This is a genomic window from uncultured Oribacterium sp., from assembly GCF_902481605.1.
Classification (GTDB): Bacteria; Bacillota; Clostridia; order Lachnospirales; family Lachnospiraceae; genus Oribacterium; species Oribacterium sinus.
Genome location: NZ_CABSXI010000005.1, coordinates 1 through 57671 on the forward strand (window position 1 = coordinate 1; position 57671 = coordinate 57671).

The 57671-nt window shown below is 44.0% G+C and carries 51 protein-coding genes and 1 riboswitch (1 of these 52 running past the window's edge); all 51 genes read left to right on the plus strand.

Annotated elements, in window-relative coordinates:
• A partial coding sequence (gene rpsL / locus RDQ32_RS01750) for a 30S ribosomal protein S12 (RefSeq protein WP_308578898.1) occupies positions 1 to 391 on the plus strand: 391 nt, incomplete at its 5' end.
• 184 nt (positions 392 to 575) lie between these two features.
• Positions 576 to 1046, plus strand: coding sequence for a 30S ribosomal protein S7 (rpsG, locus tag RDQ32_RS01755; protein ID WP_298476782.1), 471 nt, complete (start codon positions 576 to 578; stop codon positions 1044 to 1046).
• A 14-nt stretch (positions 1047 to 1060) separates the two neighbouring features.
• Complete coding sequence (gene fusA, locus RDQ32_RS01760; protein ID WP_308578899.1) at positions 1061 to 3178, plus strand: elongation factor G; 2118 nt, start codon at positions 1061 to 1063, stop codon at positions 3176 to 3178.
• Between the two features lie 260 nt (positions 3179 to 3438).
• On the plus strand, positions 3439 to 4632 hold the full coding sequence (gene tuf, locus RDQ32_RS01765) for an elongation factor Tu (protein ID WP_007157961.1): 1194 nt from the start codon (positions 3439 to 3441) through the stop codon (positions 4630 to 4632).
• Between the two features lie 129 nt (positions 4633 to 4761).
• Positions 4762 to 5820 (plus strand): hypothetical protein, encoded by a 1059-nt coding sequence (locus tag RDQ32_RS01770; protein ID WP_040649503.1) that lies wholly within the window; start codon positions 4762 to 4764, stop codon positions 5818 to 5820.
• Positions 5821 to 5917: 97 nt separating this feature from the next.
• Complete coding sequence (gene queA, locus RDQ32_RS01775) at positions 5918 to 6943, plus strand: tRNA preQ1(34) S-adenosylmethionine ribosyltransferase-isomerase QueA (protein WP_308578900.1); 1026 nt, start codon at positions 5918 to 5920, stop codon at positions 6941 to 6943.
• 15 nt (positions 6944 to 6958) lie between these two features.
• Complete coding sequence (locus RDQ32_RS01780; RefSeq protein ID WP_308578901.1) at positions 6959 to 7705, plus strand: pseudouridine synthase; 747 nt, start codon at positions 6959 to 6961, stop codon at positions 7703 to 7705.
• 143 nt (positions 7706 to 7848) lie between these two features.
• On the plus strand, positions 7849 to 9795 hold the full coding sequence (gene ligA / locus RDQ32_RS01785) for an NAD-dependent DNA ligase LigA (RefSeq protein WP_308578935.1): 1947 nt from the start codon (positions 7849 to 7851) through the stop codon (positions 9793 to 9795).
• 150 nt (positions 9796 to 9945) lie between these two features.
• Positions 9946 to 10809: a prolipoprotein diacylglyceryl transferase gene (lgt, locus tag RDQ32_RS01790; protein ID WP_308578903.1), complete on the plus strand. Its 864-nt coding sequence runs from the start codon at positions 9946 to 9948 to the stop codon at positions 10807 to 10809.
• A gap of 21 nt (positions 10810 to 10830) precedes the next feature.
• On the plus strand, positions 10831 to 12747 hold the full coding sequence (gene selB, locus RDQ32_RS01795; RefSeq protein WP_308578904.1) for a selenocysteine-specific translation elongation factor: 1917 nt from the start codon (positions 10831 to 10833) through the stop codon (positions 12745 to 12747).
• Positions 12748 to 12761: 14 nt separating this feature from the next.
• Complete coding sequence (locus RDQ32_RS01800) at positions 12762 to 13370, plus strand: GDSL-type esterase/lipase family protein (RefSeq protein ID WP_308578905.1); 609 nt, start codon at positions 12762 to 12764, stop codon at positions 13368 to 13370.
• A gap of 320 nt (positions 13371 to 13690) precedes the next feature.
• Entirely contained in the window at positions 13691 to 15064 is a 1374-nt protein-coding gene (locus RDQ32_RS01805) for a sodium:alanine symporter family protein (protein WP_308578906.1), read from the plus strand.
• 408 nt (positions 15065 to 15472) lie between these two features.
• A riboswitch (glycine riboswitch) is annotated at positions 15473 to 15562 on the plus strand.
• A gap of 78 nt (positions 15563 to 15640) precedes the next feature.
• On the plus strand, positions 15641 to 16039 hold the full coding sequence (locus RDQ32_RS01810) for a GrdX family protein (protein WP_183683269.1): 399 nt from the start codon (positions 15641 to 15643) through the stop codon (positions 16037 to 16039).
• Between the two features lie 71 nt (positions 16040 to 16110).
• Positions 16111 to 17391, plus strand: a complete 1281-nt coding sequence (locus RDQ32_RS01815; RefSeq protein WP_308578907.1) for a glycine/sarcosine/betaine reductase component B subunit — start codon at positions 16111 to 16113, stop codon at positions 17389 to 17391.
• Positions 17392 to 17401: 10 nt separating this feature from the next.
• Complete coding sequence (grdB, locus tag RDQ32_RS01820) at positions 17402 to 18709, plus strand: glycine reductase complex selenoprotein B (RefSeq protein ID WP_308578908.1); 1308 nt, start codon at positions 17402 to 17404, stop codon at positions 18707 to 18709.
• Positions 18710 to 18980: 271 nt separating this feature from the next.
• The gene (trxB, locus tag RDQ32_RS01825) at positions 18981 to 19928 is read left to right on the plus strand and encodes a thioredoxin-disulfide reductase (RefSeq protein WP_308578909.1); all 948 of its coding nucleotides are present in this window, start codon (positions 18981 to 18983) and stop codon (positions 19926 to 19928) included.
• Between the two features lie 11 nt (positions 19929 to 19939).
• Positions 19940 to 20269 carry a co-chaperone YbbN gene (locus RDQ32_RS01830; protein ID WP_007157945.1) on the plus strand — a complete coding sequence of 110 codons (330 nt, stop codon included), beginning with the start codon at positions 19940 to 19942 and terminating at the stop codon, positions 20267 to 20269.
• A 69-nt stretch (positions 20270 to 20338) separates the two neighbouring features.
• Positions 20339 to 20812, plus strand: a complete 474-nt coding sequence (gene grdA, locus RDQ32_RS01835; RefSeq protein WP_304071687.1) for a glycine/sarcosine/betaine reductase complex selenoprotein A — start codon at positions 20339 to 20341, stop codon at positions 20810 to 20812.
• Between the two features lie 132 nt (positions 20813 to 20944).
• Positions 20945 to 22477, plus strand: coding sequence for a glycine/sarcosine/betaine reductase complex component C subunit beta (grdC, locus tag RDQ32_RS01840; protein WP_308578910.1), 1533 nt, complete (start codon positions 20945 to 20947; stop codon positions 22475 to 22477).
• A 17-nt stretch (positions 22478 to 22494) separates the two neighbouring features.
• Entirely contained in the window at positions 22495 to 23649 is a 1155-nt protein-coding gene (grdD, locus tag RDQ32_RS01845; RefSeq protein WP_007157941.1) for a glycine/sarcosine/betaine reductase complex component C subunit alpha, read from the plus strand.
• 517 nt (positions 23650 to 24166) lie between these two features.
• Complete coding sequence (locus RDQ32_RS01850) at positions 24167 to 25294, plus strand: hypothetical protein (RefSeq protein ID WP_007157940.1); 1128 nt, start codon at positions 24167 to 24169, stop codon at positions 25292 to 25294.
• A 216-nt stretch (positions 25295 to 25510) separates the two neighbouring features.
• Complete coding sequence (locus RDQ32_RS01855) at positions 25511 to 26860, plus strand: DUF5722 domain-containing protein (protein WP_308578912.1); 1350 nt, start codon at positions 25511 to 25513, stop codon at positions 26858 to 26860.
• Between the two features lie 296 nt (positions 26861 to 27156).
• Positions 27157 to 28320 (plus strand): iron-containing alcohol dehydrogenase, encoded by a 1164-nt coding sequence (locus tag RDQ32_RS01860; protein WP_308578914.1) that lies wholly within the window; start codon positions 27157 to 27159, stop codon positions 28318 to 28320.
• A gap of 316 nt (positions 28321 to 28636) precedes the next feature.
• On the plus strand, positions 28637 to 29890 hold the full coding sequence (locus tag RDQ32_RS01865; protein ID WP_007157935.1) for an ATP-binding protein: 1254 nt from the start codon (positions 28637 to 28639) through the stop codon (positions 29888 to 29890).
• Between the two features lie 15 nt (positions 29891 to 29905).
• A complete protein-coding gene (locus RDQ32_RS01870) occupies positions 29906 to 30160 on the plus strand; it encodes a hypothetical protein (protein WP_243155842.1) in 255 nt (84 codons plus the stop codon).
• 98 nt (positions 30161 to 30258) lie between these two features.
• Entirely contained in the window at positions 30259 to 30876 is a 618-nt protein-coding gene (locus RDQ32_RS01875; protein ID WP_304072218.1) for a flavodoxin family protein, read from the plus strand.
• A gap of 16 nt (positions 30877 to 30892) precedes the next feature.
• A complete protein-coding gene (locus RDQ32_RS01880) occupies positions 30893 to 32032 on the plus strand; it encodes a macro domain-containing protein (RefSeq protein WP_308578916.1) in 1140 nt (379 codons plus the stop codon).
• Positions 32033 to 32122: 90 nt separating this feature from the next.
• Positions 32123 to 32803 (plus strand): VWA domain-containing protein, encoded by a 681-nt coding sequence (locus tag RDQ32_RS01885; protein WP_308578917.1) that lies wholly within the window; start codon positions 32123 to 32125, stop codon positions 32801 to 32803.
• Positions 32793 to 33140 (plus strand): hypothetical protein, encoded by a 348-nt coding sequence (locus RDQ32_RS01890; RefSeq protein WP_007157930.1) that lies wholly within the window; start codon positions 32793 to 32795, stop codon positions 33138 to 33140. Before RDQ32_RS01885 ends, RDQ32_RS01890 begins: the two co-directional genes overlap by 11 nt.
• A 22-nt stretch (positions 33141 to 33162) precedes the next feature.
• Positions 33163 to 34014 carry a DUF2262 domain-containing protein gene (locus RDQ32_RS01895; protein WP_308578918.1) on the plus strand — a complete coding sequence of 284 codons (852 nt, stop codon included), beginning with the start codon at positions 33163 to 33165 and terminating at the stop codon, positions 34012 to 34014.
• Between the two features lie 231 nt (positions 34015 to 34245).
• A complete protein-coding gene (locus RDQ32_RS01900; protein WP_007157927.1) occupies positions 34246 to 34503 on the plus strand; it encodes a type II toxin-antitoxin system RelB/DinJ family antitoxin in 258 nt (85 codons plus the stop codon).
• A 563-nt stretch (positions 34504 to 35066) separates the two neighbouring features.
• Entirely contained in the window at positions 35067 to 36161 is a 1095-nt protein-coding gene (gene ychF / locus RDQ32_RS01905; RefSeq protein WP_308578920.1) for a redox-regulated ATPase YchF, read from the plus strand.
• A gap of 414 nt (positions 36162 to 36575) precedes the next feature.
• The gene (gene mraZ, locus RDQ32_RS01910; RefSeq protein WP_007157923.1) at positions 36576 to 37001 is read left to right on the plus strand and encodes a division/cell wall cluster transcriptional repressor MraZ; all 426 of its coding nucleotides are present in this window, start codon (positions 36576 to 36578) and stop codon (positions 36999 to 37001) included.
• Positions 37001 to 37936 (plus strand): 16S rRNA (cytosine(1402)-N(4))-methyltransferase RsmH, encoded by a 936-nt coding sequence (rsmH, locus tag RDQ32_RS01915; protein WP_304069614.1) that lies wholly within the window; start codon positions 37001 to 37003, stop codon positions 37934 to 37936. Before mraZ ends, rsmH begins: the two co-directional genes overlap by 1 nt.
• Before the next feature lie 88 nt (positions 37937 to 38024).
• Positions 38025 to 38582, plus strand: a complete 558-nt coding sequence (locus RDQ32_RS01920; RefSeq protein WP_304069611.1) for a septum formation initiator family protein — start codon at positions 38025 to 38027, stop codon at positions 38580 to 38582.
• Positions 38560 to 40854, plus strand: a complete 2295-nt coding sequence (locus RDQ32_RS01925) for a penicillin-binding protein 2 (RefSeq protein WP_304069609.1) — start codon at positions 38560 to 38562, stop codon at positions 40852 to 40854. The genes RDQ32_RS01920 and RDQ32_RS01925 overlap by 23 nt, the downstream gene beginning before the upstream one ends.
• Before the next feature lie 20 nt (positions 40855 to 40874).
• Positions 40875 to 41831, plus strand: coding sequence for a phospho-N-acetylmuramoyl-pentapeptide-transferase (gene mraY / locus RDQ32_RS01930; RefSeq protein WP_304069607.1), 957 nt, complete (start codon positions 40875 to 40877; stop codon positions 41829 to 41831).
• Between the two features lie 147 nt (positions 41832 to 41978).
• A complete protein-coding gene (gene murD, locus RDQ32_RS01935; RefSeq protein ID WP_308578921.1) occupies positions 41979 to 43349 on the plus strand; it encodes a UDP-N-acetylmuramoyl-L-alanine--D-glutamate ligase in 1371 nt (456 codons plus the stop codon).
• A gap of 123 nt (positions 43350 to 43472) precedes the next feature.
• Positions 43473 to 44621: an FtsW/RodA/SpoVE family cell cycle protein gene (locus tag RDQ32_RS01940; protein WP_304069603.1), complete on the plus strand. Its 1149-nt coding sequence runs from the start codon at positions 43473 to 43475 to the stop codon at positions 44619 to 44621.
• 110 nt (positions 44622 to 44731) lie between these two features.
• On the plus strand, positions 44732 to 45454 hold the full coding sequence (locus RDQ32_RS01945) for a cell division protein FtsQ/DivIB (protein ID WP_304069601.1): 723 nt from the start codon (positions 44732 to 44734) through the stop codon (positions 45452 to 45454).
• Positions 45455 to 45618: 164 nt separating this feature from the next.
• Positions 45619 to 46890 (plus strand): cell division protein FtsZ, encoded by a 1272-nt coding sequence (gene ftsZ, locus RDQ32_RS01950; RefSeq protein WP_308578922.1) that lies wholly within the window; start codon positions 45619 to 45621, stop codon positions 46888 to 46890.
• A gap of 228 nt (positions 46891 to 47118) precedes the next feature.
• Positions 47119 to 48711, plus strand: coding sequence for a peptide chain release factor 3 (locus tag RDQ32_RS01955; RefSeq protein WP_308578923.1), 1593 nt, complete (start codon positions 47119 to 47121; stop codon positions 48709 to 48711).
• A gap of 167 nt (positions 48712 to 48878) precedes the next feature.
• Positions 48879 to 50264, plus strand: a complete 1386-nt coding sequence (locus tag RDQ32_RS01960; protein WP_308578924.1) for a Sapep family Mn(2+)-dependent dipeptidase — start codon at positions 48879 to 48881, stop codon at positions 50262 to 50264.
• 35 nt (positions 50265 to 50299) lie between these two features.
• Positions 50300 to 51403 (plus strand): ATP-binding cassette domain-containing protein, encoded by a 1104-nt coding sequence (locus tag RDQ32_RS01965; protein ID WP_308578925.1) that lies wholly within the window; start codon positions 50300 to 50302, stop codon positions 51401 to 51403.
• A gap of 2 nt (positions 51404 to 51405) precedes the next feature.
• The gene (locus tag RDQ32_RS01970; protein WP_308578938.1) at positions 51406 to 52074 is read left to right on the plus strand and encodes a methionine ABC transporter permease; all 669 of its coding nucleotides are present in this window, start codon (positions 51406 to 51408) and stop codon (positions 52072 to 52074) included.
• 228 nt (positions 52075 to 52302) lie between these two features.
• Positions 52303 to 53214, plus strand: coding sequence for a MetQ/NlpA family ABC transporter substrate-binding protein (locus RDQ32_RS01975; protein ID WP_308578927.1), 912 nt, complete (start codon positions 52303 to 52305; stop codon positions 53212 to 53214).
• 97 nt (positions 53215 to 53311) lie between these two features.
• On the plus strand, positions 53312 to 54706 hold the full coding sequence (locus RDQ32_RS01980; RefSeq protein ID WP_308578928.1) for a hypothetical protein: 1395 nt from the start codon (positions 53312 to 53314) through the stop codon (positions 54704 to 54706).
• Positions 54707 to 54715: 9 nt separating this feature from the next.
• Positions 54716 to 55201: a transcriptional regulator NrdR gene (gene nrdR, locus RDQ32_RS01985; RefSeq protein ID WP_007157908.1), complete on the plus strand. Its 486-nt coding sequence runs from the start codon at positions 54716 to 54718 to the stop codon at positions 55199 to 55201.
• Positions 55191 to 55730, plus strand: coding sequence for a YqeG family HAD IIIA-type phosphatase (locus RDQ32_RS01990; protein ID WP_308578929.1), 540 nt, complete (start codon positions 55191 to 55193; stop codon positions 55728 to 55730). The genes nrdR and RDQ32_RS01990 overlap by 11 nt, the downstream gene beginning before the upstream one ends.
• A 106-nt stretch (positions 55731 to 55836) precedes the next feature.
• Entirely contained in the window at positions 55837 to 57201 is a 1365-nt protein-coding gene (gene aroD, locus RDQ32_RS01995) for a type I 3-dehydroquinate dehydratase (protein WP_308578931.1), read from the plus strand.
• Between the two features lie 111 nt (positions 57202 to 57312).
• Positions 57313 to 57671, plus strand: the 5' portion of a protein-coding gene (locus RDQ32_RS02000) for a TlpA disulfide reductase family protein (protein WP_308578932.1). It continues 289 nt past the right edge of the window; the window shows 359 of its 648 coding nt (coding positions 1-359); its start codon is at positions 57313 to 57315; the stop codon falls past the right edge of the window.

Sequence of the window (57671 nt, forward strand, 5' to 3'; positions counted from 1 at the left end):
CAGAGAAACTTCCAAGAAGAAGTCCACAGCCCCTGCTCTTCAGAAAGGATTCAATTCCTTAAAGAAGAGAGCAACTACGAACAGCGCTCCTCAGAAGAGAGGTGTATGTACAGCGGTTAAAACTGCTACACCGAAGAAGCCGAACTCCGCACTTCGTAAGATTGCCAGAGTTCGTCTCTCCAACGGAATCGAAGTGACATCCTACATTCCGGGAGAGGGTCATAATCTTCAGGAACACTCTGTTGTTATGATTCGTGGCGGTCGTGTTAAGGATTTACCCGGTACAAGATACCATATCATCCGTGGAACACTGGATACCGCAGGCGTAGCAAACCGTATGCAGGCTCGTTCGAAGTACGGCGCAAAGAAGCCTAAGGCTAAGAAGGCGTAAGTAGTTGCAGGAGCGTGTCGCAAAAGCGACAGCGTAAAACATGGTTTAGACATGGTTATGACGGAAGCATTTGGTCACAATTTCTTTTTAATAAAGTGGATGTGTCCAATTCCGCATGAACTCAGAGGGATAACCGAAAGAGAGTACCGTAGATCTAAATGACATATTTAAGGAGGGAAGTAACGTGCCACGTAAAGGACATACTCTACACAGAGACGTGCTTGCAGACCCGATTTACAATTCCAAGCTTGTAACAAAGCTTGTAAACTCCATCATGCTGGATGGAAAGAAGGGTGTAGCACAAAAAATCGTTTATAGTGCATTTGAAAGAGTAACTGCGAAAGCAGAGAAGGATGCGCTGGAAGTATTTGATGAGGCGATGAATAACATCATGCCCGTTCTCGAAGTAAAAGCGAAGAGAGTCGGCGGTGCAACTTATCAGGTACCGATGGAAGTTAAGCCGGAAAGACGTCAGACTTTGGCGCTTCGTTGGCTTACAGAGTTCTCCAGAAAGCGTTCTGAGAAGACACAGGCGGAGAGACTCGCAAATGAAATCATGGATGCGGCAAACAATACGGGTGCTGCAGTAAAGCGTAAAGAGGAGATGCATAGAATGGCTGAGGCCAATAAGGCATTTGCTCATTACAGATTCTAATAGGAGGAAAGACATTGGCTGAAAGACAGTATTCCCTTGAGCACACAAGAAATATTGGTATCATGGCGCATATTGACGCCGGTAAAACAACACTTTCCGAGCGTATCCTCTATTACACCGGTGTAAACCACAAGATTGGAGAAACCCACGAAGGTAGTGCTACCATGGACTGGATGGAGCAGGAGCAGGAGAGAGGTATCACCATTACTTCCGCTGCAACCACTTGCCACTGGATTCCTGAAAAGGAGCACAAGAAGATTAAAGGGGCACCGGAATATAGAATCAACCTTATTGACACCCCAGGACACGTAGACTTTACCGTAGAGGTTGAGCGTTCTCTTCGTGTTTTGGACGGCGCAGTAGGTGTATTTGACGCAAAGAGCGGTGTAGAGCCTCAGTCTGAGAACGTATGGCGTCAGGCAGATACCTACAATGTACCTCGTATGGCGTTCATCAACAAGATGGACGTTGTGGGAGCGGATTTCTTCCACTCTGTTCAGACTATCGTAGATCGTTTGGGTAAGAACTGTATCATTACCCAGGTTCCGATGGGAAGAGAAGACACCTTTAAAGGAGTAATCGATCTCTTCGAGATGAGAGCTTACTTCTACAAGGATGACAAGGGTGAAGATATCGAGATCACAGATGTTCCTGAAGAGTTCAAGGACTTGGCTGAGGAATATCGTGAGAAGTTAGTAGAGCAGATTTCCGAGTTGGATGATGACCTTATGGAGAAATACCTTGAGGGAGAAATTCCAAGCGAGCAGGAATTAAAGGCAGCCCTTCGTAAGGGTACCATTGCAGGACAGGCTATTCCTTGTCTTTGTGGTACTGCTTACCGTAACAAGGGTGTACAGAAGCTTTTGGATGCGGTTATTGATTTCTTACCTGCACCGACAGACGTTCCCGATATTCAGGGAACCGATATGGATGGAGAGCCTGACAGCAGACCTTCTTCCGACAGTGCACCTTTCGCTGCTCTGGCATTCAAGATTATGACTGACCCCTTCGTTGGTAAGTTGGCATATTTCCGTGTGTATTCCGGAACATTAAAGACCGGTTCTTATGTTCTGAACTCCACAAAGGAAAAGAAGGAAAGAGTTGGACGTTTGCTGCAGATGCACGCAAACAAGAGAAACGAGTTGGATGAGGTATTCTCCGGAGATATCGCTGCGGCAGTAGGATTTAAGCTTACTTCCACAGGAGATACCATCTGTGATGAGCAGCACCCCATCATCCTCGAGTCCATGGAATTCCCGGAGCCTGTTATCTCTGTGGCTATCGAGCCTAAGACTAAGGCTTCTCAGGGTAAGATGGGTGAGGCTTTGGCAAAGCTTGCCGAAGAAGATCCTACCTTCCGTGTTAGAACCAACGAGGAAACAGGACAGACCATCATCTCCGGAATGGGAGAGTTGCACCTTGAGATTATCGTAGACCGTCTCCTTCGTGAGTTTAAGGTAGAGGCAAACGTTGGTGCTCCCGAGGTTGCTTACAAAGAGACTTTCACAAAGCCTGTTGATGTGGAAGGAAAGTACATTCACCAGTCCGGTGGTTCCGGTATGTACGGACACTGTAAGGTTAAGTTCGAGCCTATGGATCCAAACGGAGAAGAGCTCTTCAAGTTCCAGTCTACCGTTGTGGGTGGATCTATTCCTAAGGAATACATCCCTGCAATCGAGAAGGGTATTCGTGAAGCTGCCAATTCCGGTATTCTTGCAGGATTCCCTGTACTGGGTGTTAATGCAAACGTTTATGACGGATCTTACCACGAGGTCGACTCTAATGAGCGTGCCTTCGAGTTTGCAGGATCCATTGCCTTCAAGAACGCTATGCAGAAGGCAGATCCAATCCTTTTAGAGCCTATCATGAAGGTGGAGATTACTACACCGGAAGAGTATATGGGTAACGTAATCGGAGACGTAAACTCTCGTCGTGGTAGAATCGAGAGCATGGAAGACATCCCTTCCGGAAAGCAGGTTAATGCCTACGTTCCACTGGCAGAGATGTTCGGATATGCAACAGACCTTCGTTCCAAGACACAGGGTAGAGCAAACTACTCCATGTTCTTCGAAAGATATGAGAAGTGTCCTAAGAACATTCAGGAGAAGGTACTTGCGGACACAAAGAAGTAATAGAATCACGTAGGAAAAAGAATGCATTTATTCCATAGAAAAACTTAACTATGGGATAGAAAAAAGAAGATTTAACAGGCCTTTTCTGTAGCCCTTTAGACTACAGAAAAAGGCTTGCTTTCAAGGAAAACTAATGATAAAATCATGGTCACTGGGTTCTTTTTCGGACGAACTTGGGATGTACTGCAATTCGCATGCTATGCATGCGTTGGTGCTTGGCATGATTTTCGTTGTATTACATTTATTAGGAGGGTATTGAAATGGCAAAGGCGCATTTTGAGCGAACCAAACCACACTGTAACATCGGAACTATCGGACACGTAGACCACGGTAAGACAACTCTTACAGCTGCTATTACCAAGGTTTTAGCAGACCGTGTAGCTGGTAACACAGCAACAGACTTCGCTAACATCGATAAGGCTCCGGAAGAGAGAGAAAGAGGAATCACCATCAACACCTCTCACGTTGAGTACGAGACAGAGAAGAGACACTATGCTCACGTTGACTGCCCGGGACACGCCGACTATGTTAAGAACATGATCACCGGTGCTGCTCAGATGGATGGAGCTATCCTCGTAGTAGCTGCTACTGACGGTGTTATGGCACAGACAAGAGAGCACATCCTTCTTGCACGTCAGGTAGGTGTTCCTGCTATCGTTGTATTCCTGAACAAGTGTGACATGGTTGACGATCCAGAGCTTCTTGAGCTTGTAGAGATGGAAGTTAGAGAGCTTCTTTCCGAGTATGAGTTCCCTGGAGATGACATCCCTGTAATCAAGGGTTCCGCATTAAAGGCTCTTGAAGATCCTAAGTCCGAGTGGGGCGATAAGATCATGGAACTTATGGATGCTGTAGATAGCTATATCCCGGAGCCGGCTCGTGAGACTGATAAGCCTTTCCTTATGCCTGTTGAGGATATCTTCACCATCACAGGACGTGGAACTGTTGCTACCGGTAGAGTAGAGCGTGGAGTTCTTCACGTATCTGATGAAGTTGAAATCGTTGGAATCAACGAGGAGACTCAGAAGTCCGTTATCACCGGTATCGAGATGTTCCGTAAGCAGCTTGATGAGGCTATGGCAGGAGATAACGTTGGTCTTCTTCTTCGTGGTATCAACCGTGACCAGATCGAAAGAGGACAGGTTATTTGTAAGCCGGGTTCTGTAAAGTGCCACAAGAAGTTTACCGCTCAGGTTTACGTATTAACAAAGGATGAAGGTGGACGTCATACTCCTTTCTTCACCAACTACCGTCCACAGTTCTATTTCAGAACAACTGACGTAACCGGTATCTGCATGCTGCCAGACGGCGTAGAGATGGTTATGCCCGGTGATAACACTGAGATGGAAGTAGATCTTATTCACCCAATCGCTATGGAAGAGGGACTTCGTTTCGCTATCCGTGAGGGTGGAAGAACTGTAGGATCCGGAAGAGTTGTTAAGATTCTTGAGTAATTAGAAAGAATCTCTAAACGAATCTTTAAGAAAAGCGTGTTTCGTAAGGAACACGCTTTTTTGCTGTATTTTTTACCTAAAGTGCGTTATGATAGAAAAGTTAAACTGAACAAAGATAGGACAAAAAATATGGGAAAAAATCTTGATACTTTAGATGATGTAAAGAAAATGTTGTCGAAAAAAAGTCGAGAAAAGATTATTTTAAAGAAAAGAAATCAACGACAGAGAAAACTGCATAAGATTCAGAAAAAGAGAAGGGATTTCCATGAGCAATCCTTTTTTCTGATACCGATTATTGTCTTGGTTTTGATTGTTCTGATTAAAATATTGGAAGCTTTTGGCTTCGGCGCATCACCCTATCAGGAGAAAGCAAAGCCGAAGGCCAGCACTTCTACCATTGTCAGTTCTTCAGATGTGGAAGAGGATACAGATCAGACTTTAGCGGAATACAATGATGATGTGTTGGTAAAATTTTTCCAGGAGTATTTTCAAGCAAAGCTTGCTGCGGATGTGGATACGCTTTATCGCCTTAGCGGTGTGGAAAATCAAAGCAAGGAGCAAAGAGAAAGGTTACAAAAGCAGCTGAAAACCCAAGCTGGATACATTGAAGCCTATGACAATATAAAAACCTACGCGGTTCCGGGTATAGGAGAGAATGAAAAGCTTATTTTCTTGCAGTATCAGGTACATTTCCGAAGGGCGAAAACTCCGGCACCGGCTTTGATGTACTGCTATATGCGGGTAAATGACCAGAATTCCTTTGAGTTGGTGGAAAATAAAACTCCGGAGCAAACAAAATTTATTCATGCCTATATTGCCACCCATGCCAATGTGCAGGATTTAATCAACGCGGTGGATTCTCAGCTTTTAGAGGCTCTGTCTTCAGATTCTCGACTGGCTGTTCTTTATGATGCCTTCCAGACCGGAAGAATCTATACCCAGGATCAGGCCTCCATTGATTCCGAGGTATCTCTTTTAGAGGTAAATGATGATGGGCCGGCTGCGGTTACAGAATCCGATGGCAGTGTTTCCCTGTCTCCCGGTGGGGAAGCAAGTTCTTCAGCTTCCGAAAACCCTGTATCGGCGGAAAATGCCGGTGGAGACACTTTAGCAGATGCCGGTACAGAAACAACAGCTACGACAAGCTCAGAAGGAGCTACAGAAAGTACGACTGCCGGTAACGGATAGATGACCTGGCAGATATAGTCTTTATCCAAAGAAATAGTATAGCTAAAGTATTACCATCCGGTAACGGATAGGAGATAGAGTTACAGAAGGGAATTCCATGAATACCAAGGACTTTTATTATGATTTACCGGAGGAATTGATTGCGCAGGACCCCCTGCTAAATCGTTCCTCCTCCCGACTTATGCTTTTAAATAAGGAAACGGGAGAAATCGAGCATAAGCATTTTTATGATATCCTGGACTATTTGCATCCGGGAGACTGTCTGGTTTTAAATGAAACCAAGGTAATTCCGGCAAGGTTATACGGTGTGAAGGAAGATACCGGAGCACAGGTTGAGGTGCTTTTGTTGCATCGGAAAGATAAGGAGCACTGGGAGTGTCTGGTAAAGCCCGGAAAGAAGCTAAAGCCCGGCGCAAGGATTTCCTTTGGGGATGGAAGACTGAAAGCGGAGATAGTAGATATTTTAGAGGAGGGAAACCGGCTGATTCGCTTTGAATTCAGCGGAATTTTTGAAGAGGTATTGGACCAACTGGGAGAGATGCCTCTTCCCCCTTATATTACCCATAAATTAGAGGATAGAACCCGTTATAATACCGTCTATGCTAAAGAAGAGGGCTCTGCGGCAGCCCCTACGGCGGGACTGCATTGGACAAAAGAATTACTGGAGCAGTGTGAGGCTAAGGGGGTTGAGATTCTTCGCATCACCCTTCATGTGGGCCTTGGTACCTTCCGGCCGGTGAAAATGGAGGAAGTGGAGAAGCATCACATGCATTCCGAGTATTATTCCGTTTCCCAAGAGGTTGCGGAGAAGATAGAAGCCTGCAAGAAAAGAGGAGGAAGGGTGATTTGCACCGGAACCACCTCTTGTAGAGCCCTGGAGTCTGCCGCAAGAGAAAGCGGAAAAATAGAAGCCAAGTCCGGCTGGACAGACATTTTCATTTATCCGGGATTTGAATTTAAGGTGATGGATGCCTTGATTACCAACTTCCATTTGCCGGAATCCACCCTTCTTATGCTGGTGTCCGCATTGTCCAGCAGGGAGAAGATTTTGCATGCCTACGAAGAGGCGGTAAAGGAAAAGTATCGTTTTTTCAGTTTTGGAGATGCCATGTTTATTCATTAGGAATAAGGGGGAAGAATGCGTATCAATAAGTGGCTCAGTGCCATGGGAATTTGTTCCAGAAGAGAGGCGGACCGTTATATTTCCGAAGGCAAGCTTTTGGTAAACGGAGAGAAGGCAAGCCTTGGCATGGAAATCATGGGAAAAGAGGAGATTCTTTTAGACGGGAAGCTTATTTCCGGCAAGGGGCATAAGAAGGAAAAGCCCAAGCCGGTACTCTTGAAATACTATAAGCCAAGAGGCATTATCTGTACCACAGGAGAGAAAGACAGAGGGAAAAATGTCATTGAGGCCATCGGTTATAAGGAAAGAATCTATCCGATCGGTCGCCTGGATAAGGACTCTGAAGGCTTGTTGCTTTTGACCAATCAGGGAGATCTGGTTAATCAAATCAATAAAGCCAGCGGCTATAAGGAAAAAGAATATATTGTTTCTGTGGATAAGCCGATTACTAAGGAATTTTTACAGGAAATGTCCTCCGGGGTTTACCTTCCGGAACTGGAAAGAAGCACCAGACGGGCAGTGCTTTGGCAAGATCCGAAGCTACCCAAGGAGATTCAGCGGAAGCAGTTCCACATTGTCTTAACGGAAGGCTTAAATCGCCAGATTCGAAGAATGTGCGAAGCCCTTGGCTATGAGGTGACTCGCTTAAAGCGTATTCGGGTGATGAATATAGAGCTGGGAAAAATGAGACCCGGAGAATATTTCGAAATCAAGAGAGAAGATTTAGAGTTTTTTGAGGGAAGCCTGCAACGCAAAGGATGATGGTTCGGAGAGTGAAGAGCAATAGGCTGAGAAGTGAAGAGGACGGTATGGGGAGTCAAGAGAATAGCAAGATAGAAGAAGATAGCAAAATAGAAGAAAATAGCGGATTGCAAGAAGCCGATAAGCAGGATAGTATTGCCCGAATGAAGGAGTTGATTTCCTTTTTGAATGAGGCGGCTAAGGCCTATTATCAGGAGGGAAGAGAGATTGTCTCCAACTTAGAGTACGACAAGGCCTATGATATTTTGCTGAGTCTGGAAAAGGAGAGCGGCGTGGTACTTTCCGGAAGTCCCAGCCAAAATGTAGGCTATGCGGTGGCTACCGCTCTCCCCAAGGAAACCCATGAAACGCCTATGCTTTCTTTGGATAAAACCAAGTCAGTAGAGGATTTGCAAAGCTTTTTACAGGGGCAGGAGGGAATTCTTTCCTGGAAATTGGACGGATTAACCATCGTTTTGCATTATCAAGAGGGAAAGCTTGTAAAGGCGGTAACCAGAGGAAACGGTATCGTAGGAGAGCTTGTTACGGAAAACGCCAAGACCTTCCAAAATTTGCCATTACAGATTCCTTTTAAGGGACGTCTTGTGGTGCGAGGAGAGGCCTTTATTTCCTATTCCGATTTTGAAAGAATTAATGAAGAGCTTCCGGAGGAGGGAGCCAAATACAAAAACCCCAGAAATCTTTGCTCCGGTTCCGTTCGTCAGCTGGATCCGAAGGTGACGAAGGAAAGAAGGGTGCAGATTTCTTTGTTTAGCCTAGTGCTTGCGGAGGAAGCGGGAAAAGCTCCGGATTTTCATAACCAACATGAGGAAGAGTTCCGTTTTCTGGAAAAGCAGGGATTTTCCGTGGTACATAGAAAAATGGTTAACGCTGAAAGTATCCAAGAAGCGGTGGCGGAATTTTCCAAGCTGATGCCGAAAAATGACTTCCCCTCCGATGGGTTGGTGCTTTTATATAACGATATCGCCTATGGAGAAAGTTTGGGAAGAACCGCCAAATTCCCCCGGAATGCCATTGCCTTTAAATGGCAGGACGAGGAGGAAAGCACAAAGCTTCTTTCTGTGGAATGGTCTCCCAGTAGAACGGGCTTAATTAACCCTGTGGCTATCTTTACGCCGGTGGAGCTGGAGGGCACCCTGGTCAGCAGAGCCAGCCTTCACAATATCACTTATTGCGAGGACTTGGCCCTTGGTATCGGAGATGAAATCACGGTTTATAAGGCAAATATGATTATCCCCCAGATTGGGGAAAACAAAACAAAGTCCGGGAATTTGGAGATTCCCAAGCACTGTCCTGCCTGTCAGGGAGAAACCAAGATTGTTAAGGATCGGGAAACCAAGATGCTCTACTGCACAAATCCCCATTGCCCGGCAAAGCGGATTAAGCAGTTTGCTCTTTTTACCAGTCGAGATGCTTTGAATATTGAGGGGCTTTCCGAGATGACCTTGGAAAAATGGCTGGGTAGAGGCTTTATTCAAGAATTCCCGGATCTTTTCTCCTTGGAAAAGCATAGGGAAGAAATCATCGGCATGGAGGGCTTTGGCCTAAAGTCCTTTGAGAAAATACAGGAAAATGTTGAGAAGGCTAAAATCTCCAATCTGGGCAGGCTTCTTTATGGCCTGGGGATAGAGGGAATCGGCGTCAGTAACGGCAGAATGTTGGCAGAGGCCTTTTCCCAGGATCCCTACAAGCTGATGGATGCCACGAAAGAAGAAATTCTTCAGGTGAAGGGCATTGGGCAGGTTTTGGCGGATAGTATTGTAGAGTATTTTCAAGAGAAAGAAAATCAAAGGATTATTTTAGAGCTTCTTTCTATTTTACATTTGGAAAAGGAAGAGAAGGAAGAGAAGAGCGGAATCAGCGGAAAGCATTTCGTGATTACCGGCTCGGTTCATCATTTTCCCAATCGAAAGGCTTTGGAGGAGGAAATCCGAAAAGCCGGCGGACAGTGCAGTTCTTCCGTGTCTCAAAACACGGACTACTTAATCAACAATGACAGCACATCCGGAAGCAGTAAGAACAAGAAGGCTAAGGAACTGGGGATTCCGATTCTAACAGAGGAAGAGTTCTTAAAGCTTTTGGAGGCTTAGGTTTTGCCGTTCAAGAAAGGCAAGAGATAGTGAAGAAATTGCAGGGATAGTGAAGGGATTGCGGGGATAGCGATGAGCTTCTGAGCTGCTATATTTGAGACTTAAAGTGCCGGAAGATAGGGCGCGTATCATAAAAGGGAAGGACAGAGAATGGAAAACTATGATTTATATTTTCCCCACCTGGGAATCGGCATTGAAAAATTACAGAACAGTATCTCAGTTTTTGGTTTTTCTATAGCTTTCTATGGCATCATTATCGGAATCGGAATGCTTCTGGGGATGTCGGTGGCATCAAGGGATTATGCCAAGCATGGCCACAAGGTGGAGGATATTCAGGACTTTGCCTTGATTGTAATTGTTCTGGGAGTCATCGGCGCCAGGCTCTACTATGTGATTTTCGAGTGGGAATATTATTCCAAGCATTTGCTGGAGATACCCAATATTCGTCAGGGAGGATTGGCGATTTATGGCGGCGTACTGGCGGCTATTGCCACCTGTATAGGCTTTTGCAAGAAAAGAAAGCTGAACTTTCTGCCGATGGCGGATTCCGGTGCTATCGGATTGATTTTGGGGCAGGCCATCGGCCGTTGGGGCAATTTCTTTAATGCGGAGGCCTTTGGGGGATATACAAATTCCTTACTGGCCATGCGGATTAAGGAAAGCATTGTGAATCCGGGGATGCTGAACAGTGATGTGCTCTCGAATTTGCAGTATATTTCCGGCGTATCCTATATTCAGGTGCATCCCACATTTTTCTATGAGAGTATGTGGAATCTCTGTGTTTTTCTTTTTCTTTATAACTACTCGAAAAGAAAGAACTATGACGGACAGATTTTCCTCTTTTACTTAATGCTATACGGCTTTGGACGCTTCTTTATTGAAGGGCTTCGGGCGGACTCCCTGATGTTCTTCGGAACCGGCATTGCGGTTAGTCAGATGCTTTCTTTGCTTTTGTTTGTGATCAGTATCATCGCCCAGGTCATCCTTTATGCTAAAAAGAAGGGGAGCCTGTAAATACTTGCTTTGGAGGACTTCATGAAACATATCATTATCGGAACCGCCGGACATATCGACCATGGTAAAACGTCTCTTATCCGTGCTTTAACCGGAAGAGAGACGGATCGCTTAAAGGAAGAACAGGATCGGGGAATTACCATTGAGCTGGGCTTTACCTGGTTTGACTTAAAGGACGGTACCCGCTGTGGTGTTATTGATGTACCGGGACATGAGAAATTTATTCAGCAGATGGTTTCCGGGGTTTGCGGTATGGATATGGTGCTCCTGGTGGTGGCGGCGGATGAGGGCATTATGCCCCAGACCAGAGAGCATTTGGATATTCTATCTCTCCTTGGTATTGAGAATTGCATTGTGGTGCTGACCAAATGCGATTTGGTGGATGAAGACTGGATTTCCATGGTGAAAGAGGATATTCGGGAGGAATTCCGGGGCACTATGCTGGAGAAGGCTAAGATTGTGGAGGTGTCCACGAAAACAGGTGCGGGAATCGATAGCTGCAAGGACGCTATTTTGGAAATGGTGAAAACTCTTCCGGAAAAAAGCCCCAGCGGTCTTCCAAGACTCCCCATTGACAGGATCTTCAGCCTGCAGGGCCTGGGAACCATTATTACCGGTACCTTGATTTCCGGAACTTTGACAAAGGGGGATGCGGTGGAGATTTATCCTAAGCGTCTTCCGGTGCGCATCCGAAATATCCAGGTTCATGAACAGGATGCGGAGCAGGCGGTGGCAGGACAGAGAGTGGCCTTGAACCTTACAGGATTAAAGAAGGGCGATATCAAGAAAGGTGCTGTACTGGCTCGGGAAAACAGCTTTGAAAATACCAAGCTTTTGGATGCCAAGGTGCGCATTCTCCCCTCCACACAAAGAACTATTAAAAACAGAGATAGACTGCATTTTCTGACCGGTACCGCAGAGCTGCTTTGTCGTATTATTCTTCTGGACAAAGAGGAGCTTGAGGCAGGGGAAGAGGGATACTGTCAGATTCTTTTAGAGCAGGAAATGGTTTTTGCCAAAGGGGATCCCTTCCTTCTTCGGTTTTACAGTCCTGTGGAAACCATTGGCGGAGGCACTGTTCTGGAGGCCAATGCCAAGAAGAAAAAACGTTTTCGGGAAGAGGAAATTGATGCCTTAAGACGAAAGGAAGAGGGCTCCTTGGAGGAGACTTTGGAGACTTATTTCCTGGAAGCAAAATTTGGTGCCGGCCTAAAGGAGGCGGGAAAAGACCTTTCTTTGGAAAATGAGGAATTGCTTCCCCTTGTGGAGGAGCTACGCGGTAACGGAAAGCTTTGTGAGCTTCCTTTGCAGCAGGGAACAGTTTATCTTCATGGAGACAATAAATTTTATTGGGAGAGTAAATGTAAGGAAGAGTTGGAAAAATTCCGAAAAGCCCATCCCTATCGTATCGGCATGGCAAAGGCGGAATTACGGGAAAAGTTATGGAAAAAGGGCAATGCCAAGGTCTTTGATGCCCTGCTTTCTCTCCTTCCCGAGCTGCAAACTAAGGGAGATCTGCTCTATCTTTCCTCCCAAGAGGATTTTAAAGACGCAAATTATCAAAGTATAGAAAAATCTATTTTAACGACTCTGGAAAATGCCGGCTATCAGCTCTTAAAATTGGAAGAGCTGGAAAGAGGAAAGGCCAAGGAAGAAGATTTTCAGGACATTTTGCAGAATACCGTAGTGGAAGGAAGAGTGGTGAAGGTAGGAGAGGATCCTGAGCTTTTGATTCTTTCACAGGATTTGGAGAAGGTTAAGGCTTGGGTATTGGAATATTTTCAAAAGGAAGAAGTCCTGGGTATTGCCACTCTTAAGGATGCATTTTCTACCAGTAGAAAATGTGCAAAAGCCATGATTCAGTATTTTGATCGGGAAAAAATCACGAAAAAGGTTTCCGGAGAATCGGAGCGTGTGGCGGGGCCCGCTGCAAAATAAGAAGGGAGCGCAAGGTGAAAAAACTACTGATTTACGGAGATTCTATCAGTTACGGCTATCTTCCCAATGAGAAGCATCAGGACCTGCGCTTGCCCTTGGAAGAACGGTATTATTATACCTTGGAACAGGCGTTTCCCGACTATTCCCTTCTGGTGGAAGCAAAGGTGGGGCGATGCATTCCGGAGCTTCCCTTTGAGTGGGAGGACTTGAAGAAAGCCTGCGAGGGTTTTGGGCCTGAAGATAGAATGATTCTTTTTCTGGGAATCAACGATTACTTAAGCTTTGGAAGACCTGACGGAGAGAGAGTCATCAAAAGGTTGGCGGAATTTTTTGAGGATTGTCCTCGCTACGGGATTCCCTTCCCGAAGGAGCATATCCTGTATATCGCCCCTCCCTCTCTGTCCTTTCCAGGAGACCGTTCTTATGAAGCTTTTTCTACCTTGGACGGAAAATGGGATGCTTCCCTAAAGGCCTTTTGCAAGGAAGAAGGAATACTATGCTTTAGTCCCTTTGATTTAGCCCTTCCCCGCTTTCCGGATCGGGTGCATCTTCTTCCGGAAGGGCAGATTATTCTGGGAGAAGTGCTTTTGAAATTTATAAAGGAAAAAGATTTTTTGGCGTAATAAGACGAATTAGAGCTGTAAAGAATCAAAATAATCTAGTGCAAACGATTTTGATTCTTTATGGCTTTTTTTTATTCATAACGAGTATAGCTTGCAAAGCGTGCGATATCTCGTTGAGTTCTTGTTAAACTGCATGGGAGATAGTTGTTTAAAATTTTGGAAAACTTTAAAAACTGTACAAAATAGCAGGAAAAATTCAGCAAATAGGACTAAGCATATAGAAATTTACTATATAAAGTCGGAAAAAATTGCTATAGAGCAAAATTCTGGATAAAATATTCACAATCAAACATTTTTCTTTAATGAAAAGGAGAAAAGCCATGAGTGTTTTACAGGATTTTATTGGAAAAGGAAATACGTTCCTTTGGAGCTTTCTGCTGATCTTCCTGCTGTGTGGAACCGGAATCTACTACACGATTCGCCTGCGTTTTATTCAGCTAAGACGCCTTGGAGAAGGATTTAAGTTGGTTTTCGGACACTTTTCCTTAAAGGGTGAGAAGCATGAAAAAGGAGAGATGTCACCCTTCCAGGCCATTGCGACTGCGATTGCGGCCCAGGTAGGAACCGGTAATCTGGCAGGTGCTGCAACAGCGATTGTCAGCGGCGGCCCGGGTGCAATTTTCTGGATGTGGGTTTCCGCATTTTTTGGAATGGCAACCATCTATGGCGAGGCTGTGTTGGCTCAGGTGTATAAAGAAGAGAAGGATGGCGATATAACCGGAGGTCCTGTATATTACATTAAGGCTGCATTTTCCGGTGCACTGGGTAAGGTTTTGGCCGGACTCTTTGCGGTATTCATCATCTTGGCTTTAGGCTTTATGGGAAATATGGTGCAGTCCAACTCTATCGGTGCAGCGTTCCAGGAAGTCTTCCATATTATGAACTTTGAAATTCCTCCTATAGCTATCGGTGTCTTTGTTGCAGCGATTGCAGCCTTCATCTTCCTTGGCGGAACCAAGAGACTGGCAGCTGTACTGGAGAAAATTGTTCCGATTATGGCAGGCGTATATATTCTGGGTGCGGTAGTCTTTATCCTTATGCATATCACCGCTTTGCCGGGAGCATTGGCATCTATCTTTATCGGTGCTTTTAATCCTCAGGCAGTAACCGGTGCGGCACTTGGTATCACTATTCGTCAAGCTATTCGTTTCGGTGTTGCAAGAGGACTCTTCTCTAACGAAGCTGGAATGGGTTCCACTCCTCATGCTCATGCCAGAGCAAAGGCGAAGTGCCCGGATGATCAGGGACTTTGCGCTATGGTTTCCGTATTTATTGATACCTTTGTTGTTTTGAATTTTACGGTATTCGTTATTTTAACCAGCGGTATCTATGGACAGCTGGATCCCGCAACCCAGAAGCCTCTGTATACCGGTATTGCTTTAACCCAGAGAGCCTTTGTAGCGGGCTTCGGCAATTTTGGACATTTCTTTGTAGCCATTTGTCTGTTCTTCTTTGCTTTCTCCACTGTTTTGGGATGGCATTTCTTCGGAGCGGTAAACGTACAGTATCTCTTCGGAAAGAAGGCGGTAACTCTTTACTCCCTGATTGTTGTAGCTTGCATTATCATAGGAACTACATTAAGAGTGGACTTGGTTTGGGATATGGCGGACTTCTTTAACGGTCTGATGGTTATTCCGAATGTATTGGCTCTACTTGCTCTATTCCGTGTAGTGAAAGAGCATGTGAAAAAATAAAAGAAATATAGGATGAATAATCCTTTTTTCTAATTCTATTCCTTAAATAGTAGTAAAGAAAAAAGTGCTGCTCGGCAGCACTTTTTTCTTGTGTATTTGTTATGGCTATTTCAGACTTTCGTCTAGGGTAATTTGATTATACCTTGGAGATCTTCTTTTGTGAAATTGGACAATTCCATAAAGCATTGGACTTATAGAAACTTACTATGGATAAGAACGTAATTTTTATAGATTTTTTGTAAAAATCTGACAAAGCAATTTATTGAAATACGGATTCAGGAATATAAAAAATTTTTTGATGGCATAAAAATTATTTTGTAGAAAATACTTATAGAATAAAACAATATATAAAACAATTTTGTTGAAAAACTCTACAAGTGTTGTTAAAATGCTGACAAGCACCATAAATAAGGCATGTTCAGAGAGCGCGAAAGCCACCGAAGAGGCAAGTTGTTGAAAAACGATGAATCTTTCAGGTAAAAGGATGAATATGTTGGGGACTCTGAATCTAATGAAACAGGGGATGCGAGAAATTTCTCGTTCCCCTGTTTTGTGTTCTTAGAAAGGAGAAGTGTAATGAGAACCTTAGTGATTGTTACCAATAACCCTTTGGTGAAGGAAAATGTACCGAAGAAATATCCAAGCGTGAAGATAGAGATTGACTACAAGGAGATTTCCTTCATGGATACCCTTAAGGCGGTACGGGATATGGTACATATGGGAGGAAAGATTCTGACCCATCCTTTGGATGGCTCCATTAAACCCAATGAAACTCCCTACGAATCCGTACTTCTGGACAAGACACCGGAGGAAGGATTTGACATGAAGTCCCTGGATTTGATCGAGTATGCCTTGAATACCTGTGAGAAGTTCGAAGAAAATGAACGAATTCACGAGGAAAAGGTACAGAAGGATTTCCAGACCTTGGACTGGACCCTGCTGGACAGCGGGCTAGAGTCCCTAGTGTTACATTAAGGACATAAAGGAGCAGTTAGGCATTGTGCTTGGCGCTTTTTATGAATCATACTTAAAAGGAGGAAATGAAAGTGAAGCTGGAATTAGGTAAGATTTTCATTAATGACATCCAGTTTGCCGAGAAAACAGAAATCAAAGACCACGTTCTCTATGTATCCAAGAAAGAACTGAGCGAAGTTTTTCTGTCAGAAGAGAAGATTAAAGAAGTGGAATTTGATGTGGCAAGACCTGGTGAATCCGTTCGTATCACACCGGTTAAGGATGTGATTGAGCCAAGAGTAAAGGTAGAAGGAAAGGGCGGCGTATTCCCCGGAGTGGTTGCTCCTGTAGATACCGTAGGATCCGGAAAGACCTATTGCTTAAAGGGAATGGCAGTAATTACTGCAGGACCTATCGTTGGTTTCCAAGAGGGTGTTATCGATATGTGCGGACTTGGAGCAGAGTATACTCCATTCTCCAAGACTGTAAACCTCACCTGTGTATGCAAGCCGGTAGAGGGAACAGAGTCCCATGACTACGAGCAGGCTGTTCGTTTGGCAGGCTTGAAGACCGCTGCATTTATTGCAGAGAAGGCTAAAGAGCTTACTCCTGATGAGACTAAGGTATATGAGACTTTGGATCTGATGGAAGGCGCTAAGGCATTCCCGGATCTTCCAAGAGTTGGATATGTTCAGATGCTTCAGTCCCAGGGATTGCTTCATGACACCTATGTTTACGGCGTAGATGCGAAGAAGATTCTTCCCACCATTCTGTATCCGACAGAGTCTATGGACGGCGCTATCATTTCCGGAAACTGCGTATCCGCTTGTGATAAGAACCCAAGCTATGTTCACGAGAACAACCCTGTTATAGAGGATCTTTTCGAAGAGCACGGTAAGACCATTAACTTTGTGGCTCATATCATTACCAACGAGAACGTTTACCTTGCTGATAAAGAGCGTTCCTCCAACCAGACCGCTAAGCTCTGCAAGATGCTTCACTTAGATGCGGTAATCATCACTGAGGAAGGATTCGGAAACCCGGATACCGACTTAATCATGAACTGTAAGAAGATTGAGGCTGAGGGAATCAAGACTGTAATCATCACTGATGAGTATGCAGGAAGAGACGGAAAGTCTCAGTCCTTGGCAGATGCGGATGTGGCAGCCAATGCTTTAGTTACCGGTGGAAATGCTAACCAGCTTATCACCCTTCCGAAGTTGGATAAGGTAATCGGAACTCTGGATTACATGACCAAGATTGCGGGAGCTAGTGATACTACAGTGAAGGCTGACGGTTCCTTGGAAGTAGAAATTCAGGTTATTACCGGTGCTACCTCTGAGGTTGGCTTTAACAAGCTGAGTGCAAGATAAGGAGAAGAAAATGGGAAAATTAAAGGTTGTTCAATATATTAACCAGTTCTTCGCTCAGGTCGGTGGAGAGGATAAGGCAGACTATCCTATGGAGTACCATGAGGGCGCTATGGGACCGGGACTTGCTTTCCAGCAGGCTTTCGGTGATGAGGCTGAAATCGTTGGAACCATCGTTTGCGGAGATAGCTACTTCGGTGAGAATACCGATAAGGTAAAGCCGGAGATTTTAAAGAAGGTTGCTGAGCTTAAGCCGGATTTATTCATTGCAGGTCCTGCATTCAATGCCGGCCGTTATGGATTTGCCTGCGCTACTATTGCTGCAGCAGTTCAGGAAGAGCTTCATATCCCTGTTATTACAGGTATGTATGTTGAGAACCCGGGAGCTGACGAGGCAAAGAGCAAGATTTATATCGTTTCTACCAAGAACAGCGCTGCAGGTATGAGAGATGCTGTGAAGAAGATGGCGCCTCTTGGCTTGAAGCTTGCCAGAGGAGAGAAGATCGGTTCCTCCAAGGAAGAGGGATATATCCCACAGGGAATCCGTGTAAACTTCTTCGAGGAGAAGAGAGGATCAAAGCGTGCGGTAGAGATGCTTTTGGCTAAGATTTCCGGTAAGGAATTTACCACAGAGTATCCAATGCCTTCCTTCGACCGTGTGGCTCCAATGCCCGCTATCAAGGATATGTCTAAGGCTACCATCGCTTTAGTAACTTCCGGCGGTATTGTTCCAAAGGGCAATCCGGACCATATCGAGTCTTCCAATGCTACTCGTTACGGTGAGTACAGCTTAAAGGGCGTAAATGACTTAACAGCAGAGACCTATGAGACTGCTCACGGCGGATATGACCCCAGCTATGCAAATCAGGATGCTGACAGAGTATTACCTGTTGACGTTCTTAGAGATTTAGAGAAGGAAGGAAAGATCGGAAAGCTTTACGATTACTTCTATACTACAGTAGGTAACGGAACTGCAGTCGCTTCTGCTAAGAAGTTTGCTGAGGAAATCGGTGCAAAACTTAAGAAAGACCATGTAGATGCGGTCATTCTTACCAGCACGTGAGGAACCTGTACACGTTGCGGTGCAACAATGGTAAAAGGTATCGAAGCAACAGGAATTCCTGTAGTACACATTTGTACAGTTACACCTATCTCTATGACAGTAGGTGCTAACCGTATCGTTCCGGCAATCGCTATTCCTCACCCACTGGGAAATCCGGCTATGAAACCGGAAGAGGAGAAGGCTCTGAGAAGAAAGATTGTAGAGAAAGCTTTAAAGGCTCTTTGCACAGAAGTTTCCGATCAGACTATTTTCAAGTAAGCTTGTGTTTTATAAAAACACTGCGTAATACTCATTCTTCAGGGCAGAGACCCTGCCCTGAAGAAATTTTTATAAGGAATATAAATCGAACACTATAACAATTATTTATTGTACTTTGAATTTTTTTATCTCTAAAAAGAGAGAAAGCTATTGAGAAAGAAAAGCTGTTTTTGTTACCATAACAAAGACCATTCCTATCGGCTACACACAAGATAGACGTAGTCTGTTTTGTATAATCATACATTATTAATATCTAAAGGAGAGAAAAACCATGTCCAAGATTTATGACGTGCTTATTCTGGGAGCAGGTCCCGGAGGATTGGCTGCAGGTCTTTATGCAGGAAGAGCCAGACTTTCCACCTTGATTGTGGAGAAGGGACAGGATGGCGGACAGATTGCCATTACCGATTCTATAGAGAACTATCCCGGACAGATTGTGGAAGGCGAATCCGGTCCTTCTCTAATTAAGAGAATGACTGAGCAGGCAGAGCATTTTGGCTGCGAAAGAGCCCATGATACCATCAAGGCTGTAGAATTGGACGGAGATGTTAAAAGACTCATCGGTACCAAGGAGACCTACGAGGGTAAGACTCTGATTATTGCCACAGGAGCTAATCCACGTCCAATCGGATGTAAGGGAGAGAAGGAATTCTTAGGAAAAGGCGTTTCCTACTGTGCAACCTGTGATGCCAACTTCTTCGAGGATCTTCCCGTATTTGTAGTAGGCGGCGGAGACTCTGCGGTGGAAGAGGCTATGTATTTGACAAAGTTTGCAAGCTCCGTTACTCTTATTCACAGAAGACATGAGTTGAGAGCGGCAAAGTCTATTCAGGAGAGAGCTTTCCAGAATGAGAAGCTGCATATTATGTGGGATACCGTAGTAGAAGAGCTGTCCGGAGATGATATTCTTCAGAAGATTAAGGTAAAGAATGTGGTTACCGGAGAAGAGCAGGTATTGGAAGCCAGCGAAGAGGACGGAATGTTCGGAATTTTCGGATTTATCGGCAGAATTCCTACCACAGAGATTTTCCAGGAAACCAATCTGGAAATGGATGACAGAGGATATATCCCTACAGACGAAGATATGCACACCAATATTCCCGGTGTTTTCACCGTTGGAGATGTACGTGTAAAGAGTCTTAGACAAGTGGTTACTGCTGCTGCGGATGGTGCTATTGCAGCCACCCAGGCAGAGAAATATATTAACGAACACAAATAAAGGAGGACAAGATGTTAGAGGTTGATAAGAATACCTTCGAAGAGGAAGTGCTGAAGGCATCCGGCTATGTATTTGTAGATTTCTTCGGAGATGGATGTGTTCCCTGTGCTGCACTTATGCCATTTGTACATTCTTTGGCTGACAAGTATGAGGGTAAGTTAAAGTTCACTTCTCTGAATACTACAAAGGCTAGAAGATTGGCTATCGGACAGAAGATTTTAGGACTTCCCGTTATGGCTATCTATAAGGATGGACAGAAGGTGGAAGAGCTGGTTAAGGATGATGCAACAGAAGAGTCCATCCAGAAGATGGTTGAAAAGTATGTTGCTTTAAACCAGTAAGCAATCGTTTCATTTGCGTATTTGACGAAAGTCATTACGATACATATCTTTAAAGAAAGGAGAGAAAAGATGGCTATTTTAAAGGGTAAAAAAGTTATCATCATCGGTGACCGTGACGGTGTACCAGGACCTGCTATTCAGGCTTGTGTAGAGACCGCCGGCGGAGAAGTAGTATTTGCTTCCACCGAGTGCTTCGTTTGAACGAGCGCAGGCGCAATGGACTTGGAAAATCAAAAGAGAGTAAAGGATTTTGCTGATAAGTTCGGACCAGAGAATCTGGTTGTTGTACTTGGCGCTGCTGAGGGGGAGGCTGCAGGACTTGCAGCTGAGACCGTTACAGCAGGAGATCCTACTTTTGCCGGCCCATTGACTGGGGTCCAGCTTGGACTCACGGTATATCATGTTTGCGAACCAGAGTTGAAGGCAGAGTTTGACGAATCTGTTTATGAAGACCAGGTTAGTATGATGGAAATGGTTTTAGATGTAGACGATATTGTCAACGAAATGAATAGTATTCGCTCTGAATATTGCAAGTACCTTTAAAACCGAGGGAGCTTTTTACGGGCTCCCTTTTTTCTCAAAATTCTTTTCAAAAAAAGTACTAAAAATAGAAAAAGAACTATCTTTTCTTTGGTAAATTTGTAAAACTTAACAATAAATTATGAGGTGATCAAAATGAATAGTGTCATTAAAGGTTCCGGATATTGTTTGGCATATACTCCCGGCTTGATGTTGCAGCACGGCTCCACCATTGTGCAGGAAAGACTGGTAAATCCTGACGGTGAGTTCTTAAAGGAAATGGGAAAGCACGTTCGTAGCTTTGAGGATTGTGTAGCTTACTGGCCAAACCAGGTATATATCGGAAACAAGACTCCCGAGGACTTTGCCAAGGTGGAGTTTCCCTATTTCGATAAGAAGGTAGAGAATGCTAACCGTTATGGTCATTTCGGAGAGATTATGCCGGAGAACGAGTTCCTTCTTTTGGCACAGGCTTGTGACTGCTTCGAGGTTTTCTATCTGGATAAGGACTTCGTAGCAGCAAATAAGGGAGAGCTTGCTAAGGATCCTGTGATTACAGAGGCTATTTTGGCAAGAGTTCAGGAGGGCGTTGAGAACTCCGTAATCAAAGGATTTGTGGATGCTCATGAGGCAGAGCCTCTGTTCTACGAAGGAAAGCTGGTAGGATGCGTAAAGAGAGCCCATGATATTGACGTAAACCTTTCCGCTGAAGTAATGCTGGAGAACTTGATGAACAAGGCAAGCTCCGTTTTGGCTGTTCTTCACTCCTTAAAGTCCTCCAATGTAGACCCCCTTTCCATTGAATATGTTATCGACTGTTCCGAGGAAGCCTGCGGAGATGTAAACCAGAGAGGTGGCGGCAACTTTGCAAAGGCTGTAGCCGAGATTGCAGGACTGGACAATGCTACAGGTTCCGATGCAAGAGGATTCTGTGCCGGACCTTCTCACGCTATGATTGAGGCAGCTTCTTTGGTAAAGGCAGGCGCTTTCCATACCGTACTTGTAATCGGCGGAGGTTGCGTACCTAAGCTTGCCATGAACGGAAAAGACCATGTAAAGAAAGAGCTGCCCATGCTGGAGGATTGCTTGGGCTCCTTCTCCATAGTAGTGTCTGAAAATGACGGTGTTTCCGCAGAAATCAACCTGGATATTATCGGAAGACATACTGTTGGAACAGGTGCTGCACCCCAGAATGTTATCGGTTCCTTAGTGGCTGATCCTTTGGAGAAGGCAGGCCTTACCGTTAATGATGTGGATAAGTTCTCTCCGGAGATGCAGAATGCGGATATTACCAAGCCTGCCGGAGCCGGAGATGTTCCTATGGCAAACTATAAGATGATTGCTGCTCTTGCTGTTAAGAAAGGATGGCTTGAGAAGGCTGATTTGGCAAAGTTCTGTGAGGAGAAGGGTTTGGTGGGATATGCACCTACACAGGGTCATATTCCTTCCGGTGTTCCTTATGTGGGATTTGCTAAAGAAAGCATTGAAAAGGGAGACATGGAGAGAGTTATGATTATCGGAAAGGGATCTCTTTTCCTTGGTCGTATGACAAACCTCTTTGACGGTGTTTCCTTCCTGATTCAGAAAAATACCGGAAAGGGCCAGGACGGAGCAGTATCCGAAGAAGAAATCCGTTCCTTAATTGCGAAGTCCATGAAGGAATTTGCACAGTCTATCTTGGGCGCATAGAAGAAAGGGTGAGAATTATGGCAAAAGAAATAAAAGAGCTCATTGCGGATACCTTTTTGGCTATGGCGGAAGGTTTGGAAACAGGCTCTTTTTCGAAGAAACCGAGAATTGCTTTAACAGGTATGGGCTCGGAGCACGGAGAGGAAAATTCCATGAAGGCTGCCGTGGATGCGGCTAAGGATGGGGTGGACGTACTCTATATCGGTTCTTTGAAAAATGATGCGGTAGAAACCCTTGTGGTGGACAATGATGAAGAGGGACATGACAAGATGGATGCTCTTTTAAAGGAGCATAAGATTGACGGTGCGGTAACCATGCACTATCCCTTCCCCATCGGTGTATCCACTGTAGGAAGAGCCATTACTCCTGCATTCGGTAAGGAGATGTTCATTGCCAATACTACAGGAACCTCCAGTACAGATCGTATTGAAGGAATGGTGAAGAATGCCCTTTACGGAATCATCACAGCCAAGGCTTGCGGAATCAAAGAGCCTACTGTAGGTATTTTAAATGTAGACGGTGCAAGACAGACAGAGAAGGCCTTAAAGAAATTACAGTCCAACGGCTATCCTCTTCACTTCGCAGAGTCCTCCAGATCCGACGGCGGTGCGGTTCTTCGTGGAAATGACGTTCTTAGAGGAACACCGGATGTATTGGTTTGCGATTCCTTAACCGGAAATGTATTGTCCAAGATGCTTTCTTCCTTCAACACAGGAGGATCCTTCGAGGCCCAGGGCTATGGCTATGGTCCCGGAATCGGTGAGAACTATAACCAGCTGGTGATGATTGTTTCCAGAGCTTCCGGAGCACCGGTTTTGGCAAATGCTCTTCGCTTTGCAAGAGACCTGATTAAGGGAAATGTCTTTGCGTTGGCGAAGGAAGAGTTTGCATTGGCAAAGAAAGCCGGCTTAGATGGCATTCTTGCAGAAATCAGAGAGGCAAATAAGCCCAAGGAGCAGGGAGAATCCGTTCCCATGCCGGAGAAGGAGATTGTTACCGCTGCTGTTTACGGCATTGAAGTAACAGATTTGGATGATGCGGTGTTGGAGCTTTGGAAAGAAAAGATTTATGCAGAATCCGGAATGGGCTGTACAGGGCCGATTATCCGTGTTTCTGAAAGCAATTTAGCAAAGTCTGAAGAGATTTTAAGAGCAAAGGGATATATTTCTTAATCTCTCTCGGAGAAGGTACATAACTTTCGGGCTGATCTCTTTCCTTTAGGAAAGGTATAAAGAAGTCTTGGAAAGAAAAACAAAAGGCAGGGGTTTTGCCTATACAATTTGCGCGCAATCCGGTTGTTTTGCGTACAATTTAGTTGTTATAGGCCCCCCCGCCGATTGTATAAAAAGTGCAGCTGTAGGGATGACATACATTCCTTCGGTTACGCTTATTTTTGTACCCAAAAATGAAGGAAAAAGTGACAAAATTCTTATACATAAACAGACTTGTTAAAAAATAAACAAAAAATCTCGTGGTTTGAAACAAAAAATAGTAAGAAATAACTAAAAAATTTCCTCAATATCCGAAAAATAGATTGAATAGTATTTAATTATCGGATATAATGTGGAAACAATATAGAGGACAGTAACAATTAAACATCAGGGGAAAGGAGGAAGAACGAAACTATCAATTTGCTTTACATTCATATTAAAAAATGAATGAATTAAAAGAAAAATAAGGAGTAGAATAATGGAAAAAAAGAGTTTGCAGTTTATGAAAGTGGTTAGCTTCTGTGGAGCTTGCATCGCTTTCTACATTGGGGCCGGATTTGCCACCATGCAAGAGATTATTCAGTACGTGGCTTCTTACGGATCAAAGCTTTGGATTGTCATCGCTGTGAATGCAGCAATCTATATCTATACTGACCTTTCCTTCGCAACAAACGGAAATCGTTTGAAGCTAAAGAGAGGTGGAGATATTTACACCCACTATTGTGGAAAGTATATTGGAAACTTCTTCGACTACTTTTCAGCACTGTTCTGCTATGCCTGCTTTATCGTAATGTGTGGCGGAGCCAATGCCACAGCTGCACAGCAATGGGGACTTCCCAATGGTGTAGGAGCCGTAATCCTTACCGTATTTGTTATTGCTACCGTAATTTTCGGATTGGACGGTGTTATCGAAGCCTTAGGAAAGATTGGACCCATCATCGTATTTTTCATCCTTGTGGTTTCCGTTATCAGTATTTTTAACGGTGCAGGCAATTTCTGGGAGAATTTAAAGGCAGTAGATACCGGAAAGCATGAAATTGTTCAGGTAGGTAACGGTAATCCCTTCCTCTCCGGAGCTTCCTATGCAGGCTTCATGCTTCTATGGTTCGCCAGCTTCCTGGCTGAAATCGGTTCCAAGAACCGGGTAAAGGAAGTAAATATCGGAATGCTTTTCTCTGCAGTGTTTATTATGGGAACCATGGTGATTGCCAGCGTTGCATTGATTTCTCATGTCGATGTAACCAGCCAGGCGGACATTCCCGCTTTAATCTTGGCTAACACCATTTCTCCCGCTTTGGCAAGTATCTTTGCAGTAATCATCTTCTGCGGAATTTACACCACCTCCGTTCCTCTTCTTTGGACCAGTATCGGAAGAATTGAGAAAGAGGGAACCAAGAAGTATAAGCTTTATACCGTAGTATTAGGAATTATCGGTTGCGTTATCGCTTGCTTCTTACCTTATCGTTCTTTGGTAAATGTACTTTACGGATTGAACGGATACCTTGGATTTATCCTTGTAGCGTTCATGCTGGTATACGATATCCGCACAAGAATGAGCAAGAAGGTAAAGGTAGCCGAGGAAGAAGTAGCTCCTGCAGTAGTTTAATACAGGCGCAGGAGGAAGCATCAGCTTTCTTGCAGTATCGGAAATTTTGTTTGAAATCGAGTGTCCCGCATAAATTGCGGGGCACTTTTTTAATAGCTCTTATCTTTCTTTTTCAGGAAATATAATTATTATTTAAGAAAATGTCGGAAATATACTAGCCTTTCTATGCAATTTTCGATAGAATAAGAGAAATATTTTCTGTATAAGGAGTAGAGTATGAGAAGAAAAACATGGATTCCCCTTTTGGCTTCGGCTATGGTTTTGGGGATGAGTTTGACAGCATTTGCAGGAACATGGAAAAGTAACGGTACCGGTTGGTGGTATGAAAATGCAGATGGAAGCTATCTTACCGGTTGGAACTGGGTGGATGGAAATGGCGACGGTATTGCCGAGTCCTATTATTTTCAAAATGACGGCTATCTTCTGACCAATACCACGGTGGAGGGCTATCAGGTGAACGGTGATGGTGCCTGGGTGGTAAATGGAGCCGTGCAAACCAAGTCTACAGGTACTTCCGCAGGAAATGCAGCGACGCAGAATGATACGGTATTTTCCAGATCTGGTTCCAAGAAGGGCCTGGCAACAAGAGATACCCTTTTTGATGCCACTTCCGTGAGAGATCTAGGGGTAAAGCATATCATTTACAACTTTACCAACTACGAGCAAAACTTCATGGACAACTTCCGGAATACTAAGGCAAACGGTGTAAGCGTAACGGCCATTATGCTGAATACGCCGAGAAATAATCCGGAGCCCCAGTCACTTCCTGATGGAATCACAGGACAGGAAGCCCATTACTACGGCTATAATGTTGCCACACAGGCAGGCATCGATGCTACTACCAGACTTGCCAATCGTTTTGCTTCCTTATACAAGGATTCCGTGGATAACTGGGTCATCGGGAATGAGATAAACTATCCCAATGTTTGGAATTTTACACCTCACAGCAGTATAGAGAATTATGCGGATCAGTATGCCCATGCTTTCCGCATTTGGTACACAGCAATCAAGCAGAATAATCCTTCTGCCAATGTGTATATCCCCTTTGACTATGTTTGGACAGAGCATTCTCCTTCCGCAGGCTATTACAAGGCAAAGGACTTGTTGCGTTTGTTAAATGACAGACTTCGGGATTTGGATTACGGTATTGCCTGGCACCCCTATCCGGAAGGACTGGCAGACCCCAATTTTGAGGATGACGGAAAGGCAACAAATAGCGAGAATTCCTTGATTATCAATATGAAGAACTTAAATGTTCTCACAGATTATTTACAGAAGCCGGAATACCTTTCCCCCAGCGGTAAGGTAAGACACCTGATTCTTTCCGAGCAGGGCTTTAATGCCACCAACGAGGACGTGCAGGCGGACCAGATTGCCAAGGCTTATGACATTGCCAAGAACAATCCCTATGTGGAAGCCTTCTTCCTGGCCAGAGAGTATGACCAGCCGGGAGAGACGCACAATGTAGGGGGGGCATTGCAGGAGATGCATTTTGGACTGAAGGATGCCTACGAGCGGGGTGGAAGACCCAGAAAGGCCTATTCCGTATATAAGAGTTTGCAGTAAAACAATAGAATAGATAGTAGAGAAAATAGCTGACGGAAAGATTCCGGTCGGCTATTTTTTTGTCTTGATTTAAATGCCTGTATAAATGAAAAATGGAAATATAACAGAACGAGCTGTAAGCGAAATAAAGCTTGAATTTGCAAATATGTGGGGTCTAAAATATAATCAATCTTGAGTTAAAGTAGAACAAAGGAAATCAGAGGAAAATGTGGAAAGTTTCTATCGGTTCAAGCTGACCCGATAAATGACCCAATAAATGACCCAATAAAATCGGAAGAGAATACAGGAGGTTAACCATGCAAAATTTTGATTATCAGACACCTACAAGATTGATTTTCGGAAAAGACGTGATTAAAGAGCTTCCAGAGGTGATGAAGCAGTTCGGAAAAAGGATTCTGCTGAGCTACGGAGGCGGAAGCATCAAAAAGATTGGTCTTTATGACAAGGTAAAGGAGCTTTTAAAGGACTATGAGATTTATGAGCTTCCCGATATTCAACCCAATCCCAAGTATGATCCCAGCGTTCTTGACGGCGTGAAAATCTGTAAAGAAAAGAATATTGATGTCATTCTTTCTGTTGGAGGCGGAAGTGTTTTGGACTGCACCAAGGCCATTGCCGCAGGGGCAAAGTATGAGGGGGATCCTTGGGATTTGATTACTTATAAGGTAAAAGCCAAGGAAGCACTTCCGATTGTGGATATTATTACCCTTGCTGCGACAGGCAGTGAGTATGATGCGGGAGGCGTAATTTCCAGAACCGAAACCAATGATAAGACGGGCTATAGTGATCCCCTTCTTTATCCTGCGGTTTCCTTCTTGGATCCTGTTTATACCTTTAGCGTATCCAAGAAGCAGACTGCAGCAGGCTGTGCAGATGCCATGAATCATATTATGGAGCAGTATTTCTGTGAGGATTCCACCCTTTTAAATGACGGTTTTATGGAGGCTGCTTTAAAGAGCCTGATGGTGAATACAAGGAAATGCTTGGAAAATCCGGAAGACTACACTGCCAGAGCGGAGATGATGCTTTGCTGCACCTACGGCTGTAATGGTATTTACTCCCTTGGAAACAGTGAGTCCGGCTGGCCCTGCCATGGCATGGAGCATGCTCTTTCGGCTTACTATGACATCACCCATGGAGAGGGCTTGGCCATTATTACTCCGAGATGGATGAAGCATATCTTAAATGAAAAGACAGTAGATCGCTTTGTAAAATATGGCGTAAATGTATTTTGCATAGATGCTTCCCTTGATAAGTTTGAGATTGCCAATAAGGCAATCGATGAAACCTATAAGTTTTTCGAGTCCATTAACATTCCCATGCATCTTAAAGATGTGGGAATTGATGAGAAGAGAATCGATGAAATGGCAAAGCATGTTGCGGAAAATGAAGGCCTGGAAGAGGCCTGGGCGCCTCTTTTAGAGAAGGATATTGCAGAGATTTTCAGGGAATCACTATAAAAACGAAATGCCTTGAAGGACGGAATGCAACTTAATTATTTTCTACAGAATATAATGTAGTAACAATACATGGCTAAGCGCACTTTGGCGGCTGGCCATTTTTGTGTTGGTAGAGTAAATACATTGATGGGAGCGTTTATACCAGGGAAATAGCCCTAATCATAGGTATTCCGCTACAATGGCAAAAACAAGCAGTGATAAACTTATGCATTCTTGGCTCTAGAGTATTGATTGAGCCTTTGATAGGATGTATACTTCTATTAGACAAAAATGCGGAATCTGTATTTTTGTCTAATATGTGACGAGGTGCACCAATATGAAAATAGGTAGAGATGTATATTTGAATAAGCTTATTTCGAAAAGGCATAACGGATTAATTAAGGTTGTGACGGGTATGCGAAGATGTGGAAAATCATATCTTTTATTTAATCTTTTTAAAGAGTATTTGGTAAATGAAGGAGTTGCTGAAAATCATATTATTGAGATTGCGTTTGACTCTTTTGAGAATAAAAGGTATAGAGATCCGGAGGTCTTATTTCCATATATAATGGAGAAAATGTCGGATGAAAGAATGTATTATGTTCTGTTAGATGAAGTCCAGATGCTTGATGATTTTGAATCAGTTCTTAATAGCCTCGGAAGAAAGCAAAATGTAGATGTATATGTAACGGGAAGTAATGCAAAATTCTTATCAAAGGATATTATTACAGAATTTCGTGGACGTGGGGATGAAGTTCATATGTATCCTCTAACATTTGGCGAATTTATGAGCGTATATGATGGTGACAAACAAGAAGGCTGGAGGGATTATGTACTGTTTGGTGGAATACCGCTTGTCCTAGGTTTTGAAACGGCTGATCAGAAATCCGATTTTTTAAAATCCCTGTTTGAAGAAACCTACATTTCCGATATTACCGGAAGAAATAATATACGAAATAAGGCGGAATTAGAAGAACTTCTTAATATTTTATCGTCAGCAATTGGTTCTCTTACGAACCCAAGTAAGCTATCAGCGACATTTAAAAGTGTTAAGAACAAGTCCATAAGCAAAGATACGATAATCAAATATATAGATTATCTTAGAGATTCATTTCTTATAGATAGTGCAATTCGATATGATATTAAGGGCAAAAAGTACATTAATACTCCATCAAAGTATTACTTTACCGATCTGGGACTTAGGAATGCTAGACTTAATTTTAGGCAGGTGGAGGAGACTCACGTAATGGAAAACATTATATTTAATGAACTAAAAGTTCGTGGATATAATGTGGACGTAGGGGTTGTTGTGATGAATGAAGTAGATAAAAATGGTAAGAAAATTAGAAAACAGTTGGAAGTGGACTTCGTTTGCAATAAAGGCTCAAAGAGATTTTATATTCAATCGGCCTATGCATTACCTGATAAAGAAAAGATGGAACAGGAGCAACGCTCGTTGGTGAATACAGGCGATGGATTTAAAAAGATTATTATTACAAAGGATGCTGTGGCACCACTTTATAATGAAGAAGGCATATTGGTGATGAGCGTTTATGATTTTCTTCTTAATCCGGATAGTATGGAAATCTAAAAACAGGAGGAAAATATGCAAAACTTTGACTATCAAACCCCGACAAGACTCATTTTCGGAAAAGACGTAATTCAAGAACTTCCGGAAGTAATGAAGCAGTTCGGAAAAAGGATTCTGCTGAGCTACGGAAGCGGAAGTGTCTTGGACTGTAGCAAGGCCATTGCTGCAGGGGCGAAGTATGAGGGAGATCCTTGGGATTTGATTACTTATAAGGTAAAAGCCAAGGCAGCCCTGTCACGACATGGAGCATGCGCTTTCGGCATACTATGACATCACCCATGGAGAAGGACTCGCCATTATCAGCCCGAGAATGAAAGTTAGAGGAGATACACAACAGGAGTTGCACAAAGAAGTCAGGAGAACAATTTATGAAGACATTGATTATTAATGGAAGTCCTCGCATCGGGGGCAATACAAGCATTGCCCTGGAGGAAATGGTAAAGGTATTTGAGCAGGAAAATATAGAAGTAGAAGTGGTACAGATTGGTAACAAAGATATACGAGGCTGTATTTCCTGTGGATATTGTTATAAAAATGGAAAATGTGTCTTCAATGACCCGGTAAATGAACTGGCAGAGAAGTTTGAAGCCGCAGATGCTTTAGTAGTGGCATCTCCGGTTTATTATGCTTCCGCCAATGCTACCCTGATTGCCTGCTTGGACAGACTATTTTACAGCACGCATTTTGATAAGACCATGAAGGTAGGAGCCAGTGTGGTAGTGGCAAGACGAGGTGGTTTATCCGCGACCTTTGATGAATTGAATAAGTATTTTACAATCGCTGGAATGCCGGTGGCCTCCAGCCAATACTGGAACAGTGTGCATGGATGCGAAAAAGGAGAGGCGAAAGAAGACTTGGAGGGCCTGCAGACCATGAGAACTCTGGCTAGAAATATGGCCTTTTTGATGAAGAGCATTGCCCTTGGAAAAGAAAAATACGGTTTGCCGGAGCAAGAAGAGGGGATAGCTACAAATTTTGTCCGATAAGGGAAGGGAGAAGGCTATGCCCTTTCAAATCATCCGAAACGATATTACAAAAATGCAGGTGGATGCCATAGTGAATCCTGCTAACCCTATGCTGGGATATGCTGCGGGAATAGACAGTGCTGTCTATAAGGCTGCCGGGGAAGAAAAGCTTTTGCGGAGACGACAGGAAATAGGGGCTATTGCTCCTGGAAGCTCCTTTATTACGGATGGATACAATCTTCCTGCAAAGTATATTATCCATACGGTAGGAACGGCCTGGCAGGGTGGGAACTCAGACGAAGAAATAATTATAAGAAAATGTTACCGCAGTATCTTTAAACTTGCCCTTGAACATCATATTCTCAGTCTTGCTATCCCTCTTTTGGCATCAGGAAGCTATGGCTTTCCCAAGGGAATTGCTCTTAGGATTGCTCTGTCGGAGATAGAAAGCTTTATGTCGGAAAATGACATAGAGCTTTATCTTGTGGTTTTTGATGAAAAATCATATTCCCTATCAACGGAGCTATACGGTGATATTGATGAATATATCGATAAGCATTATGTAGAAGAAAAGATTTCGGAAGAGTATTCGGCTTCATACAGTAGAGGAAAAAGTTCGAATGATCCCGTTAGAGTGAGCTCTGTTTACGGGCTACCTATCGGCTCCGGATTTTCTGAATCAAATAGACGAAAGACATATGATTCGGAAAATGAGGCATTGGATGATAAAGCGGATAACGGAAGAGAAGAGTGTATACTTGCCTATATCAGTCCGGAAAAGTGTCTGGTTTCCGAAGTTCGAAGCTTGGAGGATGCGGTAAAGAATCTTGACAAAAGCTTTATGGAGCTGGTTTTTTCCTTCGCCGATCAAAAAGGCCTTACCGATGTTGAAGTGCAAAGGAAAGCAAATCTGGACAGAAAGGCATTTTCCAAACTGAAATGCGGAACCACCAAGAATCCGAGTAAATCCACAGCGCTGGCTTTGGCTGTTGCATTGGAATTGAATCTGGATGACACAAAGGATTTGCTTTCAAGGGCGGGCTGGGCCTTATCTCCCTGCAGTAAGCAGGATCTTATTGTGCAATATTTTATAGAGCGGGAAGCTTATGATATCTATGAAATCAATCTGGCTCTTTTTGAACATGGCGAACAGCTCCTGGGAATGCAAGCAGTTTAAATGTCGCCTGACAAGTGACCAAAACGAAAGTAAGAAGCGATAGGATACCCTCGTAAACATGCAAACAAGCAAATGATGGAGGGAATTACTATGAGAGAAAATTTAACGGAACTTGTATTTATCCTTGATAGAAGCGGCTCTATGGCCGGGATTGAATCCGATACTATCGGCGGATTTAATGCCATGATAGAAAAGCAACAAAAGGAAGCCGGAGAGGTATTTGTATCTACTGTTTTGTTTGACGATGAGGCGGAAGTAATTCATGACAGAGCCCCTATTGGAAATGTAAAAAAGCTGACGGAAGCGGACTACTATGTCCGTGGATGCACGGCACTCTTGGACGCGGTGGGAGGAGCAATTCGTCATATTGCCAATGTTCATAAGTATGCTAGAGAGGAAGATAGACCCGCTAAGACCTTATTTGTAATCACAACGGACGGTCTTGAAAATGCCAGTAGAAAGTATTCCTTTACGGATGTAAAGAAGCTTATCCAAAATCAGCAAGAGAAGTACCATTGGGAATTTCTTTTTCTGGGAGCAAACATAGATGCGATAAAAGTTGCCGGAAGTATGGGAATCAAACAGGATAGGGCGGCAAATTACAACTGCGATGGAGTTGGTACAGCACTTAATTACCGGGTTATAGATGAAGCTGTAACACGTATTAGAGAATGCAAGGTTTCGGATATGGAGACGATATTTGTTGGTGGTGCCTGGAAAGAGGATATTGATCGGGATTTTGAGAAGAGAGGAGAAAAGCATGAAATTTGATGAAAGTTTGCAGCAGTATGTTTATCAGTATGAAGACTTGATTTTTTCTTGGGATGAGGAGCCTAAAGAGGAATATATCAGTAAGGTGAAAGTTTTAGCAAAGAATTATAAAGATAATTTGGATCGAATAATTGACTTTATCTTACCTGAACTTAGAGGAATGTACGGAGATGTAAGCAAAGAAGATGTAAAAAATAATCTTGGGCAAGCTATCATTGACTATAACCAGGGAACAGTGACTTATTGTGACCAGAGTTTTGATGATTATCATATCTTTTCGTTTGAATTTTTAAATAATACATTTGAGAAGCTGGAACATTTTTCTGTTGACGGGTAAATAGCTGTATCGGAGGAAAACTATGAATCTACTGGAGTACATGAGGCGTAGAAATAAAATGACGCTTTCAGAATGGGAAGATACTTTTGAGAAAAAGGAAAGAGAAATCATTGTCCTAAGGCACGAAGGAGGCGGAGGAAGTCTAAGAAATGGGTTTTGGGACTGGGATGCCTATTTCTTAGCCTATGTGGACTGTGAAACAGGAGAGCTTCACAAAGAAGAGGGACGGATCGAATTTCCGGTTATAGACAAAGAGGAGCCTCCATTTCAGTTTGAAGAGGAAACCATTTACAAACTAAGGGTGCGTGAAAAACTGCCGGAGGAAGTTCCTGAGGGAGTATTGCCTAGTAAGAATCATTTTTTAGTTGTAGATATTCTGGAAGAGGATGCAGTTTGTCCGGAGCTTGAAGAAATGCTTATAGAGTATAGAAAACCCGTGGTTTTGCAGGATGATGTATTGGGTGAGCTAACTTATGATAAGCTGCTTAAAAGCTTTGAGGGAAACATAGCCTGGCTTCGTGACAAGATTCATATTTCCTTACATGTAGACAAGGATAATAAAGCAGGTATTACAAGGGCCAAAAAAGCGCTGAAAACAATGGTTTTAGAACAGGAAAAATGGGATGTGGATCTTCGGAAATTTGCCGCAGGGAAGCTCACGAAACTGGCTTGCGAATGGGCAGAATCTGATGAAGAGGCTGCTAAAATTACAGAAGAAAGTTTTGCAAAAAGAATAAGTCTAAGTTTGCTTTGGATGAACTCGGGAGCATCATTTTCTGCTTATTTTGATGATGACGACTTATTCTTTGGGCATAGCATAACGGTTTGCGGCAGTCCTAAGAAGGGGCTAGTGTCTGCTGATATTGAGGGATAAGAGAATACAGTGGATAAGAATAGATATTTACTTTCTCGCTACAGAATTACAATATTGTAGCGAGAAAGTATTATTTTTTTTACTACTAACTTTTAAAGATAGAATAGATAACTCCCTGTATATACATTTCGATAGATAATCTGGATGAACTTTTGTATATCAATATAATAGAAATTGATTGCAAATGAAATACATATTCAATACACTTGGCTTAGAATAGGAGGTGTAGCTATGGCACAGACAATGGTGAATTTTCGAATGGATGAAAAATTAAAAGAGAAAATGGAGAAAACATGTAAGGATATGGGGCTATCAGTAACTGCTGCATATACTATGTTTGCAACAAAAGTTACCAGAGAACAGAGGATACCTTTTGAAGTTACAGCAGACCCGTTTTTTAGTGAAGAAAATATGGATCGTTTAAGAAAGAATATGGCTCAGATGGAGAAAACCGGCGGAACTATCCATGAGGTAAATCTGGATGATTAAATGCTGGACTGATGACGCCGAAGCCGGTGATGGCTGTATTTTTTTGTGCAACAATAAAATCAACGAATATGAGGAAATGACATAAATATAAATTGACGATTTTGCGATATTGAAATATAAGATTATGAAGAATTTCGCAGGGCTCTGGAGGATGATTTTCGTAAGATTGATCCAAGGGGAAAGATATCGGTACTTTTTGATGCAATTCATGCTCAGCTTATGGGAAATGCATCCAGATATCAGGTATCAAGTGTTTTGAAAGGATTTTACTGAAAATGATATATATTCCAAGCTTTTAAATGGTAAGTTACAGGCTAACTTGGGCTATATTTATGAGAATGCAAGAATAATGCGTGAAATATTGCTATACACAAAGGATTATCAAAAGGATGGATCTCTAGAATGTGTACCGATTATGTGGGCACAGTTTATATAAAGCCTGGACCGACAAAGTCCTATTGAGTGAACTCCATGGGGATGGTATAATACCTCAGGTTTATAATTTCCCATTACGTATGAAAAGTTCGTCATAAATTGTCGATTTAGAAGATAGGAGTGTAAAAATGAAATTAGGAATTGTCGGTTTGCCAAATGTGGGAAAGTCTACCCTCTTTAATGCCATTACCAAGGCGGGGGCGGAGTCTGCCAACTACCCCTTCTGTACCATTGACCCCAATGTGGGCGTGGTGGCTGTGCCGGACGAGCGTTTGAAGCTTTTGTCTGACCTGTATCATTCTGAAAAAATCACTCCGGCGGTTATCGAGTTTGTGGATATTGCGGGTCTGGTTCGGGGCGCTTCCAAGGGAGAAGGTTTGGGAAACCAGTTTTTGGGAAATATCCGGGAAACGGATGCCATTGTGCATGTGGTGCGTTGCTTCGAAGATGACAATGTGATCCATGTGGATGGTTCCGTAGACCCCATCAGAGATATTGAAACCATTGAGCTGGAGCTGATTTTCTCTGACTTAGAGCTTTTGGACAGAAGAATGCAAAAGACCAAGAAGCTTGCCAATAATGATAAGGATGCCAAGAAGGAATATGCTCTTTTGGAAAAGCTGCATGCTCATCTGGAAGAGGGAAAGCTGGCCATCAACTTTGAGACAGACGAAGAAGAGGGGGCTTTACTGGACAGCATCGGGCTTCTTACCAGAAAGCCTGTGATTTATGCCTGCAATGTGGCGGAGGAAAGCCTTGCGGATGATGGAGAAAGCAATCCTCATGTGGCAAAGGTTCGGGAGTATGCGAAGAAGAACCATTCTGAAAGCTTCGTGATTTCCGCCCAGATTGAACAGGAAATTTCCGAGCTTTCCGAGGAGGAAAAGGGAGAGTATCTGGAGTCTCTTGGTTTAAGCGAGTCCGGTTTGGATAAGATTGTTCGTGCATCCTATTCTCTTCTGGGATTGATGTCTTACCTTACAGCAGGAGAGAAGGAAACCAGAGCTTGGACTATCAAGAAGGGAACCAAGGCACCTCAGGCAGCAGGAAAGATTCACACCGACTTTGAAAGAGGTTTTATTAAGGCGGAAGTGGTAAATTACAAGGATTTGCTGGATAATGGATCTCTTTCTGCGGCGAGAGAAAAAGGTCTTGTTCGGATGGAAGGTAAAGAGTATGTGATGCAGGACGGCGATGTGGTGCTGTTCCGCTTCAATGTTTAATGGATATCCAAGGAGCAACTTTCCTTTCACCTTAGACCGGTTTTGCTTAAATCACAGAAAGACATGCTCTGAAAAGAGCAAAACATATCCTGACAATAGCAAATCATGCTCCAACAATAGAAAAACATAAATTTTAAGAAGATGACTTTTTGCTCATCTTCTTTTTTTATGCTTTTTTGACATGACTGCTTCTTTCCATCTGGACTTTTTCGAGAGCATAGAGTGTAGAAAGCTTTGTATTTACGGCTTTTCTTCACGATTTTCTGCATTTTACTATTTAGAGATTTTTCTTCTTTGTTCTTTCGAAAAAACAGGGGAAGGAAGTGGGAAAATTCTAGTATCTTGTCTTGCCATTTCCCTGAAAACTGGGTATTATAATGGAGAAGTGGAAAAAAGTGGGAGAAAGTGGTAAGTATGTTTACGGGAGAGTATCATTTAAATTTAGATACTAAGGGCAGGATGATGATTCCTGCCAAGTTCCGTGAGGATGGTTATAGCGAATTTTTCCTAACCCGTTCATTAGATGGCTGTCTTTCCCTCTACGCGATTCCGGAATGGAAGAAGTTGGAGGAAAAGCTACAGGCTTTGCCTATGACCAGTGAAAAGGCGAGAAAGTTAAAGCGTTATATTCTGGGTAGTGCAGTGTCGGTGGAGTGTGATAAACAGGGACGTATCCTTATTCCACAGGTCTTAAGGGACAAGGCGGAATTGGAAAAAGATGTGATGCTTCTGGGTGTGGGAGACTATGCGGAAATCTGGTCTTCCGAGAGCTATGAAGAGAAGAATGATTTTTCCGATACGGAAGAGTTGGCTAAAGACATGGAAGGCATGGGCATATAATGGAATTTTCTCATAAAAGTATTATGGTTGAAGAATGTATGGAGGGGCTGAACATCAAGAAGGATGGCATCTATGTGGATGGCACTCTGGGTGGTGGAGGACATTCCTTCCATATTTTGGAAAGACTTGGGGAAAAGGGGCAGCTGATCGGTATTGACCAGGATGAGGATGCGATACTGGCGGCAACAGAAAGATTAAAGCCCTTTGCCAAGCAGCTTCACATCATTCGGGACAATTATGAGCATTTTCCGGAAATCCTATCTTCCCTTTCTATAGAAAAGGTGGACGGGATTCTTTTAGACTTAGGCGTTTCCAGCCATCAGTTTGATGAAGAAGAAAGAGGCTTTTCCTATCGCTTTGATGCACCCCTGGATATGCGGATGGATCAAAGACAGGACTTTAGTGCAAAGGATTTGGTGAACAGCTACAGTGAATCCTCCTTGTTTCACATCATAAGGGACTATGGGGAAGACAAGTTTGCAAAAAATATTGCAAAGCACATTGTTTTGGCGAGACAGGAAAAACCTATTGAAACGACCAAAGAATTGGCAGAAATCATTTCTCATGCCATTCCCATGAAGTTTCGTCTGCAGGGAGGTCATCCTGCAAAAAGAACTTTTCAAGCCATCCGGATTGCCTTGAATCGGGAGTTGGAGGTTTTGGAAAATTCTTTGAAAGCCATGATTGAAGCCTTGAATCCCGGGGGAAGGATCTGTATTATCAGCTTCCATTCTCTGGAGGACAGGATTGTAAAGCGAAGCTTCAAGGAAGCGGAGAATCCTTGCATTTGCCCGCCGGACTTTCCGGTGTGTACCTGCGGGAGAAAAAGTTTGGGTAAGGTCATCAGTAGAAAAGCCATTTGCCCAAGTGAAGAGGAAATGGAAGAAAATCCCAGAGCGAAAAGTGCGAAGCTGAGGATTTTTGAAAGAGCATAAAGGAGTCAGAAATTGTCCGGCTGTACAAGAAATTGGAAAAGCTGAGCAGAGGGCATGAAGATATTTTCGGGGGAATAAAGGGGAGTATATGAAGAAAAGGGGAGAGAGGAGACAGCTGCAGTATGTGCAAGGAAGCTTGGCCGTGAAAGAGCAGTATCTCCCAAAGAACCGAGTAGAAAAGAAAAAAATAGAGAAAAAACAGGAGCAGAGAAAGAAAAGAGCTGCTTCCGGCATGGAAAGACGGGTCTTGCAGGAGAGGGCAAAGATTCTTCGGGAAAGAGAGAAGAATCACCTCTTGCAGCAGGAAAGATTGAAGGAAAAAACCTCTGCCAATCTGTTCTTGGTATTTTGCGTTACGGCGATGATGTTTGTGATGGGAGGTTTATGTTTTCATTACATTCAGTTGCAGACAGAAGTGAATACCAGAATTCGAAAAATTGAGGTAGAGAAAACCCGCTTGGATAAGCTGCGGCAGAAAAATGATGCTTTGCAGAATGCTATCAATACCAGCGTGAATCCGGAAGAGGTCTATGAAATTGCCACCAAGGAACTGGGGATGGTATATCCGGGAGAAAATCAGGTAATAGAGTATAAAAAGTCGGAAAGTGAGTACGTAAGGCAGTATGAAAACATCCCCAAATCCTGAAGCTGAACAGAGAAGAAGACGGCAGACGAAAATTCTGCCGTTTTATATGCAAGAAAAACTGATTATCGGTTTTTGCTTTTTTCTGATTCTCTTTCTCTTATTGACCTTTGCCCTGTTTCAGATTGTACGAAACAACAACGAGGCGTTTAACAGAAAGGTATTAAGACAAAGGCAAACCCAATATGGTTCTAAGGTGCTTCCTGCCAAAAGAGGAGATATCATGGATAGAAACGGAACCATTTTAGCCACCAGCCAGAAGGTTTATAATCTGATTGTGGATGCCAGAACCATGACTTCTTATCAGGACAAGCGTTATGAGGAAGCCAGCTTAAAGGCGGTGGAGGAGTTTTTCAAAGAGGATGCGGGAGAGCTTAGGGCTTATATTGCCAAGCAGGATGCTTTGCCGGACGGAAAAAAGAGTGCCTACTATAAGTATAAAAAAAGGCTGTCCTATGAAGAGCGGACGGCATTTTTGGACTATATAGACGAGCAAAATAAGCAGTATAAAAAAGATGGAAAGAAAGACCGGATTAAGGGTCTGGATTTTGAAGAAGAGTATAGAAGATATTATCCTTATAAAAATTTGGCTTGTAATATCATCGGCTTTACCACGGATGACGGGGAAAGCGGACAGGCCGGGGTAGAGCAGTTTTATAATAAAAGCCTGATCGGTACAAACGGAAGAACCTATGGATATCTGGATTCCGATACGAAGCTCCAATCCGTGATTCGGGAAGCCACCGACGGAAACAGTCTGGTTACCACCATCAACTACAACATTCAGAGGACGGTGGAAAAATATTTGCAGGAATGGCAAACCCAGGATGTAGGCTCCAAGGTGGCTTCCGCCATTGTTATGGATCCGAAAACCGGAGAAATCCTGGCTATGGCCAGCACTAAGCAGTACGACTTAAATGAGCCGAGAAAGCTGGATGAAACGGAATATCCGGAGAGTCTTCTTTTGGAGCTTGGAAAAAAAGAAGCCCAAATCGTATATAAAAGAGAGCATGAAAACAAAAGTATATCTACAGATGAGGTGGGGCAGTACTTTACCCAGGAGGAGCTTCTTTCCTATGGAAGGCAGGCGGCCTGGAATGAGGTCTGGCGAAACCCCGTGATTTCCGACACCTATGAGCCCGGTTCTACGGTGAAGCCCTTTACGATAGCAGGAGCTTTGGAGGAATCCGTTATTAAGCCGAAAACCACCTTTACCTGTGACGGAAAGGTGACATTAAGTGACGGTGTTCACACCTGGAACATTCGTTGTCATAAGCGAGACGGACATGGAACACTGGATGCGGAACAGGCTTTGATGCAATCCTGTAACGTTTATATGATGAATACTGCCTTTGCAGAGGGGGCGGAAACTTTCGTAAAGTACCAGCATGTATTCGGCTTTGGAGATAAAACCACCGTTGATCTTCCGGGAGAGGCGGATACTGCCTCTTTGGTTTATACGGTGGATACCTTGGGAAAGACCACACTGGCCACCAATTCCTTCGGACAAAACTTTAACGTTACCATGATTCAGATGGCTTCCGCGTTTTGCAGTGTCATCAATGGAGGATCTTATTACAGACCTCATGTGGTAAAGCAGATTTTAAATGCCAACGGTACGGTGATTAAGGATGTGCAACCGGAGCTGATGCGGGTTACCGTTTCCGAAGATACCAGTGCATTTTTGCGAGAGGCTTTGTTCCAGACTGTAGAGGGAGGAACCGGAAAGCCGGCACAGATTCAAGGCTATCATGTGGGGGGAAAGACCGGAACAGCTCAGAAGTTGCCAAGATCTGCGAAAAACTATCTGGTTTCCTTCTGTGGCTTTGCTCCCGTGGAGGATCCGCAGCTTTTGGTCTATGTGGTGGTGGATACACCCAATTTGGAAGGAGAGGCTCAGTCCAGCGCTTCCTTTGCCACCAAGATTGAGCAAAAGATTATGAACGATGCTTTACAGTTCTTAAATATTCAGCCTCAGGGAGAAACGGACCCTAATGCCTCTTTGAACAAGGACTTGCAGTCGGAAGAGGGGATTTTGGGAGAGAATCAGAGCAAGGAAGAGGATGAAAATGCAGAAAACGGCAAAAAAGAAGGAGCTTCCGAAAAGTTGGAAAACAATTCTTCTGCTAAGAAAGACAGTAGCGCTTCCGATGCACAAGAGGGTAAAGTAGTCAAGCGAAGTGTAGATACAGACGAGAAGGCGGAAGACGAGGGAGAGGTTCCGGACGAGCTGCCAAGTACATCGGAAAGTACGGAAAGTACATCTGTAAGATAAAGAAATGAGGGGGAAGGAAAATGTTTATGGAGGGAATAAGCTTAGGGATTTCCTTTTTGGTGATGCTTTTGATTTCGCCAAAGGGAATCAAGCTTCTGCACCAATTGAAGTTTGGACAGGAGGTTCGAGAGGACGGCCCCAATAGCCATTTGAAAAAGCAGGGCACTCCGACGATGGGAGGCATCTTGTTTCTGATTGCCATCAGTGTAGCCTGTCTTCCATTTGCAGGAACCTACCCCCATATTTTACCGGCCTACCTTTTGGGGATGGGCTTTGGGGTAGTAGGATTTATTGATGACTACCTGAAGGTGGTAAAGCATCAGTCCGAGGGCTTTAATCCAAAGCAGAAGATGCTGTGTCAGACGATTATTTCCATCCTGTATATCTCCTATATTTTCTATTCCAAGGAATATAGCGGAGCCTTTCGCATTCCTTTCTTCGGAAAGGAAGTTTACAGTGTGGGACTGGTTCTGTTCTTCCCGATTTCCCTCTTTATTATTACCGCTACGGATACCGGGGCAAACTTTACGGATGGCATTGACGGTCTATGTTCCTCTGTGACTGCGGTGATTGTGTTTTTCTTACTTTTGAAAAATCATCTGGGCACAGGGGATATGGCACCCCTTATGGGGGCGGTTTTGGGCGGACTTCTGGGCTTTTTATGCTTCAATGCCTATCCTGCCAAGGTATTTATGGGAGATACCGGCTCCTTGGCTTTGGGAGGCTTCGTGGTGGCTATGGCCATTCAGCAGGAAATCGCCTTATTTATTCCGATTTTTGCCTTCATTTATTTCGTGGAAGTGCTTTCCGTGATTATTCAGGTCAGCTACTTCAAATGGAGCCATGGAAAGAGAATTTTCAAAATGGCGCCCATACATCATCATTTTGAACTCTTGGGCTGGTCCGAGACCAAGGTGGTGACAATTTTTACCATTGTTACGATTTTGCTCTGTTTTTTCTGCTTTATGATTTTATAAAAAAAAGAAAGAGTAAAAAAGAAAGAGCGGAAAAAGCGCAAGAAAAATTTAGGGAAATAAATTTGCAGGCCTAAAGGGGAGAAGATAGGGCTTTGCAGAACTTACAAGCACAGGGAAAGGGATTTCAAAGAGGTTAAAGGGACGAAGATGGACAAGCAGAAAATTTTGGTTTTGGGAACAGGACGGAGCGGTGTTGCGGCGGCAAAGCAGATTCTTGCTATGGGGGGCGAAGTGATTTTCTTCGATAAAAACCCCAAGGTTGAGGATAGAGCCTTGCTGAGCCAGTTTAAAAAGAAGGACAAGGTAAGCCTGATTAAGGGCAAGCTCTTGGCCTCTGATTTGTTGCATATTAACGCCTCTGTCATCAGTCCCGGAATCCCCTTAGATGAGCCTTATGTGAAAATGCTTTCCACCGCCCAAATCCCTATTATCGGAGAAATTGAACTGGCCTACCAATCCAGCAAGGGAAAGCTTTGTGCGGTAACGGGAACCAACGGAAAGACCACCACAGTAAGTCTTATCGGGGAGATTTTGAAAAGCGAATACAGTGATACCCATGTGGTAGGCAACATCGGAAATCCCTTTACGGCAGAGGCTCTGGAGACAGAAGAGCAGTCTGCTACCGTTTGTGAGGTCAGTTCCTTTCAGTTGGAAACCATTGTGGATTTTCGCCCGGATGTTTCCGCTATTACCAATATTACCCCGGATCACCTGGATCGACACAAGACCATGAAAAACTATATCGCGGTGAAGGAATCCATTGCGGAGAATCAGGAAGAGGAAGACAGTATCGTTTTAAACTATATGGATCCGGAGCTTCGAAAGTTCGGAAAGAAAAGAAGCTTAAAGCCGAAGGTTTTATGGTTTTCCTCCGAGGAAGAGCCTAAGGATACCAAGGAAAAGGAGTCTCTTTTCCTGAGAGGAGATACCTTCTATTATAAGAAGGCGGATAAGGAGGAGAAGCTTTTCACCACCAAGGAGGTGCATCTGCTGGGAAAGCATAACTATGAAAATATTCTCTGCGCTGTGGGAGTAGGCCTAAAAATGGGCGTACCCATGGACAAGATTATCAAGGTTTGCAAGAAGTTCAAACCTGTGGAGCATAGGATTGAATTTGTTCGGGAACGTTCCGGCGTAAAATATTACAACGATTCCAAGGGTACCAATGTGGATGCGGCAATCCAAGCCCTTAGAGCAATGCCGGGCCCGGTGGTTTTAATCGGGGGCGGATATGATAAGCATGTGGACTTTGACCCATGGGTGAAGGAGTTTAAAGGAAGAGTAAAGTACCTGGTTTTGATTGGAGAAACCAGAAATCAGATTGCGGAAACCGCTAAGAAAAACGGCTTCCAGAATGTGATGTTTGCCGAGGATATGGATGAGGCGGTAAAGGATTGCGCGGCCTATGCGGATCCCGGAGATTACGTGCTTTTGAGCCCGGCTTGTGCCTCCTGGGGCATGTTTAAGGACTATGAGGAAAGAGGCAGAATCTTTAAGGACTGCGTGAAGAACCTTTAAGGACTGCGTGAAGAATTTTTAAGGACTGCGAGAAGAAGCCGTAAAGACTGCGTGAAGAAGCTGTAAAGACTGCATAAAGAAGCTGTAAAGACTGCATGAAGAATCTGTAAGAGGAGGAAATCAGTGGCTGGAAAAAGAAGGCTAAAACGATTTTATGATATTTCCCTGGTGGTAATGGTCTTTTCCATTACCCTTTTTGGGCTGCTGATGCTGTATTCCGCCTCTTCCTATACGGCGGAAAGAGATAATTTGGGAGAGATGTTTTACCTGAAACGACAGGCCTTATTTGCCGGATTTGGATTTCTGGTCATGCTTTTTACCTCCCGATTTATTGACTACCATATCTTTGCCAAATTAAATCTGGTGATTTATGCCATTGCCGCTGTGGCGGTAATTGTCACCAGCCTTATCGGTGTGGCATCCCACGGATCCAACCGCTGGATTGTCATTTTCGGTGTACGTTTCCAGCCTTCAGAGCTGATGAAACCTGCCATTATTATTCTCTTTGCCACGCTTTTAACCCATAAGGGAAGGAAGCTGGACGGTTTCGTCCCTATGTTAAAAGCGGCGGCCTGGGCGCTGGTTCCGGCAGCAATCATTGCTTATACCAATCTGTCCACCGCTATGATTGTAGCGGGAATTGCGGCATTTATGCTCTTTGTAGCGGTAAAAAGCTATAAGTATCATTTGATGCTCTTGGGAGGAGGAATAGCGGCGTATCTTGGCGCCTATCCTCTTTCTTTGCTGTTGCAAAAAATGAAGGTGCTACACGGCTATCAGATTACCAGAATTTTAGCCTGGAAGGATCCTTCTTCCTATGAAGATGAAACCTTCCAAACCTTGCAGGGGCTTTATGCCATCGGTTCCGGAGGCATTTTCGGAAGGGGACTGGGAGAGAGTATTCAGAAGTTTATAATGCCCGAGTCCCAGAATGATATGATTTTTACCATTATTTGCGAAGAGCTGGGCTTTGTGGGAGGCCTTGGCGTGATGCTGGTTTATGCACTTATTCTTTTTCGTCTCTATGAGATTGCAAAAAATGCCAAAGACCTTTTCGGTTCTTTGCTGGTTATCGGCGTAATGTCCCACATTGCTTTGCAGGCAATTTTAAACATTGCGGTAGCGACAAACTCCATTCCCAACACCGGAATTACCCTCCCCTTTATCAGCTACGGAGGAACCTCCCTTGTGATTTTACTGGCGGAAATCGGAATCTGCCTGAATGTTTCCTATCAGACTACTTTGGATGAGTCGATTTCTTCCGAAAAATAAGAATAGGGAAATCAGCGTTTTTTCGGAAACTTAAGAAATAATCAGCGTTTGCCGATGTATACTATAGAAGTAAGGAAGCTTTGGGAGTGATAAGGGAAGATGAACAGAAAATGAACAGAAGAAAAGAACAGAAACAATTAATACATTATGGACTGATTCTTTTTTTTCTTTTACTACTTTTGCTGATAGTCAGTATTCGCATTTCGGATGTGAAGATTTTGGGGAATAAGCAGTACAGCGAAAAAGAAATTAAGGCATTGCTCTTTCAGGATGAATGGGATGAGAAATCCGCCTATGCCTTTTTTAAAGAAAAGTTTCGTCCCCACAAAAGCCTTCCTTTTATTGAACGGTATGAAATGCGCTGGAAGAATCCTTGGAGCGTGGAAGTTATTATCTATGAAAAAAATATGGTGGGCTATGTGCAATACATGTCCAGCAACTTTTATTTTGACGGAGACGGGGTAGTGGTGGAATCCACCAGGAAAAAAGCCCCCGGAATTCCGGAGGTAAAGGGCCTGAAATTTTCCTCTGTGAGTCTTTACAAGGCTCTTCCGGTGGAAAATAAGGGAGTGTTTCAGGATATTTTGAATCTCAGTGCTTCCCTGCAACAGGAAAAAATCAGCTGTGATTATATTGAATATAGCGGAACTCAGGCCATTATTCATGTGGGGGGGATTCGGGTTCTCCTTGGTGGAAATGAGGACATGGAGCAGAAGGTCATGAGTTTAAAGGACATTCTGCCGGCTCTTTCAGGAAGGAAAGGAACCCTGGATTTAAGTGAGTTTAAAGGCAGAAAAGAAAAGGAAGCCTATATCTTTCGAGAAAATAAATAAACTTGTAGGAAGAATTGAACTTGCACTTTCTTTGAAATCTGTGTATCATCCTTAAGGAAAGTCTTTACAAAATGCCGAAAATTCTTATAATGATATAGTTAGGATTAATGTGGAGAAGAGTCCGTTCCTAAAAGGAAAAAAGTCATAGATTGAAGGAGGAAGATATGCTGGAAATTAAGCTTCCCGAGTCCGAAGCGGCTGCGAAAATAATTGTTGTGGGAGTTGGTGGTGCCGGAAATAATGCGGTGAATCGCATGGTGGACGAGGGCATTGCCGGAGTAGAATTTATAGGGGTGAATACAGATAAGCAGGCTTTACAGTCCAGTAAGGCTTCTACAGCTATGACCATTGGTGAGAAATTAACTAAGGGACTGGGATGTGGAGGAAAGCCTGAAATCGGTACCAAGGCCGCTGAGGAAAGTGCAGAGGACATTACCGCTGCATTACAGGGCGCAGACATGGTTTTCGTTACCTGCGGAATGGGTGGCGGAACCGGAACCGGTGCGGCTCCTATTATTGCCAGAATTGCGAAGGATATGGGTATTCTTACCGTTGGTGTTGTAACCAAGCCCTTCCGCTTTGAAGCTAAGCAGCGTATGAAGAATGCCATGGAAGGTATTGATGCCTTAAAGAATGCAGTAGATACCTTGATTGTAATTCCCAACGATCGTTTGTTGGAGATTGTAGAGAAGAAGACATCTCTTCCGGATGCTTTGAAGAAGGCTGACGAAGTATTACAGCAGTCCGTACAGGGAATTACCGACTTGATTAATGTACCGGGACTGATTAACTTGGACTTTGCAGACGTTTCTGCTGTTATGAAGGATAAGGGAATTGCCCATGTAGGTATCGGTAAGGCCAAGGGAGATGACAAGGCTATCGAGGCTGTAAAGATTGCGATTTCTTCTCCGCTATTGGAGAGCACCATCGAGGGCGCTACCGATGTTATCATCAACATTTCCGGAGACATCAGTCTCATCGAGGCAAATGATGCGGCTTCCTATGTAGAAGAGCTGGTAGGCGAGAATGCCAACATTATCTTCGGTGCTATGTATGATGAGGATAGTCAGGATGAGGTATCCATTACCGTTATTGCTACCGGTATTAAGGAGAGAACCAAGACTGTAGAAACTGTCAGAACGGTAAATACACAGGCTCCACAGATTACTCCTTCCGTTGCCAACAATACCGGAGCAGGAAGCAATGCTACTCCCGGACTTCCTTCTTTCCTTAGCAATCAAAGACCTGTTGCTCCCGGACTTTCTCAGAGACCGGAAGTACCTGTAGAGAACACGCAGGCTAATCTTGGGGGATATGCAAGCACTCCGCAAGTCAATCTTTCCAGACCTGTAGAGACTCCGGAAAGCCCAAGCAGCAGAGTTAGAACAGGAAGAGAAAACAACATCGATCTTCCGGATTTCCTTCGGAGAAGATAAAAGCGGAAAGTAGGCTATGTCCCTTGGGCATAGCCTTTTTTATCGTAATAGGAGGAATCTAAGGATTCCTTGGATTTAGAGAGACAAAAGACAAAAGACAAAAGACAAAAGACTAAAAGACAAAAGACAAAAGACAAAAGACTAAAAGACAAAAGACAAAAGACTAAAAGACAAAAGACAGGTTAGTTAGGCTTGAAGTAAGCGTTTGTAAATATAAATAGGAGAACCATGGCGAATTTAAGAGAAGAAATTGAAAAAAGAAGAACCTTTGCGATTATTTCCCACCCGGACGCAGGAAAGACCACCCTTACAGAGAAGTTTCTTCTCTATGGAGGTGCCATCAACTTGGCAGGAACGGTAAAGGGAAGAAAGTCCGCAAAGCATGCGGTTTCCGACTGGATGGAGATTGAGAAGGAAAGAGGAATTTCCGTAACCTCTTCCGTACTTCAGTTTAATTATGACGGAAAATGCATTAACATTCTGGACACCCCGGGACACCAGGACTTCTCGGAGGATACCTATAGAACCCTGATGGCGGCAGACAGTGCGGTGATGGTCATTGACGGAGCAAAGGGTGTGGAGCCCCAGACCATTAAGCTCTTTAAAGTCTGTGTTATGCGACATATCCCTATTTTTACCTTCATCAATAAGTTTGATAGAGAGGCCAGAGACCCTTATGCCCTTTTGGATGAAATTGAAGAGGTGCTGGGAATTCGTACCTGCCCTATTAACTGGCCCATCGGCTGCGGCCATAACTTTAAGGGCGTGTATGACAGAGAAACCGAGCAGGTCAGCCTTTTCCACAGTAATGCGGGAGGAAAGAAGGCGGTAGAAAAGGAAGTTTTTGAGTATAACGATCCGGAGCTTCCCAATCATATTTCTCAGGAGTACTTTGAAAAGCTGCAGGAAGATTTGGAACTTTTGGATGGCGCTGCAGATGCCTTTGATGAAAATAGAGTGGATGCGGGAGAACTTACTCCGGTATTCTTCGGTTCTGCCTTAACCAACTTTGGTGTGGAGACCTTCCTACAGCATTTCTTGGCGATGACCAAGTCTCCCCTTCCCAGAAAGTCCGACCATGGCATGATTGATCCGGTGGAAGAGGCATTTTCCGCCTTTGTCTTTAAAATTCAGGCCAATATGGACCCAAAGCACCGTGATAGAGTAGCTTTTATGCGGATCTGCTCCGGAGAATTTGATGCGGGAATGGAAGTAAACCATATTCAGGGAGGCAGAAAGGTGAAGCTTTCCCAGCCTACCCAGATGATGGCAGACGAGCGAAAAATCGTGGATAAGGCCTATGGAGGAGACATTATCGGTGTTTTTGATCCGGGAATCTTTTCTATCGGAGATACTCTGGAGCTTTCCAACAAAAAGTTTGTCTATGAGGGAATTCCTACCTTCGCTCCGGAGCATTTTGCCAGAGTACGACAGATTGATACCATGAAGAGAAAGCAGTTCCTAAAGGGGGTTTCTCAGATTGCGCAGGAAGGTGCAATTCAGATTTTTCAGGAGTATAACAGCGGTATGGAGGAGATTATTGTGGGTGTTGTAGGATCCCTGCAATTTGAAGTATTAACTTACCGTCTGAAAAACGAGTATAATGTAGAGGTGCGATTGGAAATGCTTCCCTACGAACATATTCGCTGGATTGAAAATTATACGGAAATAGATGTTTCCGCTATTTCCGGAACCTCTGATATGAAGCTGGTAAAGGACTTAAAGGATAGACCCCTATTGCTTTTCGCCCATCCCTGGTCCATCGGTATGGTTTTGGATAGAAATGAAAATCTAAAGCTCAGCGAGTTCTCCAGAAACTAAAAAATGGAAGAAAAACAATAATAAGTGAACAAGCCTTAAGACATGAGGCATAATATAGGAAAATAAACCTAAGGGCATAAATGGATACTATAGGCCATTAAAGTCTAAGGGCATAAAGGTATAAGTAACGGCATACATGGTTTAAGCACAAAGAAAGGAAGGACCTTATGGAAAAGAGTATCAAAACTTGGTTGGCAGAGCATGAGGAGGAATTCGTTAAGGACTTAGGCAGACTGATTGCCATCGATTCCGTGCAGGGAGAGACAAAGCCGGGAGCCCCCTTCGGAGAAGGCCCCAAGAAGGCTTTAGAGGAGGCATTGTCCCTTTGCGAAGGCTATGGTTTCTCCGTAAACAATATGGAAAACTATGTGGGAACAGCGGATTTGGATGCAAAGCTTCCCAGAAGTCTGGATATCTTGGCACACTTGGATGTGGTTCCTGCAGGAGAAGGTTGGGAGGTTACCGAGCCCTTTAAAATGCTGGAAAAGGATGGAATTGTCTACGGACGTGGCGTCAGTGACGATAAGGGACCGATGCTTGCGGGACTTTATGCTATGCGTGCGGTAAAGGAGCTTGGCTACCCCCTGAAGAAGGGAATTCGTATGATTATGGGAACCAATGAAGAGACCGGCTCCAAGGATTTGGAGTATTACTATGCTCGGGAGAAGGCGGGAGAGATGAGCTTTACTCCGGATGCGGAGTTCCCCATCATTAACGTGGAAAAGGGACAGTTCAGAGGAACAATTTTCAAGAAAAGAGGGAAGGAGGAGAGCAGTCTTCTTTCCTTAAAGGCGGGAATTGCGGTAAATGCGGTACCGCAGAAAGCTGTACTTGTTTTCTCTGCATTAGGAGAAGAGGAGTTCCAAGCTGCAAAGCAGGCGGTGGAAGAGCAGTGTCAGGTAAAGATCAGTAAAAACGGCAATGAGGTTACGGTAATCGGAACCTCCGCCCATGCGGCAACTCCCTACCTTGGAAAAAATGCAGGTCTTGCAGCGGTGATTTTTGCCACAAAGCTTTCCTCTATCGGAGCAGAGCTGAAGCAGGATTTAGAGCATCTTTTGGAACTTTTCCCTTATGGAAAGACCGACGGCTCCGGCTTGGGCATTAAGATGGAGGATAAGGAAAGTAAGGATTTAACCTGTACCTTGGATATCTATGCCATTGACGGAGAAGAGCTTCGTTTTACCTATGATTCCCGTGTACCTATCTGTGCGACAGAAGAGAATTGCGTGAATACTGCAAGAAAAAATGTAGAAGCAAAGGGCTTCCAATTTGAAACCAAGGGAATGATTCCTCCCCACTATGTACCCTCCGATTCCCCCTTTGTACAGAATCTTCTCTCTGTTTACGAGAAGGTGACCGGATTAAAGGGAGAGTGCCTGGCAATCGGTGGCGGTACCTATGTGCATGATGTGGAAAATGGCGTAGCCTTCGGAGCGGTTCTTCCGGATGTGGATACCAGAATGCACGGGGCTGATGAGTGGATTAAGGTAAAGGATCTGCTTTTGGCGGCAGAAATTTACGGAGAGGCAATTTTGGCGCTTTGCCAATAATCCGGCGAAGCACCGGGATATTTATGGAAGATAAAATGACAGAAGCGATTGTGAAAAACGAGACTCTTCCGAAAGAGAACTATACAGCAAACGGTTCCGGGGAAGAGTTGAAGAATGAAAATATTATAGAAATCAAGGGGCTTGGCAAGACCTTTAAAACCGACGGTGAGGACTTTGTGGCATTGGATCAGATTGATTTGTCCATTCGAAGAGGAAGCATTCAGGGCATCATCGGTCTTTCCGGTGCCGGAAAATCCACCTTGGTTCGTTGTATCAACTACTTGGAAAAGCCCAGTAGTGGACAGATTTATTTCCAAGGGCAGAGCCTGGGCTCCATGAAGCAAAGGGAAATTCTTGCCATGCGGCAGAACATGGGCATGATTTTCCAGCAGTTTAATCTTCTTGAGCAGAGAAATTTGTTGAAAAATGTCAGTTACCCCCTGGAAATTTCTCATAAGGGCGGTCTTATTTCCTACGTTAAGAAAAGGAAGGCAAGACTGGAGAGGGCGAAGGAGCTTTTGGCGATGGTGGGTTTAGAGGGAAGGGAGTACAGTCACCCTTCCCAGCTTTCCGGAGGACAGAAGCAAAGAGTAGCCATCGCCAGAGCCTTGGCGACAAAACCGGAGGTCTTGCTCTGTGATGAGGCGACCTCTGCCCTGGATCCTAAAACTACAGAGCAGATTCTGGAATTGCTGAAGAAGATCAATCGGGAGATGGGGGTGACCATTATTTTGATTACCCACCAGATGTCCGTGATTGAAGCCATTTGTGATGAGGTGGCCATTATCGATCACAGCCGGATTGCGGAAGCAGGCCCGGTGAAGGAGGTTTTCCGTTCCCCTAAGTCGGAAATCGGAAGAAAGCTGATTTTGGGAGAGGGAGAGAAGGAAACTCGATTCGGTACCGGAAAGCGCATTCGTTTGGTTTTTGACGGACGTTCCGCCCATGAGCCTGTGATTTCGGAAATGATTCTTTCCGCCAAAGCACCGGTGAATATTCTCTTTGCCAATACCAAAGATGTGGATAATATTGCCATGGGGCAGATGATTATAGAGCTGCCGGAGAATCCGGAGGATGAATTCCAGATTCTCAGCTTCCTAAAGGAAAGAGGAATTCTGTATGAGGAGGTGCATTCATGAGCATGAGTTTAAAGGAGCTTTTGGCACTTTTTTCCAAGGAGACATTGGCAACCTTATATATGGTAAGTATTTCCACTTTGATTTCCTATGCCATCGGTATCCCCTTGGGGGTGATTTTGGTGGTAACGGAGGAGGGCAGTATTGCACCGAATAAGATTATTCATGGGATTCTCGGATTTTTCACTAACATTTTCCGGACCATCCCCTTCCTGATTCTTTTGGTGATGGTGCTTCCCATCACTAAGGCTTTGGTGCATACGACGCTGGGACCTAAGGCGATTATTCCGCCTCTGGTAATTGCTTCCGCACCCTATATAGCCAGAATGGTGGAATCTTCCTTGAAAGAAGTGGACAGCGGAGTGATTGAAGCGGCGAAATCCATGGGCTCCGACAACTTTCAGATTATTTTTAAGGTCTTGCTTCCGGAGGCCAGACCCAGTCTCTATGTGGGAGCGGCAATTTGTATGACCTCTATCCTTTCTTATTCCGCTATGGCGGGCTTTGTAGGGGGCGGCGGTTTGGGAGCCATTGCCTTAAACTATGGTTACTATCGTTACCAGACGGATATGATGCTGATTGCAGTGGTGGTGCTGGTGGTTATTGTTCAGCTGGTACAGGAATTCTGGATGAGACTGGCGAAGTACAGCGATAAAAGAGGAAAGTTGAATTAAGAAATTTAGACCATTTAGCGGTCTTTGGAAAAGCCGGGATAGAGGATTTAGGAAAATTTTATAAAATTGAATTAAATTCAGAGTTCTTGCTTTTTTCTATTTTTTCTTATACCATATGAGAGTTGAAAAGGACTTTTCAACAGGGAGCACACCCAAGGAATAGAGTAGAAGAACATTTTCCTATGGGAAGGAAAGGATTCTCCCTAAAGGGAGAGAAAGAGGAGTTTTATGAAAAAGAAAATTGGCGTGCTTGTGGCATCCCTTGCTTTGGCCTTTGGGCTTGTAGCATGTGGAGGACAGAAGGCAGAAACTAAGGCGGAGAGTGAGAAGCAGACCGAGGCGGCTTCTGAAAAGGCTTCCGAGAAGGCCGGAGAAACAGAGAAAGCTACAGAGAAGGCTGAAGCGGGAGAGACCGTAAAGATTAAAATCGGTGCTACACCCAGCCCCCATGCAGAGATTTTAGAGGCTGCAAAGGATGCTTTAAAGAAGAAGGGCGTGGAAATCGAAATCGTTACCTACAACGACTATGTACAGCCAAACCTGGCTACAGATCAGGGAGAAATCGATGCCAACTACTTCCAGCATCTTCCTTACTTAGAGGAGTTTAATAAGGAAAAGAATACCAAGGTTGTTTCCTTAGGAAAGGTTCACTATGAGCCATTCGGAATCTATGCAGGACAGTCCAAGGATTTAAAGGAGCTTAAGGACGGCGCTAAGATTGCAGTTCCCAACGATACCACCAATGAGGCAAGAGCATTATTACTGCTTCAGGACAACGGTATCATCAAATTAAAGGATGGGGCAGGTCTTACCGCAACCAAGCAGGATGTGGTAGAGAATCCTCACAACATCGAGTTATATGAGGTAGAGGCTGCACAGATTCCTCGTTCTTTGGATTCCGTAGACTTTGCTTGTATGAACGGAAACTTTGCACTTCAGGCAAACCTTAAGCCATCTGATGCTTTAGTTGTGGAGAAGGCTGATTCCGAGGCTGCTCAGACTTACGCAAACATCGTTGCCGTAGCAGAGAAGAATAAGGATGCAGAGTGGGCAAAGACTCTTGTGGAAGTATTACAGTCCAAGGAAATTCAGGACTTTATCAACAAGAAGTATGATGGCGGAGTAGTACCTATTCAATAAAAACAAAGTGAACATGGGACTGTGAAAAAGCGGAAAGGGGAATCCCGACTTCCCTTTTTCATAGTCCCATTTTGATTATCAGAAGGGATTTTTGTATATGAAAAATAAAGACATGAGAAGGGTGGCAAGAAAATTTTGGAGGGAAAATTGGTTTACGATTTTTCTTTCCTATATAGCAGGATTATTGGGCTTCGTTCTTTTGACCATGCTCTTTTCTTCTCTCCTTAACCCTTTCATCCTCTTTACCGGAGATTTTTCTTTGGGAGAGCTAAGGAGAGGAATCGGTCTAAGCCTTACGGGAATCCTTTTTGCTTTATATGTTTTTGTGTGTATTTTTTACTTTATTGTATTGGGATTCTCTTTTCGAAAAATGTTGCTGGAGATGTCCAGGGGAGAAAAGAAGGTGAATGCCGCTATGATTTTTTACGGCTTTCATCCTAATTCCTTCCCTCTGTTGGGAAGAATGCTGGGCTTTAGTATCTTGGCTTTTCTCTTTTCCACGGTGATTTCCTTAGGGCAGGAAGTGATAGATTACTTCTTGGGAGAAGGACTCATTTACTGGTCTTATTACGGAGTAAGCTTAGCGGTTTTAATCTTCTTCTCCCTTTTCTTCGATATGACCTTCTTTACCGTCTGGGATGGAGAGGGAAATAGCCTTTGGCAGAATATGAAAAAAAGTGTTGCGGTAATGAAGGGCCAGAAGTTCTCTTATTTCCGTCAAATGCTATATTTTTCTTTGGTAACTTCCGTTGCCGGATTTATTGCGGTAATGTGGTCCTTTATTCTAAAATCTCCGGCTTTACCCATTTTTGTGTTGTTTTTGTATTTATCCATTTATCTGCTTCCTTACATGGGCTTTGTGCAGGCTTTAATTTATCGAAAGGGAGCAGGGGATTTTTCAACGATAAGCGCTACGAACAGAGACATCTATCAGAGAAATGAAGAACCTATGGTTTCCGAACAGCAGTCCTCAACGGTTGAAGCAGCTCCTACAGAACAGTCCGCAACAGTCGAAGCAGCTCCTACAGAACAGTCCGTAACATTTGAAGGAGCTCCTACAGAACAGTCCGCAACAGCCGAAGTGGCTCCTACAGAACAGTCCGCAACAGTCGAAGGAGCTCCTACAGAACAGTCCGCAACAGTCGAAGGAGCTTCTACAGAACAGCCCGCAACAGTCGAAGGAGCTTCTACAAAACAGCCTAGTGAAAATGAAGGAGGATTTTCTGTGGTAATCTCCGAGGACCAGGAAGAACGAAACTTGATTGGAACGTCGGAGACTGCCGGGGAAGGAATGGAAGCCGGCGGGGTGGAGCAAGATACCGCTGCCGCAGGAACGGAAGCCACTGAGGCGAAACAGGAGACTGCCATCGAAAATAAGCCTGAAAGCGATGGGGAAAGCAAGCCGGAAGCCGATGCAGAAGGCAAGCAGGATCCCAATCATAAAATGAGTTTTGAAGAAGCCAGAAGACAGTATACCGACTATGAGAAATAAGGAGGAAGTATGAAGTGCCCCTTTTGTAACGCGGAGGATACCCGAGTCATTGACTCCCGTCCGGCTGATGATAATACGGCCATCCGCAGAAGAAGACAATGTGAGGTTTGCGGAAAGCGTTTTACCACCTTTGAGAAGACGGAAACCCTTCCCTTTATGGTGGTGAAAAAGGACGAAAGTCGTGTGCCCTATGACCGTTCCAAGCTGGAAGGGGGAATTCTTCGTTCCTGCCATAAGCGCCCCATTTCTCCTAAGCAAATCTCCGCCTTGGTGGATGAGATTGAAAGTGTGATTTTTCATCAGGAAAGTAAGGAAGTCAGCACCGATACCATCGGGGAAATGGTGATGGAAAGGCTGAAAAACCTGGATCAGGTGGCCTATGTGCGTTTTGCTTCTGTCTACAGAGAATTTAAAGATATCAACACCTTTATGGAGGAAATCGGAAAGCTTCTCGGAGGAGGCTTAAAGACGGAGGGAAAAGAACTTGAAAAATAAGACATTTGCACTATTTCCCCGTTTTTCCATTTCTTCCATCTACACCTTAGACTTTGAAAAGCTGTATCAAAAGGGCTATCGAGCATTGCTTTTTGACATTGATAATACTTTGGTGCTGCATGATGAGCCTGCCAGAGAAGAAACGGTGGCCCTGTTTCATCGGATGCAGGCTGCCGGTTTTAAAACCGCGGTGCTTTCCAATAACGGAGTAGAAAGAGTGGGGGCATTTCAAGACAGGGTCCATGCGGATTTGGTTATTCCCAATGCGGGAAAGCCTAAAGCAAAGGCGTATTTACAGGCAGTGGAGCAGTTTGGGATAGCAAAGGAGCAGGCGCTCTTTTTCGGTGATCAGCTGTTTACGGATATCTTGGGCGGAAATCGTGCGGAAGTACCTACTGTACTGGTAAAGCCTATGGGGAAGGAAAAGTATTTTCATATTCTTCTCAAAAGAATTTTGGAAAAACCCTTTCTTTTAGCTTATCAGAGAAATCATGCTCTTTTTCAAGAAGAAATTACTGCAGTAGTATAGCTGAAGGGGAAAAGTTTCCATACAAAAAAGCGTACATACAAAGAAGCATAGACACAGAAAAAATACAGATATGGGACGTTCACAGCGGAAAAGGAGAAGAGGGAAAATGGGAATGATTGTACCTTTAACAGGGGATTCTGAAAAGGATTTTCTAAGGGATGCCAAGGCATTAGCCCTGCATCCCCTGTATCCGTTTCTTTACGGGGTGGAAATTCGCTATGACTGTCTGAAAAAGCGTGAGGAGAAGTTAGGAAACTTTCTGGGAGAGCTTCGGAGAATTTTAGGAGACAAGAAGCTGATTTTCACCATTCGTACAGAGCGTCAGGGTGGTTTCTTTCCCTATGATAAATCTTATTTCCAACTGAATATGATGGCCATGGAAAGCGGCTATCCGGATTATATCGATTTAGAGGTGGAGCTGGACGGTAAAGGACGGCAGGCTTTTTTAGACTGCCATGCCATGATTTTGCAGCTGGGAGGAAAATGCATTGCCTCCTACCATGATTTTCAAAAGACCCCCAGCCGGGGAGAATGTAGAGAGATTCTCAGCGCTCTGGCTTCCTATGGAACGGACACGGTGAAACTGGCCTGTATGCCAAGACAGGAAGCGGATGTTTTGAATCTTATGCTGGCCTCCCGGGAATGGAAGGATAAGCATCCGGAAAGAAACTTAATCAGTATGTCTATGGGAGAAATGGGAAAGAGCTCCCGAGTGCTGGGTAGCCTTTCCGGCTCCAAACATAGCTTTGTGCAAGCCTTTTCCGCCTCCGCTCCCGGCCAGTTCGGTATGGAAGAATACATGAAGCTTTGGCGGAAAATGGAGGGAAGAAAAATCATTGCCCTGATTGGTTTTATGGGAAGCGGAAAAACAACCTTAGGGGAGATGCTTTCCCAAAAGCTTTCCCTTCCTTTGGTGGAGCTGGACAGAAGACTGGAAGAAAGCTTTTCCATGCGGATTTCCCAGTATTTTAAGCAATATGGGGAAGAACGTTTTCGGAGAGCGGAAACAAGACTTTTACAGGAAGTGCTGACGGAGGAAAATAAGCTGTCTCAAGACTTGCAGGAAGCTTTTCCTGCAGACTCTCCGATAAGAGAGGAAGAGAAAATTCTCTATGAAGGACAGGCGGAAATGATTCTATCCCCGGGAGGCGGAATTGTACTTCGGGAGGAAAATCGTAAGCTTTTACAGGAGCATTGCTTTACCGTTTACCTGCAGCTCTCTCCCAAGGCGGTACTGGAAAGACTGGAAAAGGAAGCGGAGAATCGACCGGTATTACAAAACAAGCTGGATCTTCATTCTATAAGAAAGATTATGGAAGAGCGGGAGAGCCGCTATCAAGCCTGTGCCGATGCGGTGCTTTCCGTGGAAGGGAAGACTGTGGAGCAGTGTCAGGAGGAAGTGCTGAAGCTATTAAGGGAAGACGGCCTTTTTTATTTTCCTGAATTCTGTCAAAAAACGAAGGAAATCTAAAGGAAGAAGAAAGAAAATAAAAGATTTTAATCCTTTAGAGAAATGCTGGGATTTATAAAGGAAATATGCTATTCTTGCAAAGAATTATTATTTTCAACAAAAGGAGAGATTATGAAACGGAAAAAATTAGTTCTTGCTTTGGCGATTTTAAGCAGTTTGGCTCTTGCGGCTTGTGGCAATAGCGGAAAGACAGAAACCAAGGTTTCTGCAGAAACAGAGGCAACAACAGAGAAGGCTACAGAAAAAGCTGCGGAGAAAGCATCCGAGAAAGCAAGTGAAGCGGCGGGAGAGCAGAAGGCAAGCAATTTTTCCGTATCCGATAAGAGTTTGGAATTTACCACGGAGAATTTAGCTTTGGAGTCTGTGGACAGTTCTATTTTCGGGGAGAAGGATTTAACCGTTCTGAATGTATGGGGAACCTTCTGCGGGCCTTGTATTCAAGAGATGCCGGAGCTTGGAGAGTGGCAGAG

What these genes read in the sequence shown, in the direction of transcription:
- tuf (WP_007157961.1), top strand. Translation starts at nt 3,439, where the DNA reads ATGGCAAAGGCGCATTTTGAGCGAACCAAACCACACTGTAACATCGGA.
- RDQ32_RS01770 (WP_040649503.1), top strand. Translation starts at nt 4,762, where the DNA reads ATGGGAAAAAATCTTGATACTTTAGATGATGTAAAGAAAATGTTGTCG.
- queA (WP_308578900.1), top strand. Translation starts at nt 5,918, where the DNA reads ATGAATACCAAGGACTTTTATTATGATTTACCGGAGGAATTGATTGCG.
- RDQ32_RS01780 (WP_308578901.1), top strand. Translation starts at nt 6,959, where the DNA reads ATGCGTATCAATAAGTGGCTCAGTGCCATGGGAATTTGTTCCAGAAGA.
- ligA (WP_308578935.1), top strand. Translation starts at nt 7,849, where the DNA reads ATGAAGGAGTTGATTTCCTTTTTGAATGAGGCGGCTAAGGCCTATTAT.
- lgt (WP_308578903.1), top strand. Translation starts at nt 9,946, where the DNA reads ATGGAAAACTATGATTTATATTTTCCCCACCTGGGAATCGGCATTGAA.
- selB (WP_308578904.1), top strand. Translation starts at nt 10,831, where the DNA reads ATGAAACATATCATTATCGGAACCGCCGGACATATCGACCATGGTAAA.
- RDQ32_RS01805 (WP_308578906.1), top strand. Translation starts at nt 13,691, where the DNA reads ATGAGTGTTTTACAGGATTTTATTGGAAAAGGAAATACGTTCCTTTGG.
- RDQ32_RS01810 (WP_183683269.1), top strand. Translation starts at nt 15,641, where the DNA reads ATGAGAACCTTAGTGATTGTTACCAATAACCCTTTGGTGAAGGAAAAT.
- trxB (WP_308578909.1), top strand. Translation starts at nt 18,981, where the DNA reads ATGTCCAAGATTTATGACGTGCTTATTCTGGGAGCAGGTCCCGGAGGA.
- RDQ32_RS01830 (WP_007157945.1), top strand. Translation starts at nt 19,940, where the DNA reads ATGTTAGAGGTTGATAAGAATACCTTCGAAGAGGAAGTGCTGAAGGCA.
- grdC (WP_308578910.1), top strand. Translation starts at nt 20,945, where the DNA reads ATGAATAGTGTCATTAAAGGTTCCGGATATTGTTTGGCATATACTCCC.
- grdD (WP_007157941.1), top strand. Translation starts at nt 22,495, where the DNA reads ATGGCAAAAGAAATAAAAGAGCTCATTGCGGATACCTTTTTGGCTATG.
- RDQ32_RS01850 (WP_007157940.1), top strand. Translation starts at nt 24,167, where the DNA reads ATGGAAAAAAAGAGTTTGCAGTTTATGAAAGTGGTTAGCTTCTGTGGA.
- RDQ32_RS01855 (WP_308578912.1), top strand. Translation starts at nt 25,511, where the DNA reads ATGAGAAGAAAAACATGGATTCCCCTTTTGGCTTCGGCTATGGTTTTG.
- RDQ32_RS01860 (WP_308578914.1), top strand. Translation starts at nt 27,157, where the DNA reads ATGCAAAATTTTGATTATCAGACACCTACAAGATTGATTTTCGGAAAA.
- RDQ32_RS01865 (WP_007157935.1), top strand. Translation starts at nt 28,637, where the DNA reads ATGAAAATAGGTAGAGATGTATATTTGAATAAGCTTATTTCGAAAAGG.
- RDQ32_RS01870 (WP_243155842.1), top strand. Translation starts at nt 29,906, where the DNA reads ATGCAAAACTTTGACTATCAAACCCCGACAAGACTCATTTTCGGAAAA.
- RDQ32_RS01875 (WP_304072218.1), top strand. Translation starts at nt 30,259, where the DNA reads ATGAAGACATTGATTATTAATGGAAGTCCTCGCATCGGGGGCAATACA.
- RDQ32_RS01880 (WP_308578916.1), top strand. Translation starts at nt 30,893, where the DNA reads ATGCCCTTTCAAATCATCCGAAACGATATTACAAAAATGCAGGTGGAT.
- RDQ32_RS01885 (WP_308578917.1), top strand. Translation starts at nt 32,123, where the DNA reads ATGAGAGAAAATTTAACGGAACTTGTATTTATCCTTGATAGAAGCGGC.
- RDQ32_RS01890 (WP_007157930.1), top strand. Translation starts at nt 32,793, where the DNA reads ATGAAATTTGATGAAAGTTTGCAGCAGTATGTTTATCAGTATGAAGAC.
- RDQ32_RS01895 (WP_308578918.1), top strand. Translation starts at nt 33,163, where the DNA reads ATGAATCTACTGGAGTACATGAGGCGTAGAAATAAAATGACGCTTTCA.
- RDQ32_RS01900 (WP_007157927.1), top strand. Translation starts at nt 34,246, where the DNA reads ATGGCACAGACAATGGTGAATTTTCGAATGGATGAAAAATTAAAAGAG.
- ychF (WP_308578920.1), top strand. Translation starts at nt 35,067, where the DNA reads ATGAAATTAGGAATTGTCGGTTTGCCAAATGTGGGAAAGTCTACCCTC.
- mraZ (WP_007157923.1), top strand. Translation starts at nt 36,576, where the DNA reads ATGTTTACGGGAGAGTATCATTTAAATTTAGATACTAAGGGCAGGATG.
- rsmH (WP_304069614.1), top strand. Translation starts at nt 37,001, where the DNA reads ATGGAATTTTCTCATAAAAGTATTATGGTTGAAGAATGTATGGAGGGG.
- RDQ32_RS01920 (WP_304069611.1), top strand. Translation starts at nt 38,025, where the DNA reads ATGAAGAAAAGGGGAGAGAGGAGACAGCTGCAGTATGTGCAAGGAAGC.
- RDQ32_RS01925 (WP_304069609.1), top strand. Translation starts at nt 38,560, where the DNA reads ATGAAAACATCCCCAAATCCTGAAGCTGAACAGAGAAGAAGACGGCAG.
- mraY (WP_304069607.1), top strand. Translation starts at nt 40,875, where the DNA reads ATGTTTATGGAGGGAATAAGCTTAGGGATTTCCTTTTTGGTGATGCTT.
- murD (WP_308578921.1), top strand. Translation starts at nt 41,979, where the DNA reads ATGGACAAGCAGAAAATTTTGGTTTTGGGAACAGGACGGAGCGGTGTT.
- RDQ32_RS01945 (WP_304069601.1), top strand. Translation starts at nt 44,732, where the DNA reads ATGAACAGAAGAAAAGAACAGAAACAATTAATACATTATGGACTGATT.
- ftsZ (WP_308578922.1), top strand. Translation starts at nt 45,619, where the DNA reads ATGCTGGAAATTAAGCTTCCCGAGTCCGAAGCGGCTGCGAAAATAATT.
- RDQ32_RS01955 (WP_308578923.1), top strand. Translation starts at nt 47,119, where the DNA reads ATGGCGAATTTAAGAGAAGAAATTGAAAAAAGAAGAACCTTTGCGATT.
- RDQ32_RS01960 (WP_308578924.1), top strand. Translation starts at nt 48,879, where the DNA reads ATGGAAAAGAGTATCAAAACTTGGTTGGCAGAGCATGAGGAGGAATTC.
- RDQ32_RS01965 (WP_308578925.1), top strand. Translation starts at nt 50,300, where the DNA reads ATGACAGAAGCGATTGTGAAAAACGAGACTCTTCCGAAAGAGAACTAT.
- RDQ32_RS01970 (WP_308578938.1), top strand. Translation starts at nt 51,406, where the DNA reads ATGAGTTTAAAGGAGCTTTTGGCACTTTTTTCCAAGGAGACATTGGCA.
- RDQ32_RS01975 (WP_308578927.1), top strand. Translation starts at nt 52,303, where the DNA reads ATGAAAAAGAAAATTGGCGTGCTTGTGGCATCCCTTGCTTTGGCCTTT.
- RDQ32_RS01980 (WP_308578928.1), top strand. Translation starts at nt 53,312, where the DNA reads ATGAAAAATAAAGACATGAGAAGGGTGGCAAGAAAATTTTGGAGGGAA.
- nrdR (WP_007157908.1), top strand. Translation starts at nt 54,716, where the DNA reads ATGAAGTGCCCCTTTTGTAACGCGGAGGATACCCGAGTCATTGACTCC.
- aroD (WP_308578931.1), top strand. Translation starts at nt 55,837, where the DNA reads ATGGGAATGATTGTACCTTTAACAGGGGATTCTGAAAAGGATTTTCTA.